The sequence below is a fragment of the Pirellulales bacterium genome (genome assembly GCA_035546535.1).
In the GTDB taxonomy this organism is placed as follows: Bacteria; Planctomycetota; Planctomycetia; order Pirellulales; family JACPPG01; genus JACPPG01.
On sequence record DASZWQ010000015.1, the window covers coordinates 1 to 43,945 of the forward strand.

Annotated in this window: 28 protein-coding genes and 1 tRNA gene; 22 read left to right on the forward strand and 7 right to left on the reverse strand. The window is 62.1% G+C overall.

The features are described from left to right. The first annotated feature begins 905 nt into the window (after positions 1–905). Positions 906–1,976, forward strand: coding sequence for a hypothetical protein (locus tag VHD36_01510; GenBank protein ID HVU85966.1), 1,071 nt, complete (start codon positions 906–908; stop codon positions 1,974–1,976). 25 nt (positions 1,977–2,001) lie between these two features. Here the strand turns inward: VHD36_01510 and VHD36_01515 are convergent, their stop codons facing one another. After that, on the reverse strand, positions 2,002–3,009 hold the full coding sequence (locus VHD36_01515; protein HVU85967.1) for a nitronate monooxygenase: 1,008 nt from the start codon (positions 3,007–3,009) through the stop codon (positions 2,002–2,004). Positions 3,010–3,513: 504 nt separating this feature from the next. On the opposite strand from VHD36_01515, the gene VHD36_01520 reads away from it, so the two are divergent. Then, a complete protein-coding gene (locus VHD36_01520; protein HVU85968.1) occupies positions 3,514–5,850 on the forward strand; it encodes a tetratricopeptide repeat protein in 2,337 nt (778 codons plus the stop codon). A gap of 27 nt (positions 5,851–5,877) precedes the next feature. On the opposite strand, the gene VHD36_01525 is transcribed toward VHD36_01520, so the two are convergent. Further along, complete coding sequence (locus VHD36_01525) at positions 5,878–6,486, reverse strand: sigma-70 family RNA polymerase sigma factor (protein ID HVU85969.1); 609 nt, start codon at positions 6,484–6,486, stop codon at positions 5,878–5,880. Positions 6,487–6,856: 370 nt separating this feature from the next. On the opposite strand from VHD36_01525, the gene VHD36_01530 reads away from it, so the two are divergent. Then, positions 6,857–9,154 carry a serine/threonine-protein kinase gene (locus VHD36_01530; GenBank protein HVU85970.1) on the forward strand — a complete coding sequence of 766 codons (2,298 nt, stop codon included), beginning with the start codon at positions 6,857–6,859 and terminating at the stop codon, positions 9,152–9,154. A 72-nt stretch (positions 9,155–9,226) separates the two neighbouring features. Here the strand turns inward: VHD36_01530 and VHD36_01535 are convergent, their stop codons facing one another. Then, a complete protein-coding gene (locus VHD36_01535) occupies positions 9,227–9,979 on the reverse strand; it encodes a cytidylate kinase-like family protein (GenBank protein HVU85971.1) in 753 nt (250 codons plus the stop codon). Positions 9,980–10,504: 525 nt separating this feature from the next. Between VHD36_01535 and VHD36_01540 the strand changes: the two genes are divergently transcribed. Further along, a complete protein-coding gene (locus VHD36_01540; GenBank protein HVU85972.1) occupies positions 10,505–13,357 on the forward strand; it encodes a response regulator in 2,853 nt (950 codons plus the stop codon). Between the two features lie 274 nt (positions 13,358–13,631). On the opposite strand, the gene lpxI is transcribed toward VHD36_01540, so the two are convergent. Next, the gene (gene lpxI, locus VHD36_01545) at positions 13,632–14,528 is read right to left on the reverse strand and encodes a UDP-2,3-diacylglucosamine diphosphatase LpxI (protein ID HVU85973.1); all 897 of its coding nucleotides are present in this window, start codon (positions 14,526–14,528) and stop codon (positions 13,632–13,634) included. A gap of 54 nt (positions 14,529–14,582) precedes the next feature. Beyond that, complete coding sequence (gene lpxD / locus VHD36_01550) at positions 14,583–15,635, reverse strand: UDP-3-O-(3-hydroxymyristoyl)glucosamine N-acyltransferase (protein ID HVU85974.1); 1,053 nt, start codon at positions 15,633–15,635, stop codon at positions 14,583–14,585. Positions 15,636–15,890: 255 nt separating this feature from the next. Here lpxD and VHD36_01555 point away from each other — a divergent pair, with 255 nt between their 5' ends. From VHD36_01555 to ilvB, 6 genes are all read left to right on the forward strand, one after another. Beyond that, complete coding sequence (locus VHD36_01555) at positions 15,891–16,829, forward strand: aminotransferase class IV (protein ID HVU85975.1); 939 nt, start codon at positions 15,891–15,893, stop codon at positions 16,827–16,829. Positions 16,830–17,012: 183 nt separating this feature from the next. After that, complete coding sequence (locus VHD36_01560) at positions 17,013–17,618, forward strand: DUF6677 family protein (protein ID HVU85976.1); 606 nt, start codon at positions 17,013–17,015, stop codon at positions 17,616–17,618. A 54-nt stretch (positions 17,619–17,672) separates the two neighbouring features. Further along, complete coding sequence (locus VHD36_01565; protein ID HVU85977.1) at positions 17,673–17,888, forward strand: hypothetical protein; 216 nt, start codon at positions 17,673–17,675, stop codon at positions 17,886–17,888. Positions 17,889–18,081: 193 nt separating this feature from the next. Then, complete coding sequence (locus tag VHD36_01570; GenBank protein ID HVU85978.1) at positions 18,082–18,843, forward strand: cytochrome c3 family protein; 762 nt, start codon at positions 18,082–18,084, stop codon at positions 18,841–18,843. Between the two features lie 77 nt (positions 18,844–18,920). After that, positions 18,921–20,099 carry a DUF362 domain-containing protein gene (locus tag VHD36_01575; GenBank protein ID HVU85979.1) on the forward strand — a complete coding sequence of 393 codons (1,179 nt, stop codon included), beginning with the start codon at positions 18,921–18,923 and terminating at the stop codon, positions 20,097–20,099. 282 nt (positions 20,100–20,381) lie between these two features. Continuing rightward, positions 20,382–22,157 (forward strand): biosynthetic-type acetolactate synthase large subunit, encoded by a 1,776-nt coding sequence (gene ilvB / locus VHD36_01580; protein HVU85980.1) that lies wholly within the window; start codon positions 20,382–20,384, stop codon positions 22,155–22,157. A gap of 98 nt (positions 22,158–22,255) precedes the next feature. Here ilvB and VHD36_01585 read toward each other — a convergent pair whose 3' ends face one another. Then, positions 22,256–24,055 carry a hypothetical protein gene (locus VHD36_01585; GenBank protein HVU85981.1) on the reverse strand — a complete coding sequence of 600 codons (1,800 nt, stop codon included), beginning with the start codon at positions 24,053–24,055 and terminating at the stop codon, positions 22,256–22,258. Between the two features lie 828 nt (positions 24,056–24,883). On the opposite strand from VHD36_01585, the gene VHD36_01590 reads away from it, so the two are divergent. From VHD36_01590 to VHD36_01605, 4 genes are all read left to right on the forward strand, one after another. Continuing rightward, positions 24,884–26,476: a SpoIIE family protein phosphatase gene (locus VHD36_01590; protein HVU85982.1), complete on the forward strand. Its 1,593-nt coding sequence runs from the start codon at positions 24,884–24,886 to the stop codon at positions 26,474–26,476. Between the two features lie 171 nt (positions 26,477–26,647). Then, positions 26,648–26,731 (forward strand) — tRNA-Leu (locus tag VHD36_01595). A 206-nt stretch (positions 26,732–26,937) separates the two neighbouring features. Next, positions 26,938–27,807 carry an alpha/beta hydrolase-fold protein gene (locus VHD36_01600; protein ID HVU85983.1) on the forward strand — a complete coding sequence of 290 codons (870 nt, stop codon included), beginning with the start codon at positions 26,938–26,940 and terminating at the stop codon, positions 27,805–27,807. A 42-nt stretch (positions 27,808–27,849) separates the two neighbouring features. Then, positions 27,850–28,971: a serine hydrolase domain-containing protein gene (locus VHD36_01605; GenBank protein HVU85984.1), complete on the forward strand. Its 1,122-nt coding sequence runs from the start codon at positions 27,850–27,852 to the stop codon at positions 28,969–28,971. A gap of 125 nt (positions 28,972–29,096) precedes the next feature. Here VHD36_01605 and VHD36_01610 read toward each other — a convergent pair whose 3' ends face one another. Continuing rightward, entirely contained in the window at positions 29,097–31,148 is a 2,052-nt protein-coding gene (locus VHD36_01610; protein ID HVU85985.1) for a tetratricopeptide repeat protein, read from the reverse strand. Between the two features lie 570 nt (positions 31,149–31,718). On the opposite strand from VHD36_01610, the gene VHD36_01615 reads away from it, so the two are divergent. The 8 genes from VHD36_01615 to VHD36_01650 all read left to right on the forward strand — a co-directional run. After that, positions 31,719–31,940 (forward strand): hypothetical protein, encoded by a 222-nt coding sequence (locus VHD36_01615; protein HVU85986.1) that lies wholly within the window; start codon positions 31,719–31,721, stop codon positions 31,938–31,940. Positions 31,941–32,292: 352 nt separating this feature from the next. Continuing rightward, entirely contained in the window at positions 32,293–33,606 is a 1,314-nt protein-coding gene (locus tag VHD36_01620) for a hypothetical protein (protein ID HVU85987.1), read from the forward strand. A gap of 27 nt (positions 33,607–33,633) precedes the next feature. After that, positions 33,634–35,145, forward strand: coding sequence for an alpha/beta fold hydrolase (locus VHD36_01625; GenBank protein HVU85988.1), 1,512 nt, complete (start codon positions 33,634–33,636; stop codon positions 35,143–35,145). Positions 35,146–35,395: 250 nt separating this feature from the next. Beyond that, a complete protein-coding gene (locus tag VHD36_01630; protein HVU85989.1) occupies positions 35,396–35,758 on the forward strand; it encodes a hypothetical protein in 363 nt (120 codons plus the stop codon). A gap of 374 nt (positions 35,759–36,132) precedes the next feature. Then, entirely contained in the window at positions 36,133–38,766 is a 2,634-nt protein-coding gene (locus tag VHD36_01635; GenBank protein ID HVU85990.1) for a PSD1 and planctomycete cytochrome C domain-containing protein, read from the forward strand. Continuing rightward, a complete protein-coding gene (locus VHD36_01640; GenBank protein ID HVU85991.1) occupies positions 38,756–40,264 on the forward strand; it encodes a DUF1501 domain-containing protein in 1,509 nt (502 codons plus the stop codon). The genes VHD36_01635 and VHD36_01640 overlap by 11 nt, the downstream gene beginning before the upstream one ends. Before the next feature lie 299 nt (positions 40,265–40,563). Next, entirely contained in the window at positions 40,564–42,489 is a 1,926-nt protein-coding gene (malQ, locus tag VHD36_01645; GenBank protein ID HVU85992.1) for a 4-alpha-glucanotransferase, read from the forward strand. A gap of 509 nt (positions 42,490–42,998) precedes the next feature. Continuing rightward, a partial coding sequence (locus VHD36_01650) for a dockerin type I domain-containing protein (protein ID HVU85993.1) occupies positions 42,999–43,945 on the forward strand: 947 nt, incomplete at its 3' end.

Consider the following 43,945-nt stretch of genomic DNA (forward strand, 5'->3'; position numbering starts at 1 on the left):
ACTCAACGGGCTGCGACATCGCAGGGATGCGATGGCAAAATATCGACGTAAGTCGTTATTTTGCGAGCCGTGCGAAGCTTTGCTTCGCACTTGGCGAGGTTGAAAAAAGCCACGAGGGCTTTTTTCAACAGGCTGCTAGACGGGCGGCAGCGCGTTTTGATCCAGTGACTCTGTCTGCACACGAGGCCCGGAGCCCGCGGCTCCGGGCCTCGTTCTTGCGCGTTGGCGCGTGCGGCGAGCCAGCCTTGTGGTGCCGGCGCGTGCGCGGAATCGTTGGCCGGGCGGTCTCCGCGACGGATCGCGACCAATCCGCTCGCCAAAGGGGGACTTGCTTCCGGGCGCCAGGCGACGGGCCGGAATTCGTGCTCGCGAGCCCCGTGCATGGCGATGTTTCCGCGCGCTCGGTTCCAGCAACTTGCCATCGCCCCCGATTCCGAGCGGTTTCCGTTCACGGTGTTGGATTTGATTTGAGGAATCGCGTACTTGCGATCGACGCCACCCAGAAGAGTGGATTCAGGTTCTCGGCGAAGGCCCCGCATCGTCGAGCAAGCAGATCGAAGTGGGTGCTTTTTGGGGCCAGGATGCGGAAAGCCCCAGGATGGGAAGGAACGGAATTGGTCACTCGACGATCACCACGTTACCTCAAATTGGGTCAGTCCCTACTTCGATCGTGGTGCGACCCCCTCTGTGGCGAGCAACTTTCCATCATTTTCCAATTATTGCTTGTTATCACTTGGCAGGAATTGAGCTCTCAAATACTCTAGTGCGTTAGTGCGTGATTTCGGAGTCGTGTGGGTCGTTCGGATCGTTCGGCCAGAGGAAGCGCTCGGAGATCGCCCGTTCGTGCATGATGGCGAGCGATCGCCGTTGCAGGTTTTGTAGCTTTATTCCTCGAGGAGCCGCTAATGATTCGGAAGACAAGTCGAACTCTCCTGGCGGCGGCAGTTGCCGCCTCCTCTGTCGTGCTTGCGGCGGGCGCCCTGCGGGCCGCCACCGTAACCAGCACTGTCTTGCTTGGGCCACCTAATGGTTCCGGTAACATCGGAAACGTCACGGCCAGTCTGACCCTGGGGTCCGGATCGACGATTGCCCTGGGCTCAAACGCCATTTCCGGCAATTACAAGCAGCACGTCGTGTTCGTGAACACGAACATCGGCTTTTCGGCCCAGAATCAGAACTCCACTCTGTCGCTCAATCCGGGCACCGTTAACCTGTCGACCAACGACGCCAGCGGCACCGCCAGCCTGACCTACGACAACGTCTCGCCGGGTATGCCCCAGGTGCTGAATTCGCTGAATGCGAACCTCAGCGACGGCAGCGTGACGAACTTCGGCATCAATGCCACGGGCATCTCGATGGGAACGAGCGTTGGTACCTTCACGCTGACACCGACTTTCTCGGGTTCGATCAGTGGTGTCACCTTTACCTCGTCGGGACCCGCGACGCTCGCTGGAGGTAACCCCGGTAACGGGTTGGTGCCTGGTACCTTCTCGATCACGCTCAATGGCAGCGTGACTGGGTCGCTCAACGTGCTTGGCATCAACATTAGCGTCGGCACCTTGTTCACCTTGCCGAGCAATACGCAAGTCACGTTCGCCGGCAGCTTGCCGATCGCGGACCTGCAAACGTCGGATACGGGCGTGCCCTACGGCGCCTTCCCCGATTCGACGCACCTGAACAACATGCTTGTGGATCTGCAGTCGAACCTGTCCGTTCTGCCGCCGATTCCGTTCCAGTTCGTCGCTCCTCTGGCGACCAGCCAGACCTTCAGCGTGGGCAGCAGTTCGAGCGGTGTGACGTCGATCAAGATCCAGAACACGACGTTGACCGCCAATCTGAATCTCAGCAATCTGGCGTTCAACCTGAGCGGCCAGGTGCCCAGCGCCCTGATCCCCGAGCCCAGCTCGGTGGCTCTGGGAAGCCTGGCCTTGGTGGGCTTCATCGGCATGGTCTATCGCCGCAAGAAGGCTGCTTAACCTAAGCTGCCTTGCATCAGTTCGTCTATCGATTCTCGAGCTCGTCCCGCCGTTCGGCGGGGCGAGCTTTTTCTTTTGCGCGCGCTCCTTGCGCCGCCAACACTTCGACCGCTTGCCGCATGATGCCATCGACGATCTCGCGACAGCTCTCGACTTTCGTAATCCCACCGCACCCTTGTCCGGCGGGGAAGCACGACAAGCGCGGCTCGCGCTCCGCAGCCTCAGGATCGAGAAAGCCCAGTAGTCCGGCTTGCCGCATCGCGGCGTCCTGTTGCGGGAAAGACTGAATATCCTGGGGCCGCTGTTCCCATTGTTCGATCGTCGGACTTTTCAGGGCGCGTAGCGGTTTTCCCGTCCAGCAGCGGGAGACGATCGTATCGCTTTCGTTGGCCCGCAAGATCGACCCCTGGTAAGCCTTGGCCGCCCGTGCTTCATGACAGGCCACGAATCGCGTTCCGATCCAAACTCCTTCGCAGCCCAATGCCAGTGCCGCAGCCAGGCCACGCCCGTCGTAGATACCACCGGCCGCGATGACGGGAATCTTTACGCGGTCGACCACCTGCGGACAGAGGGCCATCGTGCCGACCGCGCCGGTATGGCCTCCCGCTTCGGTGCCTTGCGCCACGACAGCGTCGCAGCCGGCGTCTTCGGCTTCCACGGCTTGTCGTACCGTGGTGCAGACGCAGAACACCAGTATCGCAGCCTTTTGATAGAGGCGAATGACGCGCGACGGCAGTCCTGGTCCGGTGACAAAACAGGTTACGCCGCCGTCGATGATGCGCTGTGCTTCGTCTTCCGGATTGTCGGTCATCGGTGCCAGCAGATCGACTCCGAATGGCTTGCTGGTCAGCGCGCGTACCTTTTGCATTTCGGCCGACAGTTCGTCGAGCGCCATGTTACCCGCACCCAACACGCCATAGCCGCCGGCTTCACTCATGGCTCCCACAAGTCCGGCGTAAGACACGCCCGCCATGCCTGCAAGCATGATCGGGTGCTGAACACGCAGCATTGTGGTGAGGCGGGTGTCAAGCACTTTCGATACCTCCCCAGGAGACCTGCAAAGTTGAGATTCTGCGCGCGTATCTTTTGTAGCCGGCCTCTGCGAGTCCGGGATTTCACGGGCCGCTTCCGGGGTCGCAGACCCGGCTACAGACTTGGCAGGTCTGCTGGATACCTCCCGGGGTCGCTTGCCCATCGAATCGGGTGATCCGTCCGCGATTATAGGGTGGTCAAGCGCCTTGTAATCGGGAAGAATCGCGATAATCCTCACCGTTCCGTGGCGCGCGTTCTGGCGGACTAGCCTCGGCAGCATTGACGGCTTTGCGGCCTCTGGCCATATAAGAAAATACGGGGCCGAAGAGCGGTTCCAGGAACCGCGGGTCAGTACGCCACATCTCTGTCAGGGGCGGCCGAGGGTTTTGCCTCGCCATGGCACCATTTTCCCGTTTGTCGTTTGCCGATGCCTGACTTGTCAGAAAACTCCGAACCCGTAGCGACCGCGGGATCTTCGGCAGCCCCCGAGGTCGGACCTGGAACCGTGGATCGGTCATGGTTGCCGCTGTCGGGACCTGCGGCCTTCGCATTGGCCGCGACAATCCTCGGCATCGTCGTTTTGCTAACGTACGGTTGGACGTTGCGCGCGCCTTTTATTTTCGACGACGTGGCGTGCATCGTGAACAACGCGTCGATCATGCACGTCTTCCCGCTGTGGGACGAAGGCCCGGGATCGGGGCCGCTGTGGCCGCCGCAAGACTTCACGACCGCCGGCCGGCCGCTGGTCAATCTTTCGCTCGCGATCAACGTCGCCTTCGACGGTTTAAACCCGCTCGGCTTTCACATCTTCAATTTGGTGACGCACTGGTTGGCGGCAATGTTGCTCTGGGCCATCGGCCGCCGAACGCTGTTGCTCCCCTACTACGAAGGGCGTTTCACAAGGTCGGCCGACCTGCTGGCGCTGTGTGTCGCGTTGCTGTGGGCGGTGCATCCTTTGCAAACCGAGGCGGTTCAATACGTATCGCAGCGCACCGAGCTGATGATGGCCGTGTTTTATCTAAGCACGCTGTACTGCGCGATCCGCTACTGGACGACCGCGACCGAGGGCGGCCGCGTCGGTTGGCCGCTGTTGGCCGCGATTTCCTGCCTCGCCGGCATGGCTTGCAAAGAGGTGATGGTGACGGCGCCGGTTGTCGTGCTGCTTTACGAGCGGACGTTCGTCACGGGCTCGCTCCTGACTTCGTTGCGCCGTTCCTGGCCGCTGCATGCGGGCCTGTCTTTGGGATGGATCCTGCTTATCGCTCTCAACATTCATGGGCCACGCTCTGCGTCGGCTGGTTTCCACCTGGGGGTTTCGCCAATCGCTTATTGGTGCACCCAGTGCGAGGTCTTGCTGCTGTACTTGAAGCTGGCTGTCTGGCCCTGGCCGCTGGTGATTCATTACGGGATTCCGTTTTACGACTCATTTTCGGCAGCCTGGCCACGGGTGCTGACCGTCGGCCTGTTGGCGGCCGGAACGTTGTGGCTTCTTTGGCGAAATTCGCCGGCCGGGTTCCTGTTTGCTGTCGTCTGGCTGGTGCTTTCTCCCACGCTGGTTGTTCCCGTGGTCAGTGAAGTTGCCGCCGAGCGTCGCATGTATATCCCACTGGCAGCCTTGTGCGCCTTTGTGGTCGTCGAGGTTTACGACGCCTTGGTGAAGCTTTTCTCCTCGCGTCCGGAACGCCAAAGTCGTCGGCTGTCCGTTGGCCGGGCCGCTGTCGTCCTCAGCTTGCTCACCTTGGCCGCGACGTTGACATTGAGCCTGGTCAGCGTGCGCCGCCTGTCGGCCTATCGAGAAGCTCTTACGCTGTGGCATGACGCACAGCGTCATCAGCCAGACAATTATGTCGTGCACACGAACCTGGGCGTCGAGTACATCAACGCCGGCCGCTACGCCGAGGCCATTGACGAGCTACGCAAGGCCGATCAATTGGCCACCGACAATCGACCCAAGATTCATACCGAACTGGCTACGGCGCTGGCACGCGAGGGGCGTTTCGAAGAGGCTGTGAAAGAATTTCGCGCTCTTTTGACACTTGATCCAACTTCGTATGAATACGATCGCGTGCGGGATAGCCTGGCCGTCTCGCTGGTGCATGCCGGCCAGGTGGAGGAGGGCGTGGCAGAATTCGAGAAAATTGTCCGCGACCATCCCGATTCGGCCGAAGCCCACAACAATTACGGACTGGCCCTGCTGAAACTCGACCGAACCAAGGATGCCATCGCGCAGTTTCAACATGCCGCGCGGCTGCGCCCTGGCTCGCCGCAAGCTTATGCCAACTTGGGCTCGGCGTTGCTCGAGGATGGACAGACGCGCGCGGCGATCAAGCAGTTCGAATCGGCCTTGCGGTTGCAGCCGATTTATCCGTTGGTACATAAATCACTAGGGCGGGCCTTCGTCGAGTCCGAACAGCCGAGTGCGGCCATTCCGCAACTGGAGAAAGCACGCGCCAGTGAGCCGGAAAGCAGCCAGATTGAATTTGACTTGGGCCGAGCGCTGGCTGGCGTAGGACGCTGGCGCGACGCCGTCGCTCATTACAAGCGAGCACAAGAGCTTGGCGAGGCGTCAAGCACCATGCAGCGCGAGTATGGCATCGCCTTGGCGCAAATTGCTCGGCCCGAAGAAGCGATCGTACGATTCGAGCAGGCCCTGGCGGAAGATCAACAGGACTCCGCCGCGTGGTTTGCCCTTGCCAAAGCGAAGGCCACGCTCCGCCAGCGAAGTGAGGCGATCGCTGCCGCCGAGCGCGCCAGCGAAATCGCACATGGGCAGGATCTGGCCGTCTTGGCCGATCAGGTCGACTCTTGGCTATCCGCGTATCGCGAAAGGAAGGGGCCTTAAGCCCGATTCCGTCAAGGATGCGCGCTGCTATTCTTTTCGCGGTGCCAGGATGCTTTGCAGCCGAGACAGGGCGCGCGTCAGCATCACTCGCACCGCGCCATCGCTCTTCTTCAACTGCTCGGCGATTTGTTTCGAGGGAAGGCCCTCGACGTAACGTAGCCGTAACGCCTCGCGTTGGTCGTCAGGGAGGGCGGCCAGCGCCTCGGACAGTTTTTGGTAGCGAATGTTACGCGAAAAGGCCTCGCTGGGGGTCGTCATGCTGGCAATCAGCATGTCGATCACTTGGGCGCGGCTGGTGTCGGGCGACCCTTTGTCGAGGGCAATTTCACGCCCCGCGTCGCGCTTGGCGGCCCCGAAAAAGCGTCGATGAGCGTCGATTATGCGTCGCTCGACAATCTGGCACAGCCACGCGAAGGGATCCCGGTCGCCCAGCGTGTTACTGGGCAACGAACGTACCGCCTCGGCCGAAACTTCTTGAAAGATATCTTCCGGCTCGATCTTGGCGCGCAGGCCCACCCCCAGACGATTCTCGATATGCCCCAAGAGTGCGCCGCGCTTCCGATCGATGAATTCGGCCAGCGCATGTGCGTCGGCTTGTCGAATCCGATGGATCAGCGCGTCGATTTCATCCGTCATAGTTGGCACCCCACTGCCTCCCGCGTTCCGGGCCCAGGTGTGCCGCTGCCGCATCCTACTTCTTTCACCCAGTTCGTAACAAGCATTTTTGCCACCCCGTTGCCGACCCCCGCGGCCTCCACATGGGTGGCAGCGTTCTCCCGCGCTGGTCCAGGCCGCGCTCACGGTTTGTCCTTTGCGGCATACTTGTTCGCGCAATGGGAACGATTGTGTTACAACACGCTGAGACGCCTCCCGGCGCCGAACGGTCGAGCGGACATGTGGAAAGCGCCGGAATTCGATCGGCCGATGCCGGCGCAAACCGGCGCATTTCCAGCCGGGGTGACCTAACTGCCCTCGCACATTTTTCCCCCAAGGAGTCGCGGCATTCGTGTCCGGACAGCCTGAAGAAATCTTGGGATCTCATCATCCGACGTTGGCCTGGAACGTCCTCTCGGACCGCGTCGAGGCCCTGGTCGCAGCCTGGGAATCGTCGGCTGAGCCGCCGCAGATTGCGGATTACCTGCCAGCGGAACCCGCCAACCTGCGTTATCTGGCTTTGGTCGAGCTGATCAAGGTCGACATGGAATATCGCTGTCAGCGGCCAGAACATGCCCGGCGCATCGAGCAATACCTCGACGAATTTCCCGAGCTGACCGAGCGCGGTGCCATTCCCTGCGATCTGATTTACGAGGAATACCACCTCCGCAAGCAATCGGGCCAGAAGGTCGCGGCCGAGGAGTATTTCGAGCGATTTCCTCGCCAGGCCACGGAGCTGGGGCGCTTGCTCGGCTTGGAATCGCCGCATTTGAGTACCTCGGTCGTAGGTGCCGGGCGCTTCGAGGAGATCGAAGTTGGCGACAGCATCGACGATTTCGATCTGTTGACGCGGCTCGGCCGCGGGGCGTTTGCCGTCGTCTTTCTCGCGCGGCAGAAATCGATGCAGCGCATCGTGGCGCTCAAGGTCTCGGCCGACCGTGGCAGCGAACCGCAGACCATGGCCCTACTCGACCATCCGCACATCGTCCGGGTGTTCGATCAACGGCGGCTCGTCGAGCGAAAGCTGCGTCTGCTCTATATGCAGTACGTGCCCGGCGGCACGCTGCAGACGGTGATCGACGGCATCCGCCGGTTACCCCCCAGCATGCGATCGGGCATTCGCCTGCTGGAAATCATTGATCAGGCCCTGGCCGAGCGCGGCGATTCTCCCCCTTCCGACTCGCCGTTACGGCACAGGCTCGCCGCCGCGACCTGGCCCCAGGCTGTTTGCTGGCTCGGCTCGCGCCTGGCCGCGGCGCTGGCGTATGCACACCAGCGTGGCGTCTTGCATCGCGATATCAAGCCGGCCAACGTCCTGGTGGCCGCCGACGGCACGCCCAAGCTGGCCGACTTCAACATCAGTTACTCGTCGAAGGTCGAGGGTTCTTCGGCCGCGGCCTATTTCGGCGGCAGCCTGGCCTACATGTCTCCCGAACAGATCGAGGCCTGCAATCCCGCCAGCGGTCGCACGGCCGACGATCTCGACAATCGCAGCGACATCTACTCGTTGGGCGTGATGCTCTGGGAGTTGCTGACGGGCAATCGACCTTTCGACGATACGCCACCAGGTAGTGACTGGACCAACACGCTGTCGACGATGCTCGCCGCGCGTCGCCAGGGGGTTGGCGCCGCGATGATCGCGCAGCTGCCGCGGGATTGTCCGTCGGGACTGAAGCAAATCTTGCTCAGTTGCTTGGCGCTCGAACCGTCAGCTCGTCCGTCGGCGGGTCAGCTTTCGCGGCAGTTGGAATTGGCGCTGGAACCGCAGGTGATGCGGCTTTTGCGTCCGCGCCCGGGCGCATGGCGCAACTGGGTGCGCCGCTATCCTCTGACTGCCATGTTCGCGGCCGGATTGCTACCGAATTTGATTTTCACCGCGCTGAACCTGGCCTATAACATTCCGGCGATCTTCGAGGCGCTGGGTAAATCGCTCTATGACGTGATGATCGATCCCGTCGTGAGCATGGTCAACGGCATGGCCTTCGGCATCGGCATCGCCATCCTGTTGCCGTTTACCTGGCCTGTCGCCAGGGCAGTGGCGCGCATTTATCGCGGCGAGCCGCGGCCGACGGATCATGATCCGCGGTGGCGGATACGCGCGCTATTGCTGGCCGACTGCACGGCCCTGGTAAGCGCCGTCGAATGGTTCGTGACGGGCTTTATCTTTCCGACCTGGTTAAGTCGCGAAGTGCCGCACGAGCAGTTTCACGCCGGCGTCATCTACACCCACTTCCTGGCCTCGCAGGCCCTGTGCGGCATGATGGCTTCGACGTTGGCGTTTTTCCTGGTTTGCTTTCTTTCGGTGCGCGCGTTTTATCCCACGCTCTTCCAGGCCGAGCACACCGACATGTCGGCGCTCGGCATGGTGCGCCGACTGCAACAACGCGCTTGGCTCTATTTCGGCGTGGCCGTGGTCGTACCGCCGCTGGCGACGATCGTGATGGTTCTTGTGCGCACGATCGCCTCGGAAAGCACGCCGCCGGTCATTTTCGGCGTGCTGGGACTGGTGGGATTGATCAACTCGGGATTGATCTTCGTGCTGCTGCGCGCCGTGCAGAATGCACTTGTGGCGCTGGCGATCGCCGTCAGTCCGCCCGGCACAGTAACGATCGGCGGCGGCGACAGCGTTTCGGATTCGTTCTGGCGATAGCTTGCCACGAGAGGGCACGCGAGGTGGCGCGACTCGCCGACGAGTTCGCGCCACCTCGTTGCATATCCTTGGCTAGTGCCAGACCGCGGCCGGCGCCCGCAAGGTGAAGCGGTGGGCCCGGCATTGCTCTTCGGCGTGCAGGGCGTCGATGATTTGCGTCGCGCAATCGTCGACCGCCAGGCGCGACATGTTCAGCACCACGTCGTAGCTGGAGGGATCGTTCGGATCGCGATGGAAGTGCTCGGTGACGAAACGCGTCCGCGCGCGGTCCATGCGTTCGACCTGCCGGGTTGCTTCGTGGCGGTTCGTCTCTGCGCTCAAACGCATGTGCGCCGTCACCCGATCTTCGAGCGGCGCGACCAGCCGCACGCGCAGTGTGGTTTCCGCCGGCAGAATGTGCCCGGCGCCACGGCCGACTACCACGCACGCTCCGTGCTGGGCAATCGTCTCGAGCGTCTTTACCAACTGGCGCACGTACGCGATCTGGCTGACAGCGTGCATGTCGAGCAAAGACTCGATCGATTCTTGCAGCCAGCTTACGTGCGTTTCGTCGACGGCCGCCAATTCGCTGGGGCGCGCGTGCATGCAAGCGGCCACGGCTTCGAGGAGTTCGTGGTCCCACACCTTCCAGCCCAACGCGGCGCCGACGGCCATCGCCACGGCGCCGGCGTCGATACCGGCTTCGCGCGAGATAGCAATCGTGAAGGGAGGAGTGCCAGCCCTTGGCGCCTCGCCTTGTGCCAGATCGTTCGCGCGCGGGTACGACAGGGCGCGCAAATAGTTCCAGGCACCGCTTTGAGATTCGTTGTGAATACGATACACCATGCCAATTCCTCCTTCCAGGGCGGGAACAAGCGATTACCGAGCGTAACTCGTTCTTCTCCGCCACATGTGCGGCGAGCGAACCGGCCGAGCAGCGACGTGCCTGACGAAAGGCGGCGTCGAAGGTTCGCTTCACGCGCAAAAACTCTCACTGCGAACGAAAAAAACTTGCTCAGCTATTTGCACTGTACGCCTATCGCTTCGGGCCGCCAATCGCGAAGTCACTGACTCTTTCGTCATCCAATTCGCAAACTAACGTTTCTGTCACCGTGCGTTCACCACAAGCACCGCTTGCGCGCATGTTGAGCTTTGGCGAGGACCATTGTTTCATACGCGGGAGCATGCCGCCGCACGACCTTGTGCCGAAAATGCGGACCGTCTGTGCTGATTATCCGGCAGTCATCTGCCAGTTTCGTAAGCTACGATTGCATCAGGCGGATATCACCACGACGAATTGACCGAACTGCCTCGTGGCGGCGTTGTCGGCCATTGATGGCCGTCGACGGCGCGACCGCATCGGGAACTTTCATGGTATCCGCCGCTCTGATTGCCGCGCTCGCCCCCTGGATACTCTTGTGTCTGGGCTTACTTGCGCTGGTGGCCTTCGCGCTGCTCGTATGCGGCCCGCGCTTGCTCGTACGGCGCAGGCCGTTTCATTCGCCCTTACCGAGCGGTCGCCTCGGCGCGCCAACGACTCATCTCGAGCCCGCCGCCCCGCTGACACGTGACGAAGCCGTGGAAGCGTTACGCCGCACCGAGGCCAAGTACCGCGGGATTTTCGAGAATGCCATTGAAGGGATCTATCAGACCACGCCCGATGGTCGTTACTTGTGCGCCAACCCGGCGCTGGCCCGGATCTACGATTATGATTCGCCGGCCCACTTGATCGATTCGATCGGCGACATCGAGCGGCAATTGTACGTCGCCCCGAATCGCCGCGACGATTTCGTCCGCACCATGGAAGCGCAAGGCCACGTGGCGAACTTCGAGTCGCAGATCTATCGGCGCGACGGCCGCATTATCTGGATTTCGGAGAGTGGCCGCGCCGTACGCGGCGCCGACGGCCGCATCGAATACTACGAGGGAACGGTCGAGGACATTACCGAGCGGAAGGCAGCCGAAGCGCTCGTGCGCGAAAAGGAAGCTGCCGAGGCCGCCAGCCAGGCCAAGAGCGACTTTCTGGCCAACATGAGCCACGAGCTGCGCACCCCCTTGAACGGCGTGATCGGAATGCTTGATTTGTTGCAGGAAGCCTCCGAGTCGCCTCAACAAAAGCGCTATGCGACGATCGCTCGCAGCTCGGCTGATCTGCTCCTGGCCGTGATCAATCAGATTCTCGACTTCTCGAAGATCGAGGCGGGCAAGCTTGAAATCGAACATGTCCCCTACCGCATTCGCCAGGTCATGGAAGAAACGCTCGACATGCTGGCCAGCAAGGCGGCTCACAAGGGACTGGAACTGGCGCTGGATATGCCGCCTGACTTCGTCGGCGACGTCCAAGGAGATCCCCACCGACTGCAGCAAGTCGTCGTGAATCTGTTGGGTAACGCCGTCAAGTTCACGGAGCGCGGCCAGGTGAAGGTCCACGTTGCCGTAGAACGGGAAGACGATGCACAAGTACTCGTGCGGTTTGCCGTCGAGGACACCGGCATCGGCGTCCCCCAGGAGCGGCTCAATCGGCTCTTTCAGGCATTCTCGCAAGTGGATGCTTCGACGACCCGCCAATTCGGCGGCACAGGCCTGGGGCTGGCTATTGCCAGGCAACTCGTGGAACTCATGGGGGGAGACATCGGCGTGACCAGCCGGGTCGGCCGTGGCAGCACCTTCTGGTTTCGACTGCCATTGGTCAAGGCAACGCCCCAGGAGAAGACACGCCAACTCACGCCTGCCGAACTGCAACAACTGCGTGTGCTGGTCGTGGATGACAACGCCACGAACCGCGAAATCCTGTTTCGCCAGTTGTCGGCCTGGCAGATGCGCGTGCAAACCGCTTCGGACGGGCACACCGCGCTGGACATCATGCAACGCGCCGCCGCGCAGCAGGAATCGTTCGACTTGGGGATCATCGACTATCACATGCCCGGCATGGACGGCTACGAATTGGCGCAACGAATTGCGTGCGATGAATCGTTGCGTGCGACGCCGCTCGTGCTCTTGACCTCCTTGAGCGCGCCTGAGCCCGACGAATCGCCATGGTCGACGTCGCTCGCCGGTCGGCTCACCAAGCCTGTACGCCAGGCCCAATTGCTCGACACGATTCTGTCTGCCGTCGCCGCGCGCGGCGCTCTGGACAGCCACGAGGCAGCGAACCAATCGCTGGCTCGTCTGGCGCCTGACGCCCATGCCGGCGAGACACGCGGGCGCTGCCGGCTGCTGTTGGTCGAAGACAACGACGTGAATTGCGTCGTCGCGCTCGAAATTCTTACGGTCGCAGGTTTTCAATGCGACGTGGCTCGCAACGGACGCGAGGCCATCGAGCAGGTGCTGCTTACGCGGTACGACGCGGTGCTGATGGATTGCCAGATGCCCGAGATGGACGGGCTGGCCGCGGCCCGAGAAATTCGCCGGCTGGAGGGCGAAGGTGCTCTGCGGCAACGCGGCTATCGCTTGCCGATTGTTGCATTGACGGCCAATGCCACCCGTGGCGATCGGGAATTGTGCCTCGGCGCGGGGATGGACGATTATCTGACGAAGCCGCTTGACGCTGTAAAGCTGATCGAGATGCTGGATGTGATGGTGGACAATCTCGAGGGTATTTACGCCGACGAGGGGATGGCGTCGCCTGAGGCGACGACGCGCGCCTTCGCGGACACGACGCCACTCGTCGGAATGGGCAGGGCCGAGGTCTGCGCAACGAGCAAGGATCTTCAGTCGTCCGACGGCGCAGATGCCGCCGGGCAAGCCTGCGACCCGCCGTTGGATCTCGCGGCGCTACGGCGTCGTTGCTTGGGCAACTGCGAGCTAGTCGAGCGCATCGTCAAGAATTTTACCGATCGGTTGCCGCAATCGTTCCAGGATCTCGGCGAAGCCGTGCTTACGAATCGGCTGCACGATGCGGCGTCGCAAGCGCACGCTCTGAAGGGAATGGCCGCGAATCTTTCGGCCGAACGCTTGCAGCAGGTCGTCAACGATTTGGAGATGACCTGCGCCGCCGGTGACCGACTGATGGCCGTAACGGATATCGCCCGGGTCCGTCGCGAGATGCAAAGGTGCCTGGAATTCGTCGTTGCCGAGAGTCCCGCGGCCCTACTGGCCGCGACTGAGAATTACAATCCGGAGACGACGCCGACCAAGAGTCTCGAGGCGGGATTGGGTGACAAGATAGTCGATGTGACAGGAGCGGGGCGACCAATCGCGGCTGCGGGAGCCGCACTCGATTAGTCGCGTCTTCTTCTACCTTTCCCTTGCGTCGCACGTCGTCTCCGGGATTGAACGAGAGCCCGACTGCCGCGGCGATACCAGGATCGTGATCGGCGTGTCGAGCGTTTGTTATCGAATCTGCCACCGGGGGCTGGCGAGTGGCGGCGCTTGGCAACTTGGAACATGGATCGCCCTGTCGCGGCACGTGACGCGAGTGGCCGAGGGCGACGAAGCTTGTTGGCCGCGCGATGGCTCGCGCCGCTGCTTCGTCGGGCCAGGACCACCGCGTGCGGACTCATGCGGCCTCCTCACGGGGCTCGGGCACCTGGCCGTCGTCGACGGCCACGATCGCCAGCTTGTGCCGGTCGGCGAAACGGATCACGTCCGGCTGATCGATGATGATCGTGCGCTTGGCCTCCACGGCCAGGCATGTCGCGCCCGACTGGACCATGGTCTCCAGGGTCCCGACCCCGATCGTCGGTACGTCGAAGCGCATGTCCTGTTTCGGCTTAGCGACTTTGACAACCGTGAAGCCCGGCGCGCACAGTTTGCCGGCGCGACGGATGCACTCGTCCGTCCCCTCGATCGCTTCGACGGCCAGCGTCGCGCGTCCTTTGACGGTCACGCTCTGACCGATATCCAGCCGTCCCATTTCCTTGGCCATGGTCCAGCCGAACTCGATGTCCTTGGCTTCGAGCTTCGATGGTCCGCGTTTCGTGAGTTGTCCCAGGTTCACGAGTAGCTCCGGTAAAAAGTCGGTCGCCGGCGCGAAGGTGATACCGTCGCGGGCGAATTCCTCAATGACAGTCAGTAGCAGTGTGTCGTCGCGACGGTCTTTTTTCGTGGTGCCAAAGTGCGGATAAAATGCCCGCACCGCGCGCCAGTCGGGAAGATGCTTGAACCACACCCACGGCTGAAATAGCAGGAACTTATGAATCTTGCCGGCCATTGTGACGTGGTGAACGCCGCGCTCGCGGAAGAAGCGAATCGCCCGGCCGATCTTGGCCAGTCCCACCCAGCCGAAGTCGTGGCTGAGCGTGGCCAAGACAGGATCGGCGTGTCCTTTGACGCCCAGGCAGCAGACTTCGTAACCTTGGGCACGCAGCGCCTCGGCGATGACGATCGGGTACCTGCCCCAGCCGGCCAGGATGCCTACGGTGCGCGTGCCAACGGGTAGGGTGGAAGCGGTCATCGGATTTCGTGGTTGTCTTTGGGTCCGCGTTCGATCATCCCCGATCCGTCTGGCTCAGGCGGCTTTCTTTCCCGGTTTCTTGCCGTCCTCTTGCAGCGCGTCGACCGCGGCCTGTAGCGCCTTGATCTGGCGACGAAGCTCGGGCAGTTTGGCGATCGTTCCTTGAATCAGCTTCTGATCGCGCTCTGGCGTGGCGGGGATGCCGAGCATGCGCAACCCCTCGGGCACGTCGCACGAGATACCGGACATCGCGCCAATTACCGCGCCGCGGCCGATGTGAACGTGATCGCGCACGCCCACCTGGCCAGCCATCACGACGTAATCGCCCGTCGTGGTGCTGCCGGCGATGCCCACTTGCGAGCAAAGCATGTTATGCCGGCCGATGCGGCAGTTGTGCGCCACTTGGACCATGTTGTCGATTTTTGTTCCCTCGCCGATCACGGTCGGACCGTACGTCCCGCGATCGATCGTCGAGCCAGCCCCGACTTCGACGTCCGCGCCCAATTCGACCCACCCGAACTGACTGGCCAGCACGTGCCGGCCATCGACCAGCTTGTAACCAAAGCCGTGCGCGCCGATGACGACGCCGGCATGAATGATCGAGCGCGGGCCGACGATCGTGTCCTCGTACAACACCGCGTTCGGATAAATCGTGACGCCGGCGCCTAGTCGGCAGCCGGCCATGATATGGACGCCGCCGTGGATCGTCGCGCCGTCGCCGATCTCGACGTCGTCCCCGATCGAGGCACCGGGGTGAATGTCGACATTGCGTCCCAGACGTACGCGCTTGCCGACCGTTGCCAGCGCGCTAACGCCGACCCGCGGAGTCTGCCGTGGCGGACGGAATAACATGACCAGTCGCGCAAACGCGACGTGTATGTCGTCGACTTCTACCGTCGGCAGTTTCGCGCACCTGACCCCGCGCGGCACGATCGCCGCGGTCGCCCGCACGTCACCCAGCCGCGCCGCGCGCTCCGCGGTGTCGACCAGCGTGATGTCGCCTGCGTTGGCGTCGGCCAATACTGTCGCGCCCGAGACCACGAGCGTGGGATCACCCACGACCGTACCGTCGACGAGTCGGGCAATATCGCCCAGGCTGTGTGCCATGCTCGGAATCCTTTCCTGGCTCGCGCACATCGCGTCCCACCATCTAGCTAGCACCATCAGGGTGTATTGGGTGAGCGCGGGGGGAATGCTAATCCTTTCGCCCTGGCGGAGCAAGAGCGGTGAAAGTCGCTGGCCGCCAGGCGCTTGCATGCTTTCCGAAAGGGCAGGTGCCGATGCCAATCGGTCCTGCTGTCGCGGCGTCCCCACGCTAAAATGCCTCGGCCAATTTTCTTCTTCGAGGGCTGCCGCGAGCGCATGAGCCAACGCATCGTTTATTTCAATGGCGAATTCGTCCCCGAGGCGCAGGCCCGGCTGTCGATCTACGACTCGGCGCTGACGATGGGGGACATGGCCTTCGAGGTCACGCGCACGGTACACGGCCGGCCATTTCGTCTCGACGATCATCTAGCCCGCTTGTACCACACGCTGGGCGTCCTGCGGATCGACCCTGGGTTATCGCCCGCCGCGCTGCGTGTGATTACCGAGCAAACGCTGGGACGCAATCTGCCGACTGAACCGGCCGAGGTGGATTGGAACGTGATCCACAATATTTCGCGCGGACCCATGGCGGCCAACTTTGCAGCGTTTGCACCGCATGAGCGGCGGCCGACCGTGATTGTGAGCTGCTTTCCACTGGTCGAGAAACTCGGCTCGCTGTCCGCGGCCTACGAGACCGGCATCGATGCGGTGGTGCCGGCCCAGCGCTCGATCCCCGGCGACCTGCTCGACGATTCGCTCAAGACGCGCAGCCGGCTGCACTATCAGCTCGCCAACCTGCAAGCGAATGAAATCCAACCAGGAGCCTGGGCGATTCTGACTGATCCTGCCGGGCACCTCACCGAGGGCACCAGCGGAAATGTATTTGTCGTCCGTCACGGGGCGCTTATGACCCCCCGGGCCGACAACTTGCTCCCGGGCATCACGCGGCAAATGGTTCTCGAACTGGCGGGTGCCGCAAATCTACCCGTCTTCGAAGATGACATCACACCGGCGCAGGCGCTCGATTCGGAAGAAATGTTCATGACCTCGACCAGCATCGGCATATTGCACGTCCGCAGATTTGCCGGGCGCCTGATCGGCTCTGGTGGAATCGGTCCCATCACGGCACGGTTGCGGGCCAGTCTGTGCGACGCCGTGGGCCTTGATTTCGCGGCCCAGGCCGCGCGATATGCGGAGTTGAGGGGGGCCCGCTGAGGATTTTCCCCTACGAATCGCGATATTTCGTTTTCAAGGTTCCGAACTCTATGCCGAATAGCATCGGGAGCATGGCGGGCGAGGGCATCGGCTGATCTGGCGTGGTCGAGGCCGAAGACTACAATAATCGGCTTCGATGCTGCCGAGCCCCTGTGGCCCGCAGTTCTCTGGAGCAGAAGCAACGTGGCAAAAAACCAACCGACCCGCGACGCCGGCCGACCGAGTGGCACGTTCACTCCCGAAGGGGTGCCGCTGCGCGATCCCTTCGTCGGAGCCTTACTGGCCTGGCTCATTCCCGGAGGCGGCCACTGGTACCAGGGGCGGCGGTCGAAGGCCGTGCTGTTCTTTGTGTGCATTCTGGGAACATTTCTGTATGGGCTGTACTTGGGCGAAGGGCGCGTCGTCTACGCGTCGATGCGTCCCGAGGACCGGCGCTTTCCCTACTTTTGTCAGGTGGGCGCCGGGGCTGTTGCGTTGCCGGCACTCGTGCAGGCCTATCGCGTGAATCACGGCAGCAACCCGATTCCTTTTCCCGGCTGGACGGACTTCATGGTCCCGCCCAGCGTCGAGAAGAATCGCGAAGATTTGCCGAGTGAGCTCGACCTGCTGCACAAGCGATTGAACCGCTTCTTCGAGTTGGGAACCGTCTACACGATGGTTGCTGGTTTGCTGAACGTGCTTGTGATTTACGATGCCTGGGCGGGCCCGGCCGAACCTGACCTGCCCGCCAAGAAAGAAGACGAAGAGGAGGGGAAGCCGGTCGCCACCGGCCCCCCGCAAGCGTCGTAGCGCTGGCACGTTGCATTCCTTCGCAACACGTAACCCTCCACCAACACACCGATCATGATCGCCAACTCGCTTCCGCTTTTGGCCGTCGGCAATGACCTGTGGTATGCCTTGCCGCTGGTGATCGTGATCAGCCTCGTCTATGCGGCGACGCGGCACGAGCAGAACGATAATATCCTGGTCGCGGCGGGCCGCATCGGCACCTGGATCTGCGGCTTCATGTTCGCCATCTTCGTCGTGCTGGCCCTCATGTCGTGGCACGTTTCGTCGTGAGTTGGCCGCTTGCCGTGCACGATTGCCGAGCGCCGGGCGGCGGCTAATATGACCGTCGACGATTGTCCGCCGGTGGCTGGTAGCGTTTGACGTTCCGTGTGTCGGCTATTAGCCTGAAACCGTGCTCGTACTCTTCCGATCCCGATCATTGCCGGCCTCTCTGATTAGCGCCGCTGTTCTCGGCGCATGTTGCGTGGCCTTGCGCGCCGGCGAAGAGAAGGAACCTGCAAAACCGGCCGCATCCAAGCCGGCCCCGCGCAAGCTCGTCGCTCCCAAGACCTGGCCGGCCGGGCATCCGCTGCCGACGGTCGCCTCGAACTGCGCGGCGTGTCACTTAACGGCCGGGCGTGAGCTGACCGACGCCGTGGTGCATTTCGTCCGCAGCGTCCACGATCTGAATGGTCTGACCTGCTACGACTGTCATGGCGGCAACCGTGAGGAGGACGGCCGGGCCCACGAAGAGGCTTTCGGCTTCATTGGCACCAAGCTCAGCGCACACTTGAAAGTGTGCAGCGAATGCCACACGGACGAAGCCGAGCGGTTGGCGGCCGGGCCGCATCATTGGGATTTCTCGAAGCGCATCAACACCAAGTATCCGACCTGCGTCGACTGCCACGGCAACCACGACGTCGGTAACCCGCCCGCCGATTTCAAACTTCGCGACATGTGCCTGGATTGCCACCACAAGCTCGATAAGGACTACCCGAACATCGCCTCGGTGATCGCCAGTGGCGACCAACTGGCCGAGGTTCTGCGCGCGGTGCGAAAGAAGACGATTGCCGATCCGCACCCCGTGCCCGAGCCGTTCCGTGCCGACCTGGCCAGCCTGCGGACCGAGACGATGGAGGCGGTACACGCCTCGAAGGAGATTCCCGGCGAGCAGGCCGCGAAACTGAACGAGCGGAACAGGAAAATTCGCCAAGGGTTGGAGAACTGGCTAAAATCGACGCAGTGAAGCTGGCCTGGCGGTCGAGCGGTTCACGACGTTCGCAACGCACATCTCTTCATTCTCGAAATCTCGCGAGGCCCACGATGCTTGACCGCAACCATCTGCACAATCGTCGTTTTTTTCTGCAATCGGCGGGGGGCGCCGCCCTGGCGGCCAGCACGGCCGGTCGGTTGATCACGCCCTGCATGTTGCGGGCGGCGGAAAAAGCGGCGGCGGGACCGGCCGATGTGGGCATCGCGCGCGGCTCGAACATGGAAGAAGCGGTCAAGCGCGCCGTGGAGCTGTCGGGCGGAATGGATTTCATCAAGCCCGACCAGACGGTGCTCATCAAGCCGAATGTCACGGGCGCCGTGCCGAATCCGACCACGACCAGCCCGGAAGTGTTGTACGCCGTGATCAAGCTGGTCGCTGCGCAAGGCCCGAAGCGAATCATCGTGGCGGATCGCAGCTTTTCACCGCTGTTCAACACGACGACGCCGAAGACCATCGACGTCATGAAATCGGTCGGTCAGCTCGACGCTGTGAACGAGGCGATCAGCGACGTCAAAGCGCCGGTCGTAGCCGTGGGGCTCGAGGACGCGGCTTCGGAGTTCGAGAAGCTCGGCAAGCCAGCCAACACCGAACACTGGCGCAAGGTGACTCACCCGCTCGCCACGAGCTGGCCAAACGGTTTCGAGCTGGCGGAGTTGCTCTTCGCCGTCGATCACGTCATCAATGTGCCCGTGATCAAGACGCACTTCCAAGCCTGGTTCACGATGTCGATGAAGGCTTTCGTCGGCATGAGCCATCACCGCAGCCGCCGCGAGTTCCACACGGCCTTCAAGGGGAACAGCAACCTGGCCGATCAGAAAAGCTCGGGCAGCCGCCGCCGCGTCGGGCCCGAAGGGCGCAAGCTCGATGTCGAAGAGGTCGAGCCCTTGGTGAATCGAGTTGCCGAGTTGAACCTGGGCATCAAGCCGGCCTTGAACATCATGGACGGTACGAAGAGCTTCGTCTTCGGCGGCCCGTCGCACGGCGACGTCGAAGAGCCGAAGCTGGTCGTGGCCAGTCGCGACCGCATCGCGGCCGACGCCACGGGCGTGGCGGTGTTAAAGCGATACGGCACCGAGCGCCGTTTGCAGAACTACTCGGTGTGGGAAAACCCGTTCATCAAGCACGGCATCGAAATCGGCCTGGGCATCGACGGGCTCGACAAGCTCAACCTGAAGCACGCCGGCATCGCGGACGATGAGATGGCTACGATAAAAGAGATGCTGGCGTAACCCCCGACTGTCGATTGCCGAGACCTCAGGTGGCACGGACAACTCGCTTGTCCGCGCGCCGCAGGCGCAACCGCTAATGCGCCCCGTATTTCGCACGGTGCAGCCCGCGGGCGAACCTTCGCACGCCCACCGATGTCCCATCGGTCTAACGGTTTGCGACCCTTTCTGCCTTCGTCCGACGGTTGAAATCGCCTCGATTTAGGCGTATTTTACAGTATTCGCGCTGCCGCCTGGTTTTTGATCTTCGGCAGGCACGCCGCATTACCGCACCAGGAGGCCTTCGTGGCAACCATTGCCCCCAAAAATACCGCCGCCGCTGGAATCACCAACGGCGCCGATATTCTCGTTCAGTCGCTCGTGAACCACGGCGTGGAGGTCATTTTCGCCTACCCTGGCGGCGCGAGCATGCCGCTGCACCAGTCGCTGACGAAGTTCAAGGATCAGATTCGCACGATCCTGCCCCGGCACGAGCAAGGGGGGGGCTTCGCGGCACAGGGCTACGCCCGCAGCACCGGCAAGCCGGGCGTGTGCATGGCCACGAGCGGCCCCGGCGCGACGAACCTGGTGACCTGTATTGCCGACGCCAAGCTCGACAGCATTCCGTTGATTGCGATCACGGGGCAAGTCGGCACGTCGGTGATCGGCAGCGATGCGTTCCAGGAGACGCCGATCGTCGAAGTCTGTCGCGGCATCACGAAGCATCATTACCTGGTGACCGACGTGGCCGATCTGGCTCGCGTGGTGCGCGAGGCGTTCCACCTGGTCACGACCGGCCGTCCCGGGCCCGTGCTGATCGACCTGCCGAAAGACGTGCAGCAGGCTCAGACGGTGCCCGACTACGACGCCCCGATGAACCTGCCGGGCTACCACGTCGAGGATCGCCGCTCGCGCCCTGAGCAGATCGCGCAGGTCGCCGCAGCCATCAAGCGTTCGCGCCGTCCGGTGATTTACGCCGGCGGCGGCATCATCGCCAGCGGGGCGAGCCAAGAGCTGCGCGAGCTGGCGCACAAGACCAAGATTCCGGTCACGATGACCCTGATGGGCTTGGGCTCGTTCCCTTCGAACGATCCGCAGTGCATGGACATGTTGGGCATGCACGGCAGCGTTTATGCCAACTATGCCGTGAACGAGGCCGATTTGCTGTTGGCCTTCGGCGTGCGGTTCGACGACCGCGTGACGGGCAAGGTGTCGGAGTTTGCCAAGCACGGCAAGATCGTGCACATCGACATCGATCCGTCGGAGATCAACAAAAACAAAGAAGCCCACATTCCGATCATCAGCGACATCAAGTACGCGCTCGCGGAATTGAACAAAATCGTCGAACCGCCCGAGGCCGGCCTCGATGCCTGGCATGCGCAGATCTCGGCCTGGAAAAAGTCGGACCCGTTCTCGTACGACAAGTCGTTCCCGGGCATCCTGCCGCAATACGCGATCTCGGAATTGTCGAAGCTCGTGGCCGATCGCAACCCGGTGATCGCCGTGGGCGTCGGCCAGCATCAGATGTGGGCCGCTCAGTATTTTCAATTCACCGAGCCGCGCAGTTGGCTGTCGAGTTCGGGGCTGGGAACGATGGGCTTCGGCCTGCCCGGCGCCATGGGGGCCAAGGCGGCGCACCCCGATCGGCTGGTGATCGATATCGACGGCGACGGCAGCTTCTTGATGAACATTCAAGAACTGGCCACGTGTGTTTGTGAAAAGCTGCCGGTGAAAGTGCTGCTCTTGAACAATCAGCACCTGGGCATGGTCATGCAGTGGGAAGATCGCTTCCACGCCAGCAACCGTGCGCACACCTATTTGGGGCCGATCGATAATCCTGAAGCCATCGGAAAGGGAGACGGTCTGGGCCCGAAGAACCGCTATCCCGATTTCGTGACCATCGCCCGCGGCTTCGGCTGCGGTGCGGGCACCGTGAAGGATCGGGCCAAGCTGGGCGACGCGCTGCGCGAGATGATCGACTACGATGGTCCGTACGTTCTGGACGTCGAAGTGCCGTATCAGGAGCACGTGCTGCCGATGATCCCCTCGGGCAAGACCGTGCGCGATCTGATCAAGGCGTAGGCCGACACAGGGCGCTGCTACGTGCGGCGAAATCGGGGTGCCGCTGGCGGCTCGTCCGCCAGTGCGGCGCATAAGCCACCCGGACGCCGCGACCCTCCCTATTTTGCTGTGCGGCCAGCGGTGGCGACAATCGGTGTCTCTTCGCGCAGCACGTAGACGTATCCGTCGAGTTCGCTGGTCGGGCACGTCGCATCGGCTGCGAAGACTGGCAATTCAAAAGGAAGCCGCCACTTGTCCGAGCGCACGACGACCAACTCATAATGGCACTTCGGCTCCGCCGTTATCGCCGCGAACCGCAGTACGGCGAACATCGGGTCAGGCAAACACTCAAGGTCGCACGTCCCGGTGGCGAGTTCGAACTCGGCTCCGGCTGCATTTCGTTTGACGATTTTCCAGCCGAGCTGTTCCGGCAAGGGGGCCCGATGCAACCGGTTGCGCACCCGAAGATCAATGCGAAAGACGCGCTGCCCCGGCGCGAGAGCCAGGTCTTGCACCCACGGCCGCGTGGGGGAGATCGTCGCCTTCGTTCTCTTCGCTTCGGCGGCATGCTGTTGGGCCAGGCGGTGTACCTCAGCATCGACCGTTGCCACCGGCACGGATCCATGGCGATACGGTCCGATGCGGACCGCGCACATTTGTTCTAAATGCCGGGCGAGCGACCGCTCTTCATCCTGCATATCCCAGGCCGAACGCGTGCCGATGGTGCTGGGCGAAAGGCCATCGGCCACGAGCAGTTCCATCCGCGCCACCCGCGCGCGAATCTCTTGTGACTGGTGGATGCCCGACGAGACGTAGGCCATGCCGATCACGACCGCGATGCCGGCAGTCGCCGCCTCCGCGACGTGCCAACGCGGCTCTCGGCCATACAATACGAAAACGCCATAGAGCGCGACGACCAACGGACAGGACAGCAAGCTATAGCGCGCCGTCAAACAATACGTCGGATCGATCGTCCCGCGCGACCAGCCGACCCCCAGGGCGACCGTTACGACGGATGCGATCGCGCATGCTAAACCAGCGGCACGCAGCCGCTCTTCAGGCGAGCGCCGCCAGACGATGGCAAGCATGGCCAGGGCCGCCAAGATCAACCCAGCAACGATAATCCCGGATGCCGGCCACGTGTCCTGGCCCAACCGGCCGGCCGAGATGCTGAGCACCTGCAACGTTCCGCGCATGGTCGCCCACAGGCGCGCCGCGTCGATGCCTGCCGCCGGTGCGTCAGGCAATCCTTCGGTGGGACGATTACCGGCGAAATACACGATCACCAAGGCCAGGCAGCCAGCCGCGGCCGCGAGCAATATTCCACCGGACCAATAGCACCCAGGACGGTTGCTACGCGCCAACGTCAACCCTGCGACTGCCAGCCACAGCGCGAGGGCCGGCAGGAAACAAACACCCGGGCCGCCACAACCGATCAGGACCGCACACGCGAGCGCGACGAGCAAGCCGTTACGCAGAGCCGTTTCCGGACCGCGTGTATTGATAATGATGCCGATCGCCGCGCACATGAGGGCGGCCGCCATGGCGAAGAAGAGCTGATGCCCCCAGATCAAGTTGTACCAATGCCCTAAGTGCAAAAGCGCGATCGGAATCACAACGTCGCTGAGCCGTGTCTCGCCGCGGGCGCGCCGCACGGCCCACAATAGCCCCAGGCTGGCACCTGAGAGCACGAGCACGTTGGCCACCGCGCCTGCGCGAAAGTCGTAGTTCGTCAGCCGCGCGAGCCCGATGTACAGAAGTTTCGTGAGCGGCACCCGATGATGATTCTCGGGCTCGAGCAACCACGCGCTATCGAAGGGGCGATCTCCCACCACGACGTCCAACCACGGCCATTCATCGGCGTAGGGTGAGTTCGACGAATAGCGCGCGACAAGGGCGAGAGCAGCCGCGGTGGTCAACAGCCATCCCGCGAAGACCACTTGGCGCCGCTTTCTTTCTTGATCGGCCTGCCACATCACAGTCGAGCCCTTGGATTTGCGTCCGTTTCGCCATCGCCGGGCGAGCGCGGCAGGAATTTAGACCTCGTGCAAAAGTCGGTCAATGTCAACGCAGGGTTCGCTAGCTGGCATGCTCGCATTCATCGGCAAACCGTCGCGAAGGCGCGTGGCATGCTCTTCGTTACCAGCCGTAAGGCAAAACGCGACATGGCAAACTTTTCCCACACGGCGTGCCCGCTACGATCGGCGCCGATGACGCATCGCAAAGGGCGCCTCACGATATTGCCGTCGCTCTGCCGATGCTTGATTCTGCCGGTCACGGATGCTGGGCGAACTGCGAAAGCGGTTCGTGTTCGTTCGTCCGTGCCAGTCCGAGTAACTTGCGTGTCGCACGGCCCGCCCCGCCGTGGCGTCAAGTTGCTCCGCGACGGGCACGGGGAACGACTACCCCACAAGCTGCCTGTGCACCGCGCGAGCACCTTGGAGCAATTGCTTTCGAGAAGACGAACCTTCGCCTCGCGGGACCGCCCCCACGCCGCCGCGAAGGATTGCGTACTTCGGCCGAGCTTGCTCACCTGCTGCCGCGCGTGCCCGACACAGGACCTTGTGGAACTGCGAGGAGTCGCAAGACCGGTCCGTTCCCTTCAGATGGGTCGCGGAATACACGGCGCAGAAGAGCCAAGGCAAAATTGCCACGCATCTGCGGCCGTTGGCGACAACGGACGAAGGACACGACGGACCGGCGGCGACGTGCATCAGTTGTTCCTCTTCCCAGCAAGCAGGCTCGCCGTGTCACGGTCTACACCGAAGCATTTGAATCTGTTTAAAGAGCGGTCGGAAACAGTCGATCAGCCCGGGCGCTTAGCCTCAGGCGCGATCCAAGACTTGTGCCATGCCTTCGAGCGTGCGACCGGCTGGTCGCTGCGCTACGTGCCAGGGCACCCACCGCAAAACGATCACGACCTGTTGTGGTCCGCCCCGGTCAGCCCGGGCGTTGGAAGCTCTCCCGGACACCTCAGGATTGATCTCGGTGGGACCGCGTTGCGGGACCGTGGTCCCTCGGTCGATCTGGAACACGCCGGCGAGCTGGCCGGCGCGATCGGCCATCTCTTGGGCGAGTTGCACGTGGCCCGCGAGGAACTGCGCAAGCGCGAAGCCGAACTGGCGGCCGCCGTGCCGGTCATCGAACGGCCCGGCGAGCCGGTGCATCTGGCCGAGCGCTTGGAAGCTGTGCTGCGCGGCGGCGCGCAAGCGGTGAATTGTCATGCGGCGGCTGTGTATTTGCTGGATTCGGCCACCACCGAATTGAAGTTGCGCGCCGCGTATGGCTTGCCGCGCGAGCGCCTGCAACTGGGGCCGCGTCCGCTGCGCTCCGCAACTGCAGATTTGGAAGCCCTGGCGGGTCATGCCGTGGTGATGAAAAACCGCGCGGTGCGCGCCGAATGGCAGGCGCCCGAAGCATCGGCCGCGGCCGTGTGCGTACCGATCGCGACGAGCGCCATTCCGCTGGGCACGCTGTGGATCTTTTCAGCCCGCGAGCGCGATTTCAGCGATGAAGAGGTCAATCTCGTCGAGATCGTGGCTGGTCGGCTGGCCAGTGACCTGGAACGCGAAGTCCTCATGCAAGAAGGGCTGAACGCCGCGACGCTCAAACGCCAGATGAGCGAAGCCGAGCGACTGCAGGAGTTCCAGCAGCCGCGCTACATTCCTGCGTCGCCCAGTTGGGATATCGATGCCTGGACCTTACGCGGCGACGTCCTGGGCGGCGACTTCTACGACTGGTTCACGCGCGGCGACGAAAGCTTGGGGATCGCTGTCGGATCGGCGACCGGTTCGGGAATCTCGGCCGCGATGATGGCGAGCATCCTGCGCACCGCGGTCCGCGCCCACGCCGAACAAGCGCGCGAACCCCAACAGTTGTTGAACGCGGTCAATCGCGAGCTGTGGCAAGCCGCGGCCGGACTGCAGTCAGCAGGGCTGTTATATGCCCTGCTCGATCCCACGGGCCGGATTCGCCTGGCAACAGCCGGGGACGTCACGGCGCTGTTGGCCCGGCCGGGTGGCTGGCAGTTGCTGTCGCGCGTAGCTTTGCCGCTGGCGCGCGATCCCAATTCGACTTATCAGCCGGTTTTGCACTCGCTGCGCCCCGAAGAGACGCTCTTGGTCATGGCCGGCGATGATCCGCAATTCGCTCCGCCGGTCAAAGGCCGCACCCATCGCCTGGGCCTGTCATCCATCGCACGCCTGGTGGCCGAGAAATCGGACAGCACGGCGAAAGAACTGGCGGCCGCCCTTCGCTTTCAATTCTCATCGAGCAAGATTCACTCGAACCGTGATCGCACGCTGCTGGTCGTGAAGCGCCGCCGCCCCGATTGGTCGTAGCTCTGGCGACCTGGGGGCATCCTGCGCCCCGTTCGACGAGCCGCTTGACTGGCGCGATTTGGTGAGAATCAGCGGCTTTCCCGGTCGCTTGACGGTGGAAGCAAAAGACTTAGACTTGCTTGATTAGCCACTGGCGGCGTGCCGCTTGCCTGGCCCCGAGGAAATCATCGAGCGGGAATGGCGGAATTGGCAGACGCGCTAGGTTGAGGGCCTAGTGGTAGTAATACCGTGCAGGTTCAAGTCCTGTTTCCCGCACTTTTGGCTTACGGTCATAAATCACCTGCGCTGCCGCCCTCCGCTCGACTGACATTTGGTCAGCCGTGCTCGGTTGCCGGATCAAGTCCTGTTTCCCGCACTTTCTCTGATTCCGGTGCCTACGACGACAAGTTGAGCATAGCGGCGTGTCGGATGTGGCTGCATCGGTGCGACTTTGCCAGCGGTGTGACCGTTTGAATCGACTTATGAGATTCACCTTCGTTACTGTCCTGAGTCTCGCCTTCATTGTGGCCTGTTCACCGGTATTGCTCGCGGCCGAGCCGGCGGCCTCGCCGAGCGACGCGTCATCGACGGAAGATGGGCCCGTGACGATCCCCCGTTCGCACCAGTTCACGCTGCGATCGCGCGCGGGGCGTGAGTACCGCATCCAAGTTGCCGTGCCCAAGGCGGGGCCACCAACGGCCGGCTACCCGGTCATCTATGCGACCGACGGCAATGCGGTCTTCGCGACTTTTGCCGAGGCCGTGCGCGCGCAGCGCGCTGCCTCGATGCTGATCGTTGGTATCGGTTATCCTTCGGACGCTCCCTTTGATGTGGCGCGTGTTTACGACCTCACGCCTCTGCGACAAGGGGAGAAGAGTGATACCGATTCTGAAGACAATACCGGCGGCCAGGAAGAATTCTTTGCCTTTATCCAAGATGAGCTGAAACCCTTCATCGAGAGCAGGTTCAAGGTCAACCGCGAACGGCAAACGCTGTTCGGTCACTCCTTGGGCGGGCTCTTCGTCCTGCACATTCTCTACACGCATCCCGAAGCCTTTCAAACCTACGCCGCCGGCGCTCCGTCCCTGTGGTGGAATAACCAGGCGATCCTGTCCGAGGAGAAGGCGTTCATCGAGAAACAAGGGGCCAAGGTGGACTTGTTCCTGTTCGTGGGCGAGCGAGACGCCCGCCACATGGTGCTAGACGCGACGCGCACAGCCGATCGTCTGGCACCGCTTTCTGCCCATGGGCTGCGTGTCTATTTTCAAGTCTTTGACGAGGAAGATCACGTCTCGGTCTTACCAACCGCGATCAGCCGGACTTATCGCATCGCAGGAAGTCCAACGAAGTAGTTTTCGCGCGCAAGCGAATCATGTATCGAAAAGGGGGCTGACGTGCTCTCCGATCGCCAAGAGATTCACAGAGCGACCGCGGTGTGCGGGCTAGCGATTTTTGCCACTCTCTTGGTTGCCAGCGTCGGTCGAACGGCCGACGAAGTCGACGACTATGTAGAAGCGCAGCGCGTCGAGTCGCGCATTCCAGGGCTGGCACTGCTGGTCGTGCGCGATGGGACCGTCGTCAAGTCGCGTGGCTACGGCCTGGCCAACGTCGAGCTGCAGGTTCCGGTTACCGAACAGACGATTTTTCAAAGCGGATCACTGGGGAAGCAATTCACAGCCACCGGAGTGATGATGCTCGTCGAGGAGGGGCGGCTGGATCTCGACGACGCGGTGCGCAAGTTTTTGCCGGACGCTCCCGAGGCGTGGCAAGCGATCAAAATTCGCCACCTCCTGTCGCACACGTCGGGTTTAGGAGACTACCCACGCGATTTCGATCTGCGCCGCGATTATACGACCGACCAGTTGTTGCAGGCGATTTACGCGTCGCCACTAGCCTTCGAAGCTGGCGCAGGGTGGAAGTACAGCAATCTCGGTTACGTCACGCTCGGGATTGTGATGGAAAAGGCCACCGGAGGACCTTATGGCGAGCTGCTGGCCGAGCGGATCTTCAAACCGTTGGGAATGTCGTCGACGCGCGTTATCAGCGAGGCCGATATCGTTCCGCATCGTGCCGCCGGTTATCGCCTGGTTCACGGCGAACTGAAAAACCAGCAGTGGGTGTCACCGACAATGAATTCGACGGCTGACGGCAGTCTCTACACGAATCTATTGGACATGGCGAAATGGGACGCTGCTCTGACATCGGGTTCGCTGCTCAAGCCCGAGTCCCAGCTGCAGATGTGGACCGTCGCCAAACTGGCCGACGGAGCAAAGAACACAGGCAATTACGGCTTCGGCTGGGTTTGCGAAGAGGTTGCCGGCCATCGAATTGTTCGTCACGGCGGCGCCTGGCAGGGATTTGTCTCCGGCATTAGCCGCTACCTTGATGACCACATGACCATCGTCGTTTTCGCGAATCTCTCCGCCAGTTCGGCGCGATCGTTTCCTGCGATCGAACGGAACGTCGCCGCGTTTTACGTTCCGGCTCTGAAGACGCATGACGAAGGTCGCAAGTGACATGCGCCTTTGCTCGAGCCCGGCGGACACTCGGGACCGCGGAATTCTCGGTGCGCAAAGGAACTGGTGTCTCGGTCAGTTGTTCGTGCAACTTCCCGCATCCGCCGACTCGCACGATGCCCGCTTTACTTGCGATTCTGCTTCAACCAGTTCTCAAGCGATTGCGTCAACGGCACGTTTCCCGCAGCCCTGGCCATTGCCAAGGCTTTTTCGGCCGTGGCAACCGCGTCGGCTGACTGGCCTAGATCGTTGTAGACAATTGCCAACTGGGCCCGCGCGTCGAGATCGTCGGGAGCCAGCCGTATTGTCTTCTCGAATTCTTCGCGCGCTTCGGGCAAGCTGTTCACCGCTTTGAGGGTCAGGGCGAGGTTTTTCCGGATCATCGCGGAATCGGGTTCCAATGCCACCGCCTTGCGGAAATGTTCGAGGGCCGGCTGCGGGCGTCCGGCGAGAAACAAAGCCATGCCCAGCCGGTTCTGGAACGTGGACACATCGGGCTGCTCTTGCACAACCATTTCGAACTGGTCGATTGCCTCCACCGGTCGGCCGGCGTTCAACAGAGCAAGACCGAGATGAAAATGTGCCAATGTATCGTCGGGGCTGGGAAATGACTTTTCTAGATAGTCGATGGCTTCGGCGGGCCGCTGGAGATTGATCAACGCCACGCCCAGCACGTGATACCCTTCCGGCCAGTCGGGAAATCGCTCGAGGGCCTGTCGCATGTATCGAGCGGCTTCTTCACTGCGCTGCGCATCATTAAGCGCGATACCCGTATTCTGGATGGCGATCAAGTCGTTCGGGTCGCGCCGTGCGGCGTCTTGCCAGAGGGTGACTGCATCGCGATACGCCGTCAGTCGAAGACTGCTGACCGCGCCCATCACGACAACCAAGATCGCGCCGAAGGTGAGCGTCGCCGCGAGCGGCCAGCGAAAGATCTTAGGCTCGTTCGAGGCCGGTACCTGCGCTACCGAACACAACAGCCGATACCCGCCGACGATTGTCAGTGTAAGAATCGCAGCCAGCGGAAGGTACATTCGCCGTTCGACCGCGACTTCTTTGAGGATCGGCACGGCGAGTGTGGGAGCGAGAATCATGACGGCGCAGGCACCTATGAAACCCGCGGCGGATCGGCGCCCGAGCGCGATCAGAATGCCAATCCCCAGGAGCAAGGCAAAGACCAGCCACGGCCAGGCGACCGCGAAGGTTTCCAAAAGGGGGACGCGATAGTGAACCGACAGCGGCCAGGGCCAGAAGCTTAGCTTGAAGTACATGGCAAGCACCTTGGCCTGGGTGAACCACCAGACGTGAGCCGGAATTCCCCGATGAAACCCCGCCGAGGCGGACCGCGGTCCGCCCAGATTCAAGGTCAAGAGCACGATCCAGCCCAGCGCCAACGCCACGTACAAAGGCCACGAGCGGCGTAGCGCCCGCCAGAACGATCGTGCCAGGAAAGTGCGCTCGAATAAGAGCACCGCGAATGGCGCCGAGACCATCGTTTCCTTGCAGGCCATTCCTGCAGCGCAAGCCACGCCGGCCAAGAGCAGCCAGAGCAATTGATGCTTCGACGTCGTGGCGGTGAAGTACCGCAGGCTGGTGAATAACGTGGCCAGGTAGAACAACCCCATCATCAGTTCGGTGCGTTGCGTCGTGTATTCCACGGATTCGGTGACGAGCGGATGCACGAGCCAGGCCAGGGCCACGAGCAACGAAAGGCCGAATGCCGCGCGGTCGAATCGGTTGGCGAAGTACGGAAGTTGTAGCGTTCGCTGAACGATTGCCCACAGCAGCACCGCCGAAAGCACGTGCAGCGTCAGATTGACGAAGTGGTAACCCCACGGATCGATTTGGCCGAAGTGGTAATTCATCGCCAGCGACAGGTTCACCAGCGGTCGACCTGCCGTGGGCGAGTCAAACGGTGCGACGAAGGGGCTCGATGCGCCAAACAGCGGCCACAACCTGGTAATCGAGGGGTTCATGACGACCGAATGGAAGTCGTCGAAGATGAACGGATAGCTCAACGACCGCCCGTATACCATCCAGCCTGCGACGCCCAGCAGAACTATCGCGACCAAAGCTTGTGCGACGCCGTTCGGAGTTGCCGGATTGGGGCGCGACAGAGTCTGGCTTGCTTTCGTGCGAGACCCGGCCTTCGGCCGACGCCGCTCAGAACCGGCCATGAAATGGACTCCGCACGGTTCGATACACGGCTCTTGCTCCAGGAGAGGAAACGTTCTCGACGAGGCTTTGCGAAAGGGCTGGCTCGTGCCGGGCTGCCCGCGCTTTGCCGGCGGAGGCGCCTCGTACGACGTGACCCTGAAGGCACTCGAACGCACCAGGCCCGAAAGCGACCGATTCTAGCTGCCCGTGCGGCGGGCGTCGATTTGTTCGAAGTCGAGTATTTTGTCGAGGATTTCCGGGGCTGCCTCGTCAGTCGATCGCTGACTGACGTCTGTGGCGAAAGCGCGGTAACGTGACGTACTTGCCCTTCGGGACCGAGCCCAGTTCTGTGCGAGTTGCCTTGCCGGAGTTCGAGCACAACGATTGTAGGGGTGCCTCGGGTCGTGACGAAATACTTGATCGAGCGGACGGCCGAATGCCGAAGAGCTTTGACGCACGAGCAATATGGATCGTTCGCGTCGACGACGTCGGATCCAGTGGAAACGCCGCGAACGGTCCCTAGAAATACCGATTGCAATTTTTGGGCGCAGGCGGTTGTCGCGGCCCGAAGTTCATGGAGGAACTGAAAAATGTTCAGACGTTTATTGATGGCTGTGCTGATCGTCGTGGCGCTGGCTTCACTCAGCCAGGATGTCCAGGCCGCCAGTCGTTGCCCGCCCCGCTGCGGAGTTTGTGACTACTTGTTTGGCGGCTATGGCCATGGGCCATTTGGCTACGGCGGCGGTTTTGTTTATGCCGGCTATGTTCCGCCCTGCAACTACACGCAATGTGGCTGTCGGATCGTTTACTAAGCGCATCGGGGCCACGGTAGCGGACATGCGCGGCTCGACGACGGCTCGGGCAGCCGAGGAACATCGGCCGAGAGATCGGGATCGAGCACGACCGATTCACCGTTGACGACAAATCACGCACGTGTCTCGCTTGCTAGGTCGAGACACGTGCGTTTCTTTTTTACTTCGCGATGTCTTCAGCTCATTAGCCAGGGCGCAAGCGAACGCCGGATCAAAACCGCCTGCGCGCCCAGAAGGGGACGGCACAAACGGTTCTCGGCTAAGAGTATTCGACAGCTGCGGAACTTGTTCGTGCTAGAATGCCGTCAGTTGGTGAAGCATCTCAGGGCCGCTAGCCGCGCCGGTGGCACGCATGACCGAAGAGAAACCACTTTGCACAGTCACGCATCGGCAGCTCGTAGACGGCTGCTGCCCATGGTGCCATGCTCCGGTGAGCGACGGACAATTGAGGGGGGTATCCGCTGGCTCGACAGAAGCGTGCTGGAACTGGAGGGTCCTCGAAGAAGATCTCCGTGCAGGGGATTTGCGAATTCGAACGATCACTAGCCTCAACCTCGCGAAGCTTTCGGACGAGGTGGAGCATGCACTGCCGCTTCTGACTTTGGCGTTAGACGACCGTCACCATGACGTCCGATTGCACGCAGAAATAGCCTGCGAAAGAATCGGCCGGGACCTTTCTTCAATGCAAGCGGTGTGGCTCGAAGGTGAGGTTCGCGGCGAGCGCCACCATCTCGCCGCGTGCATGATGCTACTGGCCGGTTACTCCACGAGCCGGCAGCCTGAGTTACGGGCCAAACGTGCCGCTCATATTTGTTGGCTCATTGAGCATCATCCTCATCGGAGGATTGCTGGAATCCCCGATGCTCTCCTGTTGAATCGCGACGAGCCTCAATGGTATGAGGATGCTCGCGAGCAGTGGATAAAGACTGTCGGCGACAGCAAGTCAAACGCCGCAGTACTCGGGAATGCTGCACGATTCTTCATGCTCAACGAGCCCGAGCGGGCCGCGAGATTGCTCGTCGATTCGCAAACACTTGAGCCAGAGAATACCGAATGGCACGAACTGCTGGCGCAATTGCACACGCTGTCGGCGCGACACGGCACGGTCGAGGATCGCGCGATTCGACATCGGGAGGCGATGGTTGAACTCGAGATGGCCGAGCAGATTCGTTCGGCCCACGCCGGCGTCGTTAGCGACGAAGAAAAGCGCGTGCGAAATCTGTTAACTCGCGTGTATACCTTATCGAACCGCGCGCGGGCAGCACTCGACGCCGGCGAATGGGAGTTTGCCAGGCAACTTGCCCGGGAGTGCTTGGCACTGGCGTCGAGCAATGAGATCGACGAGTATTTTCGAGAGGATGGAAACGCGATCCATTACTCCCATCTGGTCTTGGGTCACGTGGCTCTTCATGAAGGGGATCTCGCCCGCGCGAAAGACCACCTGATCGCGTCGGGTAAAACCGAAGGGTCGCCCAATCTCGATTCTTTCGGCCCGAACATGTCACTGGCGAAAGCCATCTTGGAAAAGGGTGACTCCACGGCGGTGCTCCAGTATCTTGACCTATGCGGCAAGTTTTGGAACAGCGGCTCAGACAGATTGATCGCGTGGAAACGTCAAGTTGCCCAAGGACAGGTGCCCGACTTCGGCGCGAATCTTGTCTATTGAGGACCTCAAAATCCAGTGAGCGCCACGATGGGTACGAAGTCTCTGCAACTTTCGACGGCGCTGATGCTGGCATTAGCGCCCGCTGCATGGCGGGCCGATGGCGCGCCGCCAGCCGATGCCGGTGAGCCCAAATCCGCGACGAGCTCCAGCGAACAGCCGCCGGCCCCGCGCGAAGCTGTTGCCGGCTCCTGGGTCGGCACGCTGGATGCCGGCGTCAAGCTGCGGATTGTTTTCAACATCGAGCAATCGGCAGACGGAACGTTCAAGGCCACGCTCGACAGCCCGGATCAGGGGGCGAAAGGCATCCGCATCGATGAAACCACGTTTGCCGACGGCGAATTGAAGCTCACGTCCAAGGCGCTGCGCGCGACGTTCAAAGGAAAACTTGCGAATGGCGAAATCGCCGGCACGTTTACGCAAGGCGGTACGGCGTTGCCGCTCGCGCTGAAGCCGGCCGAGAAGGCGCCAGAAATCAAGCGTCCGCAAGTTCCGAAAAAGCCGTATCCCTACGAAGAGCGCGAGGTCACGGTCGAAAACAAACCCGCCGGCGTCAAGCTGGCTGGCACGTTGACAGTGCCCAAGGGCGACAAGCCGTTCCCTGCGGTGTTGCTCATCTCCGGTTCAGGCCCGCAAGATCGAGACGAATCGCTGCTGGGCCATCAGCCTTTTCTGGTGTTAGCCGATTATTTGACGCGGCGCGGCATTGCCGTATTGCGGCTCGATGATCGCGGCGTTGGCGGCTCGAGCGGCGACCTCGCAACGTCCACAACCGATGACCTGGCGGGCGACGCGCTCGCCGCCGTCGAGTTTCTCAAGTCGTGCGCGGAATTCGATCCGCAGCGGATCGGACTCGTGGGGCATAGTGAAGGAGGCCTGATTGCGCCGCTGGCCGCAAGTCGCTCCGACGACGTCAAGTTCATTGTACTGATCGCCGGACCCGGCGTGACCGGCGAAGAAATACTCTACGCGCAGGGGGAATTAATCTCGCGCGCCGGAGGTGGTGGCGACGCGGCGACTAAGTTTCAGCGCGCCTTGCAGGAAAAGCTGTTTGCGATCGTGAAGGATTTCGAACGTCAAGCGGCCGCCGCGCCGGGCGACATGCCCCCCGATACTGCCGAGGTCGAGAAGAAACTCGTGGCCGCCATCACGGGCCTCTCGATCCTGCTGCCTGAAGACAAACGCAAGGCGGCCGAAGCGCAAGCCCAGGCTCAAGCCCGATCGCTCGTGACGCCGTGGTTCCGTTACTTTCTTTCGTACGATCCGCGTCCCACGCTCGCGAAGGTTCACTGCCCGGTGCTGGCCGTGATCGGGGAGCGGGACTTGCAGGTTCCGCCAGCGCAGAACCTTCCCGAGATCGAGAAGGCACTCAAGGCGGCAGGCAACGGCAATTACACGCTGCACGAATTGCCCACTCTCAACCACTTGTTGCAGACGTGTACGACTGGGGCCCCCTCGGAGTATGGGCAGATCGAGGAGACCATGGCCCCCTCAGCGCTGGCACTGATTGGCGATTGGATTAGCCAACAATCCGGGCACTGATCGGCGGCCAGGTTCTCGATCTGAATTGGTCGGTCGCCGGCTTTGCCAAGTGCCCTGGAATGCGCCATTTCCCCAGATTCGCCACGCGAAAATGTGGCCAGAAAAACCTTGCAGAATCGCAAGGAATCCGTAAACTTAAGAAATCGTAATAGACGACGCTCTGATTATGCGGCTTTTACGGAACCAGGTTCGGGAGGGCCGATCAGGCCCATCGCGATCCTATTCGACCGGGAAACGGGGATTCGAATCGATGAGCGGAATTCGCATCTTCCAACTGCTGGAACCTTTAATGGCCGGAAGCAGTGCCAAGGCTCGACTCCTGAACTGGAATGGTGAGCGCTATACCTCAAGCGCCTTTGCGACCGTCACGGTTCATGACTTCGTAGGAGAACATGGTTCGGCCGGCGACCGCGGTTATTGCTACTTGTCGGATGATTCGCACCGCTGGGAGGTGCTGGGCACCCTGGCCGACCACGGCATTCATCGCAGAGAACAGAACGCCGCTGCGGGGAAGGATGAGCGAGAGGATGGAGCAAGGGAAAACCGTCGACCCTTGTTCCCCGCCCTGGGGCAGGGCTCGCATGATGATTGGCCGAGTTCGGCGCTCATGTAAATGTCGCCGGGCTTGGGGATGCGGGATCGCTCGTTCTTCATTCGGGACGCGGTCGGAATGATGCCACATCCGACCGCGTCTTTTTTTCCTCGCGTCCAGCGCCGGTTGCCAACCCTATCATGTCACCGGGGCGATGCCCGCAGCCAGCCCGTTGCCGGTCGCGATGCGGTCGGTATTTGCTCGCATTTGCCCCCGGCGTTCGGTAAAATCCGAATCTACCTGCCCGATCGGTCGCGAGCCGCCTTGCTCGACACTAACGACTGCCTGCCATCCTGCCCGATCCCACCATGCCAGGGAGCGCGCCCTTGCGGCTTTTTTCGCAACGCATCTTTGGTCTTGTTGTTCGCGTCGTAAGTACGGCGATGGCGTGCGTTGTGGTCTGCGCTTTACTGACCGGGACGGCTGTGGCACAGGCCGCGCTCAACAAAGATGGTGTACCGCAGTTTGAAAGCGACGTGCTGCCGATCCTGACAGCGCACTGTCTGAAGTGTCACGGTCGCGAGGCCCGCAAAGCCAGTCTCGACCTGCGGACCATGTCGCTGATCGGGCGCGGTGGAGAGAGCGGCCCGGTTCTTGCTCCAGGTAAGCCTGACGAGAGTCCATTGCTGGACCGTATTACGGATAAGTCGATGCCTCCGGAGGGCGAGTTGCCGTTGACCGCGGAGCAGATCGACGTCATTCGTCGCTGGATCGAGGCGGGGGCGCCCGCTGCCGATGCTTCGGCTGCTGTCGACGACAGTGTCTCGGAAATCAGTGCCGCCGACCGCGAGTTCTGGGCCTTTCAGCGGCCCGTGCGCCGCGATCCTCCGGTGGTCGATTCGAGCAGCCGCGTCCGCACGCCAGTCGATTCTTTCTTGCTGGCCAGGCTAACCGAGCGTGGCCTGACGTTTGCCGCCGATGCCGACCGGCAAACGCTCGTGCGGCGCGTGTATTTCGATTTGCTCGGCCTGCCGCCGACCCCCGCCGAAGTCGCTGAGTTCGTCAACGATCAAACCCCCGATGCGTACGAGCGCTTGCTCGACCGATTGCTCGCTTCGCCCCACTTCGGCGAACGCTGGGGCCGGCATTGGCTCGATGCGGCCGGCTATGTCGACGTCTATGGCGGCGACAACGATGCTGGAATCATCAAGTTGGCCGAGGGAAAATGGCGCTACCGCGACTATGTCATTCGCAGTTTCAACAGTGATAAACCATTCGATCAATTCCTCGCCGAACAACTGGCGGGCGACGAACTGACCGACTGGCGAGCGGCGGACCATTTCTCGCCGGCCATGCTCGATAACTTGATCGCCACCACGTTCTTGCGCGCAAGTGCGGACGACACCGACGAAAACGAGCTGAACACGGCCGATATCCGTCACGGAGTGCTCGCCCGCACCGTCGAGACCGTGGCAAGCAATTTGCTGGGGCTGACGGTGAATTGCGCCCGCTGCCACAGCCACAAGTACGACCCCATTCCGCAGGCCGATTATTACCGATTGACGGCGCTCTTCACGCCGGCATTCAATCCGCAGAGCTGGTTGCAGCCGCGCGACAGGGCGCTGGCCGACATTTCCCCTCGCGAACGTGCGGCAGGCGAAGAGCACAATGCGAAGATTCAAAAGCAACTCGACGAGTCCAGGCGGCAGTTGGCCGACGTGCGCCGCCCTCATGAAGAGCAGATTTTCGAGGCCAAACTTTCGACCCTGCCTGAGGCGATCCGCGCCGATACCAAAACGGCCGTTCAGACTCCCAAAGAGAAGCGCAGCGAGGTTCAGAAATATCTCGCCGACAAATTCGCCGCCACGCTGCAAGCGACACCTGGCGAGGTGAACGCCTCGCTGAGCGCTACGGAGCGCGAGCAAGTGATGCGGCTGGAAACGGACCTCGCCGAGCTGCCGAAGAAGCTGCAAACCTGGGGAAAGATTCAAGCCGTCTACGACTCCGGGCCGGTGCCGACGACCTATCTATTGCGGCGCGGCAATCATGACGCGCCGGGCGACGAGGTCTCGCCCGGCTTTCTCAGCGTGCTTTGCGACGAAAGCTCGCGCGACTTGCTCGCAAGCGCCCGGCCGCAAGGTTCGACGTCGGGGCGACGCCTGGCCTTGGCCCAATGGCTCACGCGACGTGACACACCGGCGGCTGGCCTGACGGCGCGGGTGATCATGAATCGCATGTGGCAGCAGTTGTTCGGCGCGGGAATTGTGGAAACGCCCGATAATTTCGGTCATTCCGGCGGGCGGCCGAGCCATCCCGCATTGCTCGACTGGCTGGCCATCCGCTGGATCGACGAAGGCTACCGTTGGAAGCCGATGCTCAAGCTGCTCATGACGTCGACCGCGTATCGCCAGGCTTCCTCAGTCGCGCCGACAATGGCGAATGCCAGCGCCGGCGCGAGCGTCCAGGCTGTCGACCCGCAAGCGATCGATCCGGGAAATCAGTTGCTCTGGCATCAACGTCTACGTCGCCTCGAGGCCGAGGCGATACGTGACGCGATCCTGGCCGCCGCGGGTACGCTCGACCTGACGCAGTTCGGCGCGCCAGTTCCTGTCGAGTCGCGGCCCGACGGTTCGGTCGTTATCAAGGCCGCAAAAGAAGGGGCCAGCGATAGTGACCCTGCACCGCGGCGTCGCAGCATCTATGTGCTTGCGCGTCGCAATTATCACCTCTCGATGCTGGGGACCTTCGATCAACCGATCATGGCCACGAATTGCACGCGGCGAAATTCCTCGGCCGTGGTCCTGCAATCGTTGGCCATGCTGAACGACGACTTCGTAATCGAGCAGGCGGGGCACTTTGCCGCGAACGTCGCGCAGTTGCCGGCGGCCGAGCAGATCGTCACGGCATTTCGGCGTGCCTTGTCGCGCGAGCCGAGCGCGCAGGAAGCAGCCTGGAGCAACGAATTACTCGACCGGCAATTCGTCCGCTACCGGCCGCAATGCGACAGCGATGCCACGGCCCGGCAAAAGGCGCTCGCGCATCTCTGCCAGATGCTGCTCAATACCAGCGAGTTTTTGTATGTCCAATAGACGGCCGTGCATGATGGGCAACACAGACGACGACGGCTTTTTGCCGGCAGGAGTCTTCACGCGTCGCGACTTGCTGCGCCGCTCGAGCCTGGGCTTCGGCGCTTTGGCATTGCAGGCCTTGCTCGGCGACGAGGTCCGCGCGGAAATCGCCGCCAACTCTCTTGCGCCGCACGCTGCCGACTTGACGCCCAAGCCGAGCCACTTTCCGGCCCAGGCGCGGGCCGTGATCATGCTCATGCAGAACGGCGGGCCGGGGCAGATGGAGCTTTTCGATCCCAAGCTGGGCCTGGCCAGCCACGCCGGTCAGACGTTCGGCGAAAAAGTCGAAATGTTTCAGAAAGGGAGCGAAGCCAACAAGCTGTTGGCCAGTCCGTTCAAGTTTCATGCCGCCGGCAAGTGCGGCATGGAACTGTCCGAGGTCATTCCACACCTGGCGAGCGTGGCCGACGATTTCTGCCTCATCCGCTCGATGCATAGCGAGCACAACAACCACACCGAAGCGCTGGTGATGTTCAACACCGGCAAGATTTTTCCCGGCCGACCGGCGCTCGGCTCCTGGATCAGCTACGCCTTGGGGACCGAGAACCAGAACCTGCCTGCGTACATCGTGCTGCGCGATCCCGAGGGCTACAACACCAGCGGAACGCTCCTGTGGCAGAACGCGTGGCTGCCGGCACTCTACCGCGGCACCGAGTTCAGCTCGCAGGGCCCCGCCGTCTTGAACCTGCGCTCGCGCGTGGCGCCGCCCGAGGGTGCGCAGCGCGACGACCTGGAACTGCTGGCGCGTTTGAACGAAGAGCACCGGCGGCGCTATCCGCACGAGTCGGAACTCGACGCCCGGATCCGCAACTACGAACTCGCCGCGCGGATGCAACTGGCCACGGGCGAGACGCTCGACCTTTCCAAAGAGACCGAGACCACGCAAAAGCTATACGGGCTCGACAACCCCGAGACCGCCGGGTACGGGTTGCGCTGCCTGATGGCCCGGCGATTGGTCGAGAGCGGCGTCCGTTTCGTGCAGATCTTTCCACCGGTGAAACCCCAGTTCCAGCCCTGGGATTCGCATACGAACGTCAAAACCGAGAACGAGGCGATTTGCGCGAAGACCGATCGGCCCAGCGCCGGGCTGATCACGGATCTCAAACAGCGCGGTCTGCTGGATTCGACGATCGTCCTGTGGAGCGGCGAATTTGGGCGCTTGCCGGTCTCGCAAAATGGCTCGGGCCGCGATCACAACCGCAACGCGTTTAGCCTAATTGTAACGGGGGGTGGATTTAAACGCGGGCACGTCCATGGTACGACCGACGAAGTGGGGTATCGCGCCGCCCTTGACCCGGTTAGCGTCCCGGACCTGCATGCCACGATCCTGCATCAACTGGGCTTCGACCATCGGCGCCTGGCCTACGTTCATCACGGCCGCCCCGAGACGCTGACCGATGCGCCCCTGACAAAAGCCCGGGTCGTCCCGGATGTGCTCCAGCAGCCCGTGCAGATTTAGTCCGCTCAAGTTGCCAGCATTGTTTGCGAAGACTGCCACGTAACGGAAACGGTAGCAGCATTGCTCTCGACGGGGCTGACCGGCGGGGTGTATGGTCCGTCTGAGACGACCTGCGACGTGCCGAGAATGGCCAGAAAAGCTGGCTTACGACCGCGACTGGTATGACTTTCGCAACGATCGCCTGCGCTCCTCGGCGGTGCAACGCCCCATGCACGGTCTTAGCACGTCGTTGAGCTAGTGCGGCTAAGGACATTTAAGGCTTTCCATCTCACAACCGAGAACTTCTACACGCCTACCGCATGGACACGGATTGCCACGGGATCGCGCATCAGTTCGAAGACGCTTTTGGCGTGCTACGGGTGACCTCGCGGGCCACGCGCGATGCCATTCGGCACGCCATGCATGCCGATACCGAGCCAGGACCTGAGCCGCGCGTGCGCGTGCTCGATCGACGGCGTCGCGCCGCTCTGGCGGTCGGCGCCGGAGAGCTGCGTCTGGAAGACGGCACGACGCTCACGATCGAGAACCGCCTGCCCGCGGATGTCCCTTTCGGCTACCACGACTTTTTGCCGCGAGGGGCACAGGAACCGATTCGCCTGATCGTAAGCCCCGGCCAGTGCCCGGCCCCGCCCGACAGGATTTGGGGGTGGGCCGCGCAGCTCTACGCCGTGCGTTCGCAGACGAGTTGGGGCATGGGAGACATGGCCGACCTGCGAGTCTTGGCCGGATGGGCTCGACAGTTGGGGGCCGGCTTTGTGCTGGTCAATCCGCTGCCGGCCGTCGATCCGGTCGTGCCGCAGGAGCCGAGCCCTTACTATCCGACGAGCCGGCGATTCCGCAATCCGCTCTACATTCACATCGAAGACGTTCCCGGGGCGCAGCAGTTGGGGGACGACCTGGCCCGCTTGGCGAAAGCCGGTCGGGCGCTCAGTCAAACATCGCGCATCGAACGCGACAAGGTGTTCGTCGCGAAGCAGCAGGCACTCGAGAAAATCTGGCAGAGTTTTCGCGGCGCCCCGGCGTTCGATGACTTTCGCCGGCAATGGGGAGCGCCGCTTCGACAGTTCGCCACTTTCTGTACCCTGGTCGAGAAGCTGGGCGCAGACTGGTCGCGCTGGCCGGCCGAATATGCGTGCCCCGAGGCTCCCGCGGTGGCTCGTTTCGAGACGGAAAATCTCCGGCGGGTCGAGTATCACGAGTGGCTGCAATGGCTCATGGATGTGCAACTCGCGGCGGCGAACAGGACGCTACCCATCGTGCAGGATATGCCTATCGGTATCGCGACCCGTGGCGCCGACGCCTGGACCTGGCAGAATGTTCTGGCCGATGGTGTCGCGGTCGGCGCGCCTCCCGACATGTACAACACGCAAGGGCAGAACTGGGGCATTCCTCCCTGGGCTCCGCGTTTGTTGAAGCAAGCCCGCTACGAGCCCTTTATCCAGACAATCCGGGCTCTGCTGCGGCATGCGGGCGGTTTACGGATCGACCACGTGATGGGACTTTTTCGGCTGTTTTGGATCCCGCGCGGCAAGCCTCCGGTCGAAGGAACGTACGTCGAATATCCGGCCGAGGACCTGCTGAACATCGTGGCGCTGGAAAGCCATCGCAGCGGAGCCTTTGTCGTCGGCGAGGATTTAGGGACCGTCGGCAAAAACGTGCGCCGCATGCTGGCCGATGCGAGGATCCTTTCCAACCGGCTTTTGTGGTTCGAGTCGCATCCCCCGAGCGAATATCCCCGCCTGGCGCTCGCCGCGGTGACGACTCATGATTTGCCGACGATCGCGGGCCTTTGGACGGGCAGCGACCTGGCGGCCCAGGAGGCGCTCGACCTGCGACCCAATGTCGAAGCAACGACCGCCATTCGTGATCGGCTGCGGGAGATGACAGGCCTGAGTGAGACGGCCTCGGCCCCCGACGTGGTTCGAGCAACGTACCGGCTCTTGGCCGGAGCGCCTTCGAGAATTGTGACGGCAACCCTTGAAGATGCCTTGGCGGTCGAAAAACGACCAAACATGCCGGCCACGATCGATGAATGGCCGAATTGGCGTATTCCGCTACCGCAACCGCTGGAAACATTGCTCGAATCACCGCTCGCCCGGGATATCGCAGCCGCGCTTTCCGGGCGAAGTTCGACGAAAGCCGCATCGCCAAAGCCGGCTACCGCCAACCAGGCTGACGTAACAGGTCACCAGGTTACTCCTGTTATCGGCCCCTCAGAGCAGTAGCCGGGCAAAGCGAGCCTGGGAGCGAAATCCGGACCCCGATTGGTTGGGCGAACCTGATGCCCGGCCCTGACTTGCCGCGATGTCGATGTTCGCGCGCGCGGCACTTTCCATCGTCAAGGCCTTTCCGGCAAAATTCTTGCACTCGGTGCAACCCCAGTTTAGATTAAAAGCCACGCTATCGGTTTTGTTTCATCAAGCGAAACGGTCGCGTTGAACGGAACATTTTCGCACCGTCGGCCACGAGGCATGGCCCGGGCGAAGAGGGCTAGCGGCTCTCGAGAAGCAGGGGTTTCTAGCAGGCCTGGCGCAAGACACGCGCCGCACGACAGGCGCCACACCATAAGCGGTTGTCGAGGGGCTGGTTCACGCTCGCGTCAACGTGACTTTCGCAAACGTGATTTTCGCATCCCTGGGCGCACAGGGTACTTATGCGCCACAAGATCGACGCGTCGCATCAGGCTCGATACCACCGGCCGGAACGGTAACAAGAACTCAGAGACGGGCGTTTCATGAAAACTACATTGTTCGCGCGGTGGCGCCGCAGCACCAAGCAACGGCAATCTCGCAAGTCGCACGTTCGCGGCCGCCCGCTACGCGTGGAATCGCTCGAAGGTCGCGCATTGCTGACGGCGTCGACCGCCACCTTTTCGGCCTACGACGTTAATCACGACGGCTACTTCAACCTGTCGGACGTGATCAGCGAGATCAATTATTTCAATGCCAATGGCCCGGGTGCGGCGCCCGTGGCGGCCACCACCGGCCACAGTATGGCCGCCATGGCAGCGACAACGACGACCTCGTCCTCGACGACGACCAGCTCTGCGCCCGCCGTGGACGTGAACGGTGACGGCTATGTCAATCTCACCGACGTGCTGCACGAAATCCAGGCTTTCGACACGGTAACGCCGCAGGCCGCTTACACGATCGTACCGACCGACAATAACGACGTGCCGCTCAGCGGTCCCGTGGTAGTCGGGCAGACTTTCTACATTGACGTCATGGTGCAAGACCTGCGCGACGTCCCGTACGCCGGCGTCGCCGGAGCGGCCGTGGACGTTGCCTACACCGCGGACTCGTCGAATCCAGGCGGCGTAGCGCCGGTCACGCCACTCTCATTGCAATTCAATGCGTCGACCTATAATTCGCCGTCGAACCCCAGTGTTCGCGCCAACATCAATACACCGGGCGTCATTCAGGACATCAATGGTGCCGAGAGCTTCAGCACTGGTCCCAACGGGTTTTTCTTTTCTCCGCTGGGCGGGTCGGCCCTGCTGGTGAATCGCATCCAGATGACGGCCACTGCGGCCGGTGTGGTGAACTTCAACTCGGAAATTCTCAATGCCGGGCTCGAACAGACGATCCTGGCATCGGCCACCGGTCAGCAGACCGCTTCGGATTCGGAGACGTTGGCCACCAATCAGCTCACCTTTGGCTCGGCCTCGGTCACGATCGTCAA

Coding starts and splice junctions, on each gene's coding strand:
- VHD36_01510 (HVU85966.1), top strand. CDS start 906: ATGATTCGGAAGACAAGTCGAACTCTCCTGGCGGCGGCAGTTGCCGCC.
- VHD36_01525 (HVU85969.1), bottom strand. CDS start 6,486: ATGACGGATGAAATCGACGCGCTGATCCATCGGATTCGACAAGCCGAC.
- VHD36_01535 (HVU85971.1), bottom strand. CDS start 9,979: ATGGTGTATCGTATTCACAACGAATCTCAAAGCGGTGCCTGGAACTAT.
- VHD36_01540 (HVU85972.1), top strand. CDS start 10,505: ATGGTATCCGCCGCTCTGATTGCCGCGCTCGCCCCCTGGATACTCTTG.
- lpxI (HVU85973.1), bottom strand. CDS start 14,528: ATGACCGCTTCCACCCTACCCGTTGGCACGCGCACCGTAGGCATCCTG.
- lpxD (HVU85974.1), bottom strand. CDS start 15,635: ATGGCACACAGCCTGGGCGATATTGCCCGACTCGTCGACGGTACGGTC.
- VHD36_01555 (HVU85975.1), top strand. CDS start 15,891: ATGAGCCAACGCATCGTTTATTTCAATGGCGAATTCGTCCCCGAGGCG.
- VHD36_01565 (HVU85977.1), top strand. CDS start 17,673: ATGATCGCCAACTCGCTTCCGCTTTTGGCCGTCGGCAATGACCTGTGG.
- VHD36_01575 (HVU85979.1), top strand. CDS start 18,921: ATGCTTGACCGCAACCATCTGCACAATCGTCGTTTTTTTCTGCAATCG.
- VHD36_01600 (HVU85983.1), top strand. CDS start 26,938: ATGAGATTCACCTTCGTTACTGTCCTGAGTCTCGCCTTCATTGTGGCC.
- VHD36_01610 (HVU85985.1), bottom strand. CDS start 31,148: ATGGCCGGTTCTGAGCGGCGTCGGCCGAAGGCCGGGTCTCGCACGAAA.
- VHD36_01615 (HVU85986.1), top strand. CDS start 31,719: ATGTTCAGACGTTTATTGATGGCTGTGCTGATCGTCGTGGCGCTGGCT.
- VHD36_01620 (HVU85987.1), top strand. CDS start 32,293: ATGACCGAAGAGAAACCACTTTGCACAGTCACGCATCGGCAGCTCGTA.
- VHD36_01625 (HVU85988.1), top strand. CDS start 33,634: ATGGGTACGAAGTCTCTGCAACTTTCGACGGCGCTGATGCTGGCATTA.
- VHD36_01630 (HVU85989.1), top strand. CDS start 35,396: ATGAGCGGAATTCGCATCTTCCAACTGCTGGAACCTTTAATGGCCGGA.
- VHD36_01640 (HVU85991.1), top strand. CDS start 38,756: ATGTCCAATAGACGGCCGTGCATGATGGGCAACACAGACGACGACGGC.
- malQ (HVU85992.1), top strand. CDS start 40,564: ATGGACACGGATTGCCACGGGATCGCGCATCAGTTCGAAGACGCTTTT.